Below are 57,671 nucleotides of genomic sequence, written 5' to 3' on the forward strand. Positions count from 1 at the left end.
CCCTGACTCGGGTGCGCTGGTGCTACGCCAACACCGCCAGGACCACCGACTACGTCTGGTATGCGCCGATGATCCGCCTCGACGAGCGCGGCGAGCTGCTCGAGGTGCGCATCGCCGACTTCCTGCGCGGTCCCCTGCAGGCCCCGTTCGAGGAGGTGGAGCCGGCCTATGAGGCGCTGATGACATTGCAGCGCATGCTGCATGAGCCCGAGTTCGCCATCCGCTTCACCTATCGCCCCGGCGACCTGGTGATCTTCGATAACCGCCGCCTGCTGCATGCCCGCGATGCCTTCGAGGGCGCAAGCGGCCACCGCTGGCTGCAGGGCTGCTACATGGAGCGCGACGAGATTCGCTCGCGCTACCGCATGGTGCGGCGCGCACGGCGCCAGCGGCGGGTCGTCGCCGGGGCCTGAGGCCCCTCGCCTGGCGGCCTGCTTTCTCTCCCTTCCCTTCTCCCTCTTCCCCTCACTATCCGTCGCTCCGCTGGCATTCACAGTTCATGGCGCCAGCGGTTCGACAGCTTTTTCGTTTGGCACTCGCCCAGCTCATGGGCCGCAGCCGGTGCGCTCGAGGCAGCGTCATGGCTTCGCCACACGACCCCCAGGCGAACAACTGGCCAGAGGCTGCCTGCGAGAGCGAGGGCGCGCTGGCTCGTCGCGATAAGGTCTCGCGTAAATCATGCGCAAGCCCATGAATAAATGGGACATTTTTGGCACCAATGGGCGCATTTGCACTAGTCATTGGTGCCGGGAAATGCCGCTGGCCATATTCATTCACACCAGCAGAAAAGAGCGCGGTTCACCGGACCGATAAGGGCGATGCACCGGCGCGGACCAAGGTGGCTTCTGCCCAGGCTGGAACAGCGATTCCCTTGAATGAAGTGAGGAGACAACAAGATGCAACTGCCGTCACTGATCGAGATCCCCAATGGTGAAAAGGTGGTACCGACCTTCTCGGACAGCGAAATGCAGGGCCGGCTGGCGCGCCTGCGTGACTACATGGCGCAGCAGGATATCGATGCGGTGGTGCTGACCTCCTACCACAACATCAATTACTTCAGCGACTTCGTCTACTGCAAGTTCGGCCGTGACTATGGCCTGGTCGTCACCCAGGATCGCTTCACCACCGTGACCGCGAACATCGACGGGGGGCAGCCCTACCGCCGCAATCGCCTGGGCGACAACATCGTCTATACCGACTGGCAGAAGGACAACTTCTTCAAGGCCGTCAAGCAACTCTGCGAGGGCCGCCGTCGCGTCGGCGTCGAGTTCGACCACCTGACCCTGCAGAACCAGCAGAAGCTGCTGGCTGCCCTGGGCGACGTGGAACTGGTCGATATTGGCGTGCCGACCATGAAGATGCGCATGATCAAGTCCGCCGAGGAGATCGCGCTGATTCGCCAGGGGGCCCGCATCGCCGACGTGGGCGGCGTGGCCGTGCGCGACGCCATTGCGGCCGGGGTGCCGGAGTACGAGGTGTCGCTGGCCGGTCAGGCCGCCATGGTGCGCGAGATTGCCAAGACCTACCCCAACAGCGAGCTGATGGACACCTGGGTGTGGTTCCAGTCGGGCATCAACACCGACGGCGCCCACAACCCGGTGACCAGCCGCCGCGTGCAGCCCGGCGATATCCTCAGCCTCAACACCTTCCCGATGATCTCCGGCTACTACACCGCCCTGGAACGCACCCTGTTCTGCGAGCACGCCTCGGACGAGCACCTGCGCCTCTGGGAGGCCAACTGCGAGGTCCACCGCCGGGGCCAGGAGCTGATCAAGCCCGGGGTACGCTGCTGCGACATCGCCCACGAGCTCAACGAGATCTTCGCCAGGCATGACCTGCTCCAGTACCGCACCTTTGGCTACGGCCACTCCTTCGGCACCCTGAGCCACTACTATGGCCGCGAGGCCGGGCTCGAGCTGCGCGAGGACATCGAGACCGTGCTCGAACCCAACATGGTCGTCTCCATGGAACCGATGATCATGGTGCCGGAAGGCCGTCCCGGCGCCGGTGGCTACCGCGAGCACGATATCCTGGTGGTCAACGAGCATGGGGCCGAGAACATCACCGGCTTCCCGTACGGGCCGGAGCACAATATCATCAAGTAATCGATCGAATAAAAAGGGGAGCCAGGCTCCCCTTTTGGTGCTTGGGGAAGCCGAAATGAGCAATGTCAAGATAGAGAACCTGGACTGGATGACCTACAAGGAGCTTACGGAACAGGGCAGCTGCAAGATCATCCTTCCGGTCGGTGCCATCGAGCAGCATGGCCCGCATATGTCGCTAAATCCGGATGTACTTATTCCAAGTCATATCGGCGAACAGGTGGCGGCGCGCGGCAACAACATGCTGGTCGCGCCACCCATCAGCTACGGGTACAAGTCACAGATAAAGTCGGGCGGCGGCAACTTCTTCCCGGGAACGACCTGCGTGTCGGGTGCCTCGCTGGAAAACTACGTCCTCGATGTGCTGCAGGCCTATGTCAATCACGGAAATCGCGAATTCATCCTGATCAACGGGCACTTCGAGAACTCCATGCACCTTTGCGAGGCCGCCGACAGGCTGGTCAACAAGTGCCGGTCGGAGGGGATCTCGATCAGGATCTACCTGCTTTCCTACTGGGACTTCATCAGCGACGAGACGATTGCCAAGGTATTCCCGGACGGCTTCACCGGCTGGGCCGTCGAGCATGGTGGGGTACTGGAAACCTCGATCATGCTGAAGATTCATCCCGAACTCGTCGACATGTCCAAGGCCGTCGACGTGGAGCCGGCGAGTTTCCCTCCCTACGATGTCTTTCCTCCCGACCCGAGCTGGGTAGCGCCGTCCGGCACCCTCTCGTCTCCCATCAAGGCAACAGCCGAAAAGGGGGAGATGATTCTGGAAGAGTGCATATCGGGAATCGTATCGCACTTGAACTGAGTCACTGGCCACATGTCTCGAGGAGATCTCGGGGCCCGAGATGTCAGGGACGATGCCAAGTACAACAAGAGTGAGGTATCAAGATGCCTAACAAAGAACCGGTAACGGTCCCACGATTCACCGGGCGAGACCTGCCGCCCATCGGCCGGTTGGTCATCCAGTTTGCCCCGCCCATCGCCATCATTGCGCTGATCGCGATGGTGCTGCGCAACCCCGATGGCGTCGCCTCGGTCATCTTCGACCTGAGAACCTACGTCACGGGAGGCTTCACCTGGCTGTTCATCCTCTATTCGCTGTTCGCCGTGGCGGTCTGCGGCTGGCTGGCGTTCAGCAAGCTGGGTAACCGGGTCAGGCTGGGTGGCCCCAAGGCGAAACCCGAATACAGCAACTTCGCCTGGTACTCGATGCTCTTCGCCTGCGGCCAGGGCATCGGCCTGATCTTCTGGTCGGTGGCCGAGCCGATCATGCTGCGCGATGCGAGCCCGGTCTTCGAGGCGATGGAAGGCAACGTGGCGGGCGGGGGCATCGTCTGGGCCTATTTCCACTGGGGCTTCACCGCCTGGGCCATGTACTGTGTCGTCGCGGTGTGCCTCGCCTATTCGCACCATAACCTGGGCAAGACCCTGACCTTCCGCGAGGCGACGGTGGACCTGCTGCCGCGCTGGGCTCGCGGCGGTGCCGGCGTGGTGGTGGAACTGCTGGCGATCATGGCCACCATCCTGGGCCTCTCCACCTCCTTCGCCTTTGCCGCCATGCAGTTCACTGCGGGCCTGACGTCCTTCACCGGCGTCACCTCGGGACCCACCATCTGGCTGTTTGTCATCGTTGGCCTCGGTACCGCCGCGGCGATCTCGGCGTTCTTCGGCATCAGCAAGGGGATGCGCCTGATCAGCGAGACGAACTCCATACTGAGCGTCGTGCTGGTGGTGGCCGCCTTCATCTTCGGGCCCACGCTGTTCATCATCTCCAACATCACCCAGACCTTCGGCTCCTACTTCGCCAACTTCGTGCCGATGAGCTTCTGGACGGATGCGCCGAGCACCGCCGAGCCGCTGACCTCCTGGCAGCAGAGCTGGAACGGCTGGTGGACGGTGTTCATCTGGTGCTGGGTGATCGCCTTCTCGCCCTTCGTGGCCGGCTTCATCGCCCGCATCTCCCGGGGGCGCACGCTGCGCGAGTTCGTCATCGGCGTCACCATCATTCCTTCCCTGATCGTCATGCTGTGGATCGGCGTGCTGGGCTCCGCGGCCATCTACTACGACGACAAGAGCGGGCGCGGTATCACCGATGCGGTGAATGCGGATGTGGCCAGCGGCCTCTTCGCGATGCTGGAGTCCATCCCGGTGGTGGGCAGCCTGCTGCTGGTGGTGGCGACGGTGCTGGTGGCCACCTACTACGTGACCTCCCTGGATGCCGGCACCTACGCCCTGGCGGACTTCGTCTCCGCGCCCAAGCGGGCGGGTGCCTGGTTCCGCGTGGTACTGGTGCTCAGCATCGGTGCCGTGGCCACGGTGCTGCTCACCCTCGGGGGGAGTGGGGTGGTCGATACGGTCCAGACCGGGACCATCATCGGCGCCTTCCCCTTCTCCATCGTGATCCTGCTGATGATCGTGAACACCATTCGCCGCCTCCTCAATCGGGACCGGGCGGTCAGGGAGCTCGAGAAGGTGGTCAATGACCCCGACCCCAACGTGAAGCTCGAGGTCGACAGCGAGGGCGAGGTCCAGGCGAACTCCGGTGACAACCTGAGGCCCAGCGTTTCAGGCACCTGACGGCCCTGACCCGTCACCCGTCAGGGGCACGCTCGAGAATGACGTGACGGCGCGTGCGCCCTGAAGGCCCCTGGCCTGCCGGTCATCACCCCGATCGGCAGGCCTTCCTGCGTTGCACGTGTCGATGCCGCCCGGGGCGTCGAGACGGGCAGCCGCTCACAGGTTGGCGATCCCGGATCTCAGGAAGTCCAGCACGTGGCGCGAGGCCACGTTGAGCTCGGGCTCCTTGTAGTAGAGACCGATGCAGACGCGTTCCAGGGCGGGAAGGGTGGCCGTGCTTTCGGCATGCCTGAGATGGTCCGGTATGACGGAGCTGGCCATGGCGGTGATGCCGAGTCCTTCCTCCACGGCGGAGAAGATGCCGAGCAGGCTGGTACTGGTGTACATGAAGCGATAGGGGTGCTGCTGGGCCTGCAGTGCCTCCTCCATGATCGAACGATAGACGCACCCCTGCGGATAGGCGATCAGGGGGATCGGCTCATCGTCGCAGCTCGCCAGGTGGCCTTCCTTGTAGACCCATTCGAGGCCTTCCAGCCGGTAGTCCCTTGAATCCCTGTCCTCGTTCTCCTTGGCACGTTCCATGGCCAGGGCGATGTCGTAATGTCCCTTCTGGTAGCGCTGGAGTATCACCTTGCTGATTTCGCAGTCCACCTCGACGATGATATTGGGGTAGACCTTCGACAGCTTTCGCAGTGCCCTGGGCAGGAACGCCAGTTCGAAGTCGTTGGGGATGCCAAGGCGTACCTTCCCCGAAATATTGTCGCCTCTTACCTTGGCAATGATCTGGTCATTGATCTCCAGCATTCGTCGTGCCGCTTCGTACAGGTACTCCCCATCCTCGGTGAGTTCCAGGCTCGATCCCCTGAGGAATATCTTTGTATCAAGAAGTTCCTCCAGCTTCTTTACCTGAAGGCTGATGGCGGGCTGCGACCGGCCCAGCAGCTCGCCAGCGCTGGTGAAGCCACCCAGGTCCTTGATCGTGACGAAGGTCCTCAGCAGGTCGGTGGGGATATTGGTCATCGTGGGGCCATTTCATTGTCTGATCAGGGCATAAGGCATACAAATTGGCGCCCTTGCGGATCGGAAAATACCTTGGAAATGCTGCTCAGAAGAAGCAGCGATTCACTTCAATAACGACAAATCAACAACAAGAGGATATGCGGATGGATTCCTGGGTATTGACCACCTTTCTAATATTGACCTGCTATATGCTAATTCACTCTGGTGCTGCCTATCTCCGAAGAGAGCTGAAGAGAAAGGCAATGACTCACCAGGCGAGGAAATGATCATGGATGCCTATCGGATGTTCAACTGGGGGCTTCTGATCCTGACCTTCGGCCTGCTGATCTATCTCGGCTTCCTCTCCTCAAAATACATGAACAAGAACGACGAAGGGGGATTTCTTGTGGCCGGGCGGTCGCTGGGGGCATTCGTGGCGGCGGGTACCATCGTCGCCACGGGCTTCAGCGGCTGGGGCTTCATGGGCTCGCCAGGCGTGACCTACCAGTACGGCGCCATCGAGGTGCTGGGCAACTTCTTCTTCGCCCCGGCGATGATGATCGCGGTGCTCTACTTCGCACGCTTCCTGCAGCGCCGGGCGATCGAGATGGGCAGCAACACCATCCCCGAGTATATCGCGCAAAGCCATGGCGGTGGCGTCATGGGCCGTGTGCTGCAGGGCGTGGCCGGGATCATCACCATCCTGCTGCTGCTGGTCTTCCTGACCAGCCAGATCAAGGCGGTGGGCCTGCTCGGCGCGAGCTGGCTGGGTATCGAGCTCAACCAGAGCGCCTTCCTGATGGTGTCGGTGATCATCATCTACACCATGCTGGGCGGCCTGGCGGCGGTGGCCTGGACCGATACGGTGATGGTCTGCGGCATGGCCCTGGCGGCCGTGATCATCCTGGCGCAGATTCTCACCTCGGTGGATCTCGGGACCTGGGAGTCCTCCCTCAACGCCATCGACCCGGAACTGCTCAACCCCACCACCGGGGCGCACTACGGTGACTCCATCGCTACCGTCTTCCTGGTCCTGCCCTACGCCTTCCTGTTCGCCGCGGTACTGCCCTACATGGCGATCCGCTTCCTGGCCATGAAGCCCGACGTCAAGCTGCACAAGGTGGGTGTCTATGTGGCCATACTGGGAGCACTGCTGAGCCTGATTCCCATCGTCGGCCTCTACGTGCGAATGCAGGTGCCGGACCTGGCCGACCCCGACATGGCGATGCCGGTCTACCTGGAGCAGTTCATGCATCCGGCCATCCAGGGCATCATCACCCTGTTCATCATCTTCGCCATGAAGTCCACCGCCAACTCGCTGCTGCATACTGTGGCCTCGGCGACCTCCCACGACCTGCGGCTTTCGCTGTTCGGCCCGGTTTCCGGCGAGCGGGTGGCACTGATGATCAATAGGGCGGCCGTGGTGGTGCTGGGCGTGGTGGCCCTGCTGATGATGCTCTACGCCCCGCCCTTCATGCTCTCCTGGCTGGGCATCCTGGGCTCCGGCACCCTGCTGGCCAGCATGATCGGTCCGGTCTTCATCTCCACCTTCTGGCAGGGCAGCGCCTGGGGCGCACTCACCGCGATGCTGGTGGGCTTCTGCACCAGCGGCTACATGATGCTGTTCGCCGATGTGGGCTGGCTGATCGGCCCCCTGACTGGCTGTGTCGTCTCGGCGGCCTGTTATGTAGGGGTGTCGTTGGTGACCCGACGGCAGTGCCCTCGAGAGATGGCCATCTGACGACGGCTCTTGCCACGTCCGCAGTATCACGGGCGTGGCCACCCTGGTTCGCGGATGCGAGATCAGCGGGAAGGCGGGTATGACCGATTCTGCTGCAGGTGGTGCTGGCGCGGAGGGCGGGATACGCTGACCCCCTGGGTTGATTCCGTGACCGGAGATTGTCTTGCCATGACGCCAGGCGCCACCACGGGCCTCCTTCGCCAGGGAGAGCCACTATCGGTCGGCTTCGTCCTGCTGCACCGCTTCACCCTGCTGCCCTTCGCCGCCTTCGTCGACTGCCTGCGCCTGGCCGCCGACGAGGGGGATCGCAGCCGCCAGCTGCGCTGCCACTGGACCTTCATGACCAGTACCGGGCAGGAGGCCCTCTCCAGCTGCGGTGCCGCCATCTCGCCCTGCCTGTCGTTCCGTGACCCCGGCGAGTTCGACTACATCGTGGTGATCGGTGGCGTGCAGGCGCAGAAGGAGCGGCAGGATTCCAGTGCCCTGGCCTACCTGCGCCAGGCGGCCGAGGCGGGCGTGCCGCTGGTAGGTCTGTGCACCGGCGTTTTTGCCCTGATCCAGGCAGGATTGATGAAGGGGCGGCGCTGCTGCGTCAGCTGGTACCACCACCGTGACATGATGCAGCGTTTTCCCGCCATCGAGCCGGTGGCCGATCGCCTGTTCATCGACGACGGGGACCGGCTCACCTGTGCCGGTGGCGCGGCGGCGGCGGACCTGGCCGCCTATCTGGTCGAGCGCCACCTGGGCAAGGCGTGGGCCATGAAGAGCCTGAACATCATGCTGCTCGACGAGGCCCGCCTCGGCACGCATCCCCAGCCGCAGCCGGTGGTGTTCGGCAAGATCGAGGATCGCCTGGTGCGTCGTGCCATCGCCGTGCTCGAGCAGCACCTGGGCGAGGCCATCTCCATGGAGGCGCTGGCCGAGCGGGTGGGCACCTCCCGACGGCATCTGGAGCGCCGCTTCCGCGAAATCCTGGGCGTCGGGCCGCAGAAGTTCGCCCGTGACCTGCGCCTGCGCTATGGCCTCTGGCTGCTGCACTACACGGGCAAGAGCATCACCGAGATCGGCGAGCGCTGCGGTTTCGCCGACACGGCCCACTTCTCGCGCCACTTCCGCAGCGCCTTCGACATGACCCCGTCGGAGATGCGCAAGCGTGCCGGCGAGCCCGGCAGCGACCGGGTCGACCCCTTCTTCCTGCATGTCGAGGGCCGGCCTTCTCCCTGAGAACTCGGCTACCGCCCAGGGCTCGCGTGTCCTCGCGCTTTCCGCCAGCATCTCGCAGCCCGGCGCTTCCCGCTCGCCGAGCGACAAGTCGTGTGCCTGGCGTTCAGGAATCCTGTCGCATCTGTTCAATCCCTTCCCCTCGCCGTCGTCTTTAATCGATGCGTACGCCGGACGCGCTGCGTGGCGGTTATCCACGCATAAGGATTTCAAATTTTCTCCGCCGGCAGCTTGCCGATAGATTCGAGTAACACCCTGCCCGCCACCGATAACAACAGGAGTGAGTCATGAACCAGACAGGTCTCGCCGCCTTCGATTCCCAGATCGCCGCCGCCATCGCCGACGAGGTGGCCCGCCAGGAGGCCCACGTCGAGCTGATCGCCTCGGAGAACTACGCCAGCAGGGCCGTGATGGAGGCCCAGGGCACCCAACTGACCAACAAGTACGCCGAGGGCTATCCGGGCAAGCGCTACTACGGCGGCTGCGAGCACGTCGACGTGGTCGAGCAGCTGGCCATCGATCGCGCCTGCGATCTGTTCGGTGCCGACTACGCCAACGTCCAGCCGCACTCCGGCGCCCAGGCCAATGCTGCGGCCTTCATGGCCCTGGTCAAGCCCGGCGACACCGTGCTGGGCATGAGCCTGGCCCACGGCGGCCACCTGACCCACGGCGCGGCGCCCAACTTCTCCGGCAAGCACTACCACGCCGTGCAGTATGGCCTGAACCCGGAGACCGGCGAGATCGACTACGAGGAGGTCGAGCGCCTGGCGCGCAGCCACAAGCCGAAGATGATCATCGCCGGCTTCTCGGCCTATGCCCGGGTAGTGGATTGGCGCCGTTTCCGCGCCATCGCCGACGAGGTGGGCGCCTGGCTGATGGTCGACATGGCCCACGTGGCCGGCCTGGTGGCCGCCGGCCACTACCCGAGCCCGATTCCCCACGCCCACGTGGTGACCACCACCACCCACAAGACCCTGCGTGGCCCGCGGGGCGGCCTGATCCTCTCCGCCACCGGCGATGCCGATCTCTACAAGAAGCTCAACGGCGCGGTCTTCCCGGGCCAGCAGGGCGGCCCGCTGATGCACGTCATCGCCGCCAAGGCGGTGGCCTTCAAGGAGGCCATGAGCCAGGAGTTCGTGCAGTACCAGCGGCGCGTGGTCGACAACGCTCGCGCCATGGCCGGGGTCTTCCTGGAGCGCGGCTATGACGTCGTCTCCGGCGGCACCGACGACCACCTCTTCCTGGTCTCGCTGATCAAGCAGGGCGTCACCGGCAAGGACGCCGACGCGGCGCTGGGCCGCGCCCATATCACCGTCAACAAGAACGCCGTGCCCAATGACCCCCAGAGCCCCTTCGTCACCTCAGGGCTGCGCATCGGCACCCCGGCGGTGACCTCCCGCGGGTTCGACGAGCAAGAGTGCGGCGAGCTGGCGGGCTGGATCTGCGACATCCTCGATGTGCTGGCCGAGCGCCGCAGCACGGGGGCGGTCGAGGACGAGGTGCGCGAGAAGGTCGCCGCGCTGTGCGAGCGCCACCCGGTCTACGGCGAGTCCACTCCGGCCGCGGTACGCGAAGCCGCTACCGCCTGAACCCGTAAAGGATCGGCCCCGCCGCGCGGGGCCGGCCGAGGAGGAAGAAGATGCAACGCTATTCAGGCTTCGGGCTGGCCAAGCACGCGCTCAACCACCACGAGAACTGGGAGCGCCAGTGGCGCAACCCCACGCCCAAGAAGCAATACGACGTGATCATCGTCGGCGGCGGCGGCCATGGCCTGGCCACCGCCTACTACCTGGCCAAGGAGCACGGCATCACCAATGTGGCCGTGGTGGAGAAGGGCTGGCTGGGCGGCGGCAATACCGCCCGTAATACGACGATCGTGCGATCCAACTATCTGTGGGACGAGGCGGCGGCGCTCTACGAGCACTCCATGAAGCTGTGGGAGGGGCTCTCCCAGGACCTCAACTACAACGTCATGTTCTCCCAGCGTGGCGTGATGAACCTGGCCCACACCCTGCAGGACATGCGCGACGTCCAGCGCCGGGTCAACGCCAACCGCCTGAACGGCATCGACAGCGTGGTGCTCACCCCCGAGGAGATCCAGGAGATCGTGCCGATCATGGACTGCTCGAAGAACGCCCGCTATCCGATCCTCGGCGCCTCCTGGCAGCCGCGGGCCGGCGTGGCGCGCCACGACGCCGTGGCCTGGGGGTTCGCCCGGGCCGCCGATGCCCTGGGCGTGGACATCCTGCAGAACACCGAGGTCACCGGCTTCAAGATCCGCGACGGCCGGGTCTATGGGGTACACACCAACCGCGGCGACATCGAGGCCAGGACGGTGGGCTGCGTGGCGGCCGGCAACTCCGGGGTGCTGGCCAAGATGGCCGGCTTCCGGCTGCCGCTGGAGTCCCACCCGCTGCAGGCGCTTGTCTCCGAGCCGCTCAAGCCGGTGCTCGATACCGTGGTGATGTCCAACCACGTGCACGGCTACATCAGCCAGACCGACAAGGGCGACCTGGTGATCGGCGCCGGCATCGACGGCTACAACGGCTACGGCCAGCGCGGCAGCTACCCCACCGTGGAGCACACCCTGCAGGCCATCGTCGAGATGTTCCCGATCTTCTCGCGGGTGCGCATGAACCGGCAGTGGGGCGGCATCGTCGACACCTGCCCGGACGCCTGCCCGATCCTCTCCGCCACGCCGGTGAAGGGGCTCTTCTTCAACTGCGGCTGGGGCACCGGCGGCTTCAAGGCCACCCCGGGCTCGGGCCATGTGTTCGCCTGGACCCTGGCCAAGAACCAGGCCCACCCGATCGCGGCCCCGTTCTCCATCGACCGTTTCCACACCGGGGCTCTGGTCGACGAGCACGGCGCGGCCGGCGTCGCCCACTAAGGAGGCACTCCCATGTTTCTTATCTACTGCCCCTACTGCGAGGAGCACCGCGAGGAAGAGGAGTTCCATCCCAAGGGCCAGGCGCATATCGCCCGCCCCGCGGACCCCGAGGCCTGCTCCGACGAGCAGTGGGGCGACTACCTCTTCTTCCGCGACAACCCGCGCGGCATCCACCACGAGCTGTGGGTGCACGCCGTGGGCTGCCGCAAGTTCTTCAACATCACCCGCAACACCGTGAGCTACGAGATCCTCGAGACCTACCGGATGGGTGAGCAGCCGCGCTTCACCGCCGAGTATCCCGAGGGCAAGCCCGCCGAAGCGGCAGCCGCCCGGGCGGAAGAGGTCGAGCGCCAGGAAGGAGTCAAGGCATGAGCCAGTCGCTGAAACAGCCGAATCGTCTTCGCGAGGGCGGACGCATCGACCGCGCGCGTACCCTGAGCTTCACCTTCAACGGCAAGCGCTACCAGGGCCATGCCGGCGACACCCTGGCCTCGGCACTGCTGGCCAACGGGGTGGACATCGTCAACCGCAGCTTCAAGTACTCGCGGCCGCGGGGCATCGTCGCCGCCGGCGCCGAGGAGCCCAATGCGCTGGTCCAGCTGGGCAGCACCGAGGCGGCCCAGGTGCCCAACGTGCGCGCCACCCAGCAGGCGCTCTTCGATGGCCTCACGGCACAGAGCACCAACGGCTGGCCCAACGTCCAGCGCGATGTCATGAGCCTGGTGGGCAAGCTGGGCGGGCGCTTCATGCCGCCGGGCTTCTACTACAAGACCTTCATGGCCCCGGCCTCCATGTGGATGACCTACGAGAAATATATCCGCAAGGGCGCGGGCCTGGGCCGCAGCCCCATGGAGCGTGACCCCGACAGCTACGACCACCTCAACCAGCACTGCGACCTGCTGGTGGTCGGCGCCGGCCCCGCGGGCCTGGCCGCGGCGCTCACCGCGGCGCGCGGCGGGGGCCGGGTGATCCTCTGCGACGAGCAGGAGGAGATGGGCGGCTCGCTGCTCGACAGCCGTGAGTTGCTCGACCACCAGCCCGCCGCTCGCTGGGCCGAGCAGGTGGTCACCGAACTCGCCGGGCTCGACAACGTCACCCTGCTGCCCCGCACCACCGCCAACGGCTACCACGACCACCACTTCGTGACCCTGCACGAGCGGTGTACCGAGCACCTCGGCGAGACCGCGCCCACGGTCGATGGCTATCGTCCGACCCGCTCGCGCATGCACCGCGTGCGCGCCGGCCAGGTGCTGCTCGCCACCGGCGCCCATGAGCGGCCGCTGGTCTACGCAGGCAACGACGTGCCGGGCAACCTGGTGGCCGGCGCCGTCTCGACCTATATCCGCCGCTATGGCGTGGTGCCGGGCGAGAAGCTGGTGCTCTCCGTCAGCAACGACCACGCCTACCGTGCCGCCCTGGACTGGGATGAGGCCGGCCGCGAGGTGGTGGCCATCGTCGACGCCCGCCGCCACCCGGACGGTGAGCTGGTGGAGCAGGCTCGCGCCCGCGGCATCCGCATCATCGAGGGCTCGGCGGTGATCGAGGCCAAGGGGGACAAGCGCGTCAGCGCCGCCCGCGTCGCCACCATCGATGCCGAGGCCTTCACGGTCACCGGCCAGGCCGAGACCCTGGCCTGCGACACCATCGCCAGCTCCGGCGGCTACAGCCCGGTGATCCACCTGGCCTCCCACACCGGCGCCCGGCCGACCTGGAACGACGAGATCCTCGGCTTCGTGCCGAGCCTGGTGAAGGGCGTGCATGCCGCCGGCAGCGCCCGTGGCCTCCACGACCTCGCCGAGGGGCTGGCCGATGGCAGCGCCGCGGCCGCCCGGGCACTCGCCGCACTCGGCCTGTCCGCCGAGGCCATCACGCTGCCCCAGGTCGATGCCCGCCGCGAAGGCACGGCCTGTGCGCTCTACCAGGTGCCCCACGAGAAGCCAACCCTGCGCGCGCCCAAGCAGTTCGTCGACCTGCAGAATGACGTCACCGCGGCGGCCATCGAGCTGGCCACCCGCGAGGGCTTCGAGTCCATCGAGCACGTCAAGCGCTACACCGCCATGGGTTTCGGCACCGACCAGGGCAAGCTCGGCAACATCAACGGCATGGCCATCGCCGCCCGCTGCCTGGGCAAGTCGATCCCCGAGGTGGGCACCACGGTGTTCCGTCCCAACTACACCCCGGTCACCTTCGGTGCCATCGTCGGCCGCCACTGCCGCGAGCTGTTCGACCCCGAGCGCTACACCGCCCTGCACCAGTGGCACGTGGAGCACGGTGCCGAGTTCGAGGACGTGGGCCAGTGGAAGCGTCCCTGGTACTTCCCGAGGACCATCGACGGCAAGAAGGAGAGCATGGACGAGGCGGTGGCCCGCGAGTGCCTGGCGGTGCGCGAGAAGGTCGGCATCCTCGATGCCTCGACGCTGGGCAAGATCGACATCCAGGGCCCGGATGCCCGCGAGTTCCTGGGGCGCATCTACACCAACAAGTGGGCCAAGCTGGCGCCCGGCCGCGCCCGCTACGGGCTGATGTGCAAGGACGACGGCATGCTGATGGATGACGGTACTACCAGCTGCCTGGCCGAGAACCACTTCCTGATGACCACCACCACCGGCGGCGCCGCCGGCGTGATGGAGTGGCTGGAGCTGTGGCACCAGACCGAGTGGCCGGAGCTGGACGTCACCTTCACCTCGGTGACTGACCACTGGGCGACCATGACGGTGACCGGGCCCGAGGCGCGCAAGCTGCTGGCCGAGATCACCGACATCGACCTCGACCGCGACAGCTTCAAGTTCATGGACTGGCGCGAGGGCAGGGTGGCGGACGTGCCGGCACGGGTCTTCCGCATCTCCTTCACCGGCGAGCTCGCCTACGAGATCAACGTCCAGGCCAACTACGCCATGCACGTCTGGAAGACCCTGTTCGCGCACGGCGAGAAGTACGGCCTGACGCCCTACGGCACGGAGACGATGCATGTCCTGCGCGCCGAGAAGGGGTTCATCATCGCCGGCCAGGACACCGATGGCTCGGTGACCCCGGAGGACCTCGGCATGCAGTGGGCCGTCGGCTACGACAAGCCCAACTCCTGGGTGGGCAAGCGGGCCCTGTCGCGCTCCGACACCCGGCGAGCCGACCGCAAGCAGCTGGTGGGCCTCAGGCCCAAGGATCCCAAGGTGGTGCTGGAGGAGGGGGCCCAGATCGTCTTCGATCCGGACCACGCCATCCCCATGCCCATGGTGGGCCACGTGACCTCCAGCTACTACAGTCCGACGCTGGGCAGCGGCTTTGCGCTGGCCGTGGTCAAGGGCGGCCAGTCGCGCATGGGCGAGACCGTCTACCTGCCCATGGCCGACGGCAAGACCCACGCCGCGGAAATCGTCGGCACGATCTTTGTTGATCCCAAGGGAGAGCGCCAGAATGTCTGAGCAAACCGCGAGCTGGTACAACCTTTATGATGCCCGGCCCCAGGCCGAGGTCCCGGCCGAGTCCCCGCTGGCCTGGTCCTACCAACACAGCGGTCGCCCGAGCGTCGGCGAGAAGAGCCGCGTGGTGCTGCGCGAGCGTGCCCTGGCGGGCCACCTGATCCTGCGCGGCGGCGCCATCGTCCTCGACGAGGCGGTGCGCCAGGTACTGGGGGTCGGCCTGCCGGGCCGCCCCAACACCCTGACCCTGGACGAGAGTGGCGAGCGCTCGATCCAGTGGCTCTCCCCCGACGAGTGGCTGGTGATCGTGCCCGGCGGCGAGGAATTCGCCCTGGAGAAGCGGTTGCGCGAGGCCCTGGGCGATGCCCACTACGCCATCGTCAACGCCAGCGGTGGCCAGACCCTGATCGAGCTCTCGGGCGACAAGGCCCGGGAGCTCCTGATGAAGTCGACGCCCTACGACGTCCACCCGGAGGCCTTCCCGGTGGGCAAGGGAGTGACCACGGTGTTCGCCAAGGCCAACCTGATCCTGCGCCGCCCCACGGAGGAGCGTTGGGAGCTGGTGCTGCGCCGCAGCTTCGCCGACTACCTCTATCGCTGGATCCTGGACGCCGGCGCCGAGTACGCCATCGGCGTCGAGGAGTGATCGCCACGGGGCCGGCAGCTGCCGGCCCCGCTTCGGGAGAAGATGAGATGCAGGACAACAACAATCGCTGGATCCTGGCGGCCCAGTGCCCGAGCCGACTGGGCACCGTGGACGTGGTGACACGCTTCCTCAAGGAGCGCCGCTGCTACATCACCGAGCAGCACTCCTTCGATGACCGGCTCAGCGGGCGCTTCTTCATCCGCACCGAATTCAGGCCGGAGGCCGAGGGCTTCGACGCCGAGGGCTTCGAGGCCGAGTTCGCCGCGCGCGCCGCCGAGTTCGAGATGACCTTCGAGCTCACACCACCCGGGCAACGCATGCCGGTGGTGATCATGGTCTCCAAGGCCGACCACTGCCTCAACGACCTGCTCTATCGCTACCGCATCGGCCAGCTGCCCATCGATATCCGCGCCATCGTCTCCAACCATCCGGACCTGGAGAACCTGGCCGCATGGCACGGGATTGCCTACCACCACTTCCCGATCACGGCCGAGACCAAGCCCGAGCAGGAGGCGCAGGTCTGGTCGGTGATCGAGGAGACCGGCGCCGAGCTGGTGGTCCTGGCGCGCTACATGCAGGTGCTCTCGAGCGACATGTGCGAGAAGCTAAGCGGGCGAGCGATCAACATCCACCACTCGCTGCTGCCGGGCTTCAAGGGCGCACGGCCCTATCACCAGGCCTACGAGAAGGGCGTCAAGCTGGTCGGCGCCACCGCCCACTACATCAACGACGACCTGGACGAGGGTCCGATCATCACCCAGGGCGTGGAGCCGGTGAGCCACGCCGACTACCCGGAGGACCTGGTGGCCAAGGGACGCGATGTCGAGTGCCTCACCCTGTCCCGGGCGGTGGCCCTGCACGTGGAACGCCGCGTCTTCCTGCACGCCAGGCGCACCGTGGTCTTCGACCGCTAGCTGTGATCTCTCGGTAACGAATCGCCCCGGCACTGGCCGGGGCGAAGGCGTGATGGAGGATCGGGATGGGCCCTCAGAGCGTCATGAAGGCCGCCTCCTGTCGGTCGGTGAACTGGTAGACCTCGTAAGGCGCCTGCTGGGGGCCGGGCATGCCGGGGGTACCGATGGGCATGCCGGCGAGGCCGATGCCATCGATATTCGGTTGTTCCTCGAACAGTTTCTCCACCGCCGCCAGCGGTACATGGCCCTCGATCACGTACTCGCCCATCTCGATGGTGTGGCAGGAGCCGAGTCCGTAGGGCAGCCCCGAGGCTTCCTTGATCTGGCCGAGGTCCCGGTCGTCGATGACGGTGACCTCGATACCCATCTCCTCGAGATGTTCGGCATAGCCATCGCAGCAGCCGCACTGCGGGTTCTTGTAGAGCGTGGCCTCGGCCGGCAGGGCGGCCTGGGCGGTGGTGGCGCCGCCCATCAGGGCGGCGGAGAGGAACAGGGTGGGGGCGAAGCGGCTCATGAGCGGTCCTCCTGGGAACGACGGGACGTGAAGACATATTTGGCCAGGGCGGCGATGCCGAGGCCCAGCAGCAGCATGAAGGCCAGCGGCATCAGCCAGCCGATCCAGCCCATCGAGCCCATGAGGGCGAAGCAGTCGGTGCTCATCATGATGAGACTCCTGACGAAAGTGCACAGGTAAAGCCGGTGGCAGGCGGATGGCCAGCGTCACCGAGGTGATAGTTGCACGGTCAGGGTCTGGGAGGTTCGCGCGGGGGCGGGGCGATGAATTCGACCGTGGCCGGTCCGTCGGTGTCGGCCAGGGTGTCCGGGGTGGCAGGCATGACGAGGGGCGTCGCCGCCAGGGCCGCGCAGCCGACGCATTCGGGGTCGGCGTGATCGAACATCTCGACCTCTGCCGTGCTGCAGTCAGCGGCGCAGCTCTCCATGGCCGCCTGGCCGGCCAGGCTGGTCACCGACAGCAGCACCGCGAGCAGCAACGCCAGCAGGCGTCCTCCTCGGGTGAGATGCGGTTGTCTGGCCTGGCCGGTCATGGTGATTCCCTCGTCATCCTTGCGTCATTCTGTACCAGTCATCCGGTTGACCACCTTGACCCAACGCAATATTGAGCGAGATGGCTGATAGGTGCCCGCCAGTAGACGGGCATCAGATTCATTGCGGGTTTTTGCGAGAAGGGGCGCCCTGCTTCAACTGTTCACGCTGCTCGTCGGTCAGCAGGTCCTGCATCCGATTACGCATGCGCACCTTGTCCGCCATCATCTCGCCGTGGAGGGTGGCCATCTGACCATGGAGGGCCTGGACTTCCTCCGGATCCGGACGCTCTGCCTGCATCAGCAGCAGCATGTCGTCACGCAGGTTCATCATCTCGCCCATGCGTTCGAAGTGGGCGGTACGGTGCTCCTTGCGCATCTCGCGCAGGGAGCTCAGCTGCTCCTCGTCGAGGATTCCGCCCATGCCGCCCATGTTCGCCATCATCGGGCAGGGCATCATGCCGCCCTGGCCACCCATCATCATGCCGGGGCCCATGCCGCCCTGGCCGCCCATCATCATGCCGGGGCCCATGCCCCCCTGGCCACCCATCATCATGCCGGGGCCCATGCCGCCCTGGCCGCCCGTCATCATGCCGGGGCCCATGCCGCTCTGGCCGCCCATCATCATGCCGGGGCCCATGCCGCCCTGGCCGCCCATCATCATGCCGTCAGGCCCATGGGTGCCCTGCTGCATGCCGTGAGCAGAAGCGGCGCCACTGGCGGCGATGCCCAGGCCAGCGACCAGCGCAATGGCGATTACCTGCTTGTACTTGACCATGGTATTTCCCCTCATCTTGCGTATGGCAAAGAGATCGTCTTCCTGGATCAAGGAAGGCGGGGCTGGTGTCGAACATCAGCCTACAACCTATGGGTCGCCCCAAGGTCAAGGTGTTTCGATGGAGCAAAAGCCACCTGGGCGAGTTCAGCCTCGTTTCAGGTTGTTGCGGTACAACCAAGTCTCCCCTGATACGACATGAGAGGTCCCCTTCATGCGCAAGATGCTACTGGCCCTGGTCCTGGGGCTGACGACCACCACTGCCTTCGCCGCCGGGCAGCACGATGCTTCCCACGCAGCGACAAGCGAGACCGACATCGACCGAACCATTCGCTTCGAGGCGGGCGACATGTGGTTCGATCCCGAGGGGCTCGAGGTGGCGCCGGGCGAGACCATTCGCTTCGAGATCACCAACACCGGTAATATCGAGCACGAGTTCGTGATCGGCGATACCAAGGCCCAGGAGGCGCATCGTGAGATGATGCAGGAGATGGACGGCAGCCACGGCGACGGACATGAGGGACATGGCGGCCATGACATGGCGGAGGGGGAGCACGGCGGCGAGATGCCTGCCGTGATCATCGCACCTGGTGAAACCGCCGAGCTCGTGTGGACCGCTCCCGACGACGTGGCGCGGCTCGAATACGCCTGCAACCTTCCTGGCCATTACGAGTCAGGCATGTCGGGGGCGATCGATTTCCGGAGGTGACCCACCGTCATGAAGCGATTGCCGCTCGAGGATGAGGACCTGCTCCGGCGGGTTTCTCGACGGGCCTCGGCAAGAAAGGCCTTGACCCTTGGGTGACCCAAGGGTTCTAGGCTGAAAGCAATAAGAGGGAGTATGTCCCCATCCGTAAGTGAGCGCAGGGTTCGAGTTATCTCTTGGTACCGCAAGGAGGTTGATACCCATGAGCACTGTCACTTCGGCGTCTTCCGCACAGCACGAGACGGCTCGTGTCTATCGCATGAAGACGGAGGAGCATCTCTGCCCGTTCGGCCTGAAGACCGTGGACCTGCTCAAGCGCAAGGGCTACGAGGTAGAGGATCACACCCTCACCTCTCGCGATGCCATCGATGAGTTCCAGGAGCAGGCCGGGGTCGACACCACCCCCCAGGTCTACATCGGCGAGGAACGCGTGGGGGGCTATGAGGAGGTTCGCGAGTATCTGGGATTGAGCGTGCCCGGCGAGAAGGAGACGACCTATCAGCCGGTCATCGCCATCTTCGCGACCTCCCTGCTGATCGGCCTGGCGGTAAGCTGGGCGGCCAGTGACACGCTCGTCTCGTTGCGCATGCCGGAGTATGCGATCGCCACCGCCATGACCCTGCTGGGACTCCAGAAACTGCAGGATGTGGAAAGCTTCAGCACCATGTTTCTCAACTATGACCTGCTCGCCCAGCGCCAGGTCCGCTATGGCTACGTCTACCCCTACGCCGAGACCCTGGCCGGCGTCCTGATGCTGGCAGGCGCCCTGACGTGGCTCGCCGCCCCACTGGCGCTGTTCATCGGCACGGTGGGCGCCATCTCGGTCTTCAAGGCCGTGTATATCGACAAGCGCGAGCTGAAGTGCGCCTGTGTCGGGGGCAACAGCAATGTTCCGCTGGGGTTCGTGTCCCTGACCGAGAACCTGATCATGATGGCCATGGGGATCTGGATGCCCCTGAAACAGCTCATCCTGTGATGACAAGGAGACATGGATGACCGACTCCACGGATCGAACTCCTGAGTACGAGGAAGGAAGCCTCTCTCTGGTGGGGGCGATTGCCCTGGGCACAGGTGTCATGATCGGGGCAGGCATCTTCGCCCTGACGGGACAGATGGCCGAGATGACGGGGAACCTGTTCCCGCTGGCTTTCCTTTCGGCCGCCCTGATCGTCTCCTTCAGCGCCTATTCCTACGTCAAGATGTCACGTGCCTATCCGTCGGCAGGGGGCATCGGCATGTACCTGCAGAAAGCCTATGGCCCGACGCTACCTACCGCTTTCCATGCGTTGCTGATGTATTTCTCCATGGTGATCGCCCAGAGCTTCCTGGCGAGAACCTTCGGGTCCTACACCCTTGAGCTGTTCGATGGGGAAAACAGGTCACTGCTTGTTCCTTCGTTGGGCGTTGCCCTGCTGATTTCCGCGTTCCTGATCAACCTCTCTGCCAACAAGTGGATCCAGGGCGTTGCGTCGGTACTGGGCGTCATCAAGATCGGCGGCATCATCGTGTTCGGGGTGGTCGGTGTCCTGATCGCCGACTCCCTGGAGATGGAGGTCTCGGCCTCGTCGCCCGACGCCTCACTGTCGGGGTTCCTGGGCGCCACAGCGCTGGGGATCCTGGCCTTCAAGGGCTTCACGACCATCACCAACAGCGGCTCGGAGATCAAGGATCCCCACCGCAATCTGGGCCGGGCGATCATGATCTCGATAGCCCTGTGCGTGGTGATCTATGCCCTGGTGGGCTTCGCCGTCGCCAGCAACCTGTCGCTTAGCGAGATCATCGAGACGAAGGACTACTCGTTGGCAGCTGCCGCCCGGCCCGCGCTCGGGGAAGCCGCCGTCTGGTTCACCGTCATCCTGGCCATGCTGGCCACGGCAGGCGGCATCATCGCCAGCGTATTCGCGGTCTCACGCATGCTGGCGATGCTGACCGAGATGAAGCTGGTGCCCCATCGCCATTTCCACATGCCGGGCAGCATCCAGAAGCATACCCTGGTCTATACCATCGTCCTCGGCCTGCTGTTGACGGCGTTCTTCGATCTCAGCCGTATCGCGGCGCTTGGCATCATCTTCTATCTGATCATGGATATGGCGATTCACTGGGGGGTATATCGTCATCTGCGCCACGATGTCGGTGCCAATGCTGCCGTTCTGGTCGTCGCCCTATTGCTGGACGCGGCCGTCCTGGCGGGGTTCGTATGGGTGAAGGCAACCACCGACCCGCTGGTGCTCGTCGTTGCCGTCGTCGGGATGGCGCTCATCCTGCTCGGCGAATGGTTGTTCCTGTCATCGCGCAAGTCGCCAGAGGATAACGGCCATTCACATTCCCACTGACCTTCCCGGGAGCTGGCAGATGGACATCAAGACCGTCGGTACATCGATCCACCGGGCCCGCCAGGCCCACCGGCACCTGACTCGGCAGACGGGGAGGATGAACGATGTCCGATAGCCGTTCTCGCTCTACGGTCAAGGATCCGGTCTGCGGCATGGAGGTCGATCCCCATGCGACCCAGCACCGCGCCACCCACGCCGACACGACCTGGTACTTCTGCTCCGCGACGTGCCGGAAGAAGTTCGAGGCGGATCCCGAGGCCTTCCTGGACGATAAGCCACCGGCCGAGTCGGCGCCCTCCGGCACGATGTATACCTGCCCGATGCACCCCGAGATCCGCCAGGAGGGGCCGGGGGACTGTCCCATCTGCGGCATGGCCCTGGAGCCCGAGACGGTCTCCGCCGAGTCCGGGCCCTCCGAGGAGCTGAAGGACATGACGCGGCGCTTCTGGATCGGGCTGGCCCTGGCACTGCCGGTGCTGGTGCTGGAGATGGGGGGGCATATCTTCCGACTCGATCACCTGATCGCCCCCCAGGTCTCGAACTGGATCCAGCTGCTGCTCGCCACGCCGGTGGTGGTCTGGGCGGGCAGGCCCTTCTTCGTGCGCGGCTGGCGCTCCATCGTGCGGCGCAGCCTCAACATGTTCACCCTGATCGCCATCGGCACCGGGGCGGCGCTGGTCTACAGCCTGCTGGCGACGATCGTGCCGGGCATCTTCCCCGAGACCTTCCGCCAGACCGACGGCTCGGTGGCGGTCTACTTCGAGGCGGCGGCGGTGATCGTGGTGCTGGTGCTGCTCGGGCAGGTGCTGGAGCTGCGTGCCCGGGAGAAGACCTCCGGAGCGATCCGCGCGCTGCTCGACCTGGCCCCGGCCACGGCGCGGCGCCTCGACGATGACGGCCAGGAGGAGGAGGTCTCCCTCGACCGGGTGCAGGTCGGCGACCGCTTGCGCGTGCGCCCCGGCGACAAGGTGCCGCTGGATGGCGAGGTGCTGGAGGGGCGCTCCAACATCGACGAGTCGATGGTCACCGGCGAGCCGCTGGCGGTGCGCAAGGAGGCCGGCGATAGCGTGATCGGTGGCAGCATCAACGGCCAGGGCTCGTTCATCATGCGTGCCGACAAGGTGGGCCGCGACACCATGCTGTCGCAGATCGTGCAGATGGTGGCCAGCGCGCAGCGCAGCCGGGCGCCCATCCAGGGGCTGGCCGACAAGGTGGCCGGCGTCTTCGTGCCGGCGGTGATCCTGGTGGCCGTGGTGGCCTTCATCGCCTGGTCGCTGTGGGGGCCGGCGCCGCCCATGGCCTTCGGCCTGATCGCCGCGGTCAGCGTGCTGATCATCGCCTGCCCCTGTGCGCTGGGGCTGGCCACTCCCATGTCGATCATGGTCGGCGTGGGCCGCGGTGCCCAGGCTGGCGTGCTGATCCGCGACGCCGAGGCGCTGGAGCGCCTGGAGAAGGTCGATACCGTGGTCGTCGACAAGACCGGCACCCTGACCGAAGGCAAGCCTCAGATGACCGAGCTGCGCCCGGCGGAAGGCGTCGACGAAACAGAGCTGTTGCGACTGTCCGCGGGACTGGAGCGCGGCAGCGAACATCCCCTGGCCCAGGCGATCGTCGAGAAGGCCAGGGAGGAGGGCGTGACGCTCTCGGAGGCCACGGAATTCGACTCCCCCAACGGCAGGGGCGTGACGGGACGGATCGACGGCCATCGTATAGCCCTCGGCAATCGCCTGCTGATGGAGAGCGAGCAGGTGGCCCTGACCGAACTGGCCGAGGAGGCCGAGCGGCTACGCGGCGACGGTGCTACCGTGATCTTCGCCGCGGTGGATGGCCGCCTGGCGGGCCTGCTGGCCATCGCCGACCCGGTCAAGGAGACCACCGAGGCAGCCATCCGCGCCTTGCAGGCGGACGGCATCCGGGTCGTCATGCTCACCGGCGACAACCGTACCTCCGCCGAGGCGGTAGCACAACGCCTGGGCATCGACGAGGTGGAGGCCGAGGTACTCCCCGAGGACAAGGGACGCGTGGTGCAGCGCCTGCGTGACGAGGGGCGCGTGGTGGTGATGGCCGGCGACGGCGTCAACGATGCCCCCGCCCTGGCGACTGCCGACGTCGGCATCGCCATGGGCACCGGCACCGACGTGGCCATCGAGAGCGCCGGCGTGACCCTGCTGCGCGGCGACCTGACCGGCATCGTCGAGGCGCACCGGCTGTCGCGGGCCACAATGCGCAACATCCGCCAGAACCTCTTCTTCGCCTTCGTCTACAACGCCGCGGGGGTGCCGATCGCTGCCGGCGTGCTCTACCCCTTCACCGGCCTGCTGCTGTCGCCGATCATCGCCGCCGCGGCGATGTCTCTCTCCTCGGTCAGCGTCATCGCCAATGCCCTTCGGCTGCGAGTGGTGGCCCTGAAAACGGACTGATGCCTCGAGGATGTCCGACGCCGGGGCCCCGGGTAGCAGGATACTTCCCCAGGGTTCCCTGCCACGCTGGGCCTCGGTCACGGCCGAGGCATGGGGGCGTGTTTTACCCAGCCCACCATTCCTGTCATCTTGTGAGCCGAATTCCGCCAGGGGACCGGCATCACGGGCCGGGCAGCGATGCGGAGATGGCCAGGAGGGAGCGCGGCAATGCAGTCACGGATGGGGGCTGAAGAGGCCTTTCGCCAGCTGGCGGAGGGCCTCGGCAGGAGCGGGGCACCCGACTTCTACGACACCCTGGTGGCGCGGCTCGCGGCCATCCTGGAGGTCGACCACGTGCTGGTGGCCGGGGTCACCGGGGATGCCATGGTCCACACCCTGGCGGTCTGGTCACAGGGCCGGCCGCGACCAAACATAGCCTATCCGCTGGCGGGCACCCCCTGCGAGCGCGTGGTCGGCGAGGAGGCCTGCCTCTTCGCAAGTGACGTCCAGGCCCGCTTTCCCGACGACGGGCTGCTGTGTCAGCTGGGCGCGGTCAGCTATCTCGGCCTGCCGCTCCTGGCCGCGGACGGGGCGACGCTGGGCCTGCTCGCGGTGCTCAAGAACACCCCCATGCAGGCCAATGGCCTGGAGAAGGAGGTGCTGCGCATCGCCGCGGTCCAGGCTGGCGCCGAGCTGGACCGCAGCCGGGCCGAGCGGGCGGTGAAGGAGAGCGAGCGTCGCCTCGACACCCTGCTCAACCACCTGCCCGGCATGGCATATCGCTGCCTCAATGATCGCGACTGGACCATGAGGGTCGTCAGCCAGGGGGCGCACGCGCTGACCGGGTACCGGGCCGAGGAGCTGCAGGACAACCGGGTTGCCAGCTATGCCGCGCTGATTCATCCCGCCGACCGTGAGCGGGTGTTCGAGGAGGTCCAGGCCGCCGTTTCACGCAGAGAGCCCTTTCGCGTGATCTATCGCCTGCACCATGCCGGGGACGGCACCCGCTGGATGTGGGAGCAGGGCCAGGGGGTCTTCGATGCCTCCGGTGAACTCCTCCATCTGGAAGGCTTCATCACCGACATCACCGAGCAGCATGAGGCGCAGCGCGTCCAGGAGGCGGTGATGCAGGTGGCCTCGACGGTCACCACCCGCATCGGTGACGACTACTTCCATCAGCTGGTCAGCACCCTGGTCGAGATCCTCGAGGCGGATGCCGGCTTCATCGCCCTGCTCGACGCCTGCGGGCCGGATGTCGATCCCCCGGGCGGTCGCGCGTCCGCGACCCTGAGCATGGTCAGCGTGGTCTCCGACGGGCAGCGGCTCGACAACTACGCCTACGCGCTGGCGGGCACCCCCTGCGAGCAGGTCCTCGACGAGCGGGAGGTCATGGTCGAGGGCGACAGTGCCGCGCTTCTGCCGGGAGGAGCCGGCGTGGCCAGGGCCTGGATCGGCCGTCGCCTGGACAACGCCAGTGGCCAGCCGATCGGCGTCGTCATGGTGCTCTATCGCCGCCCGCTGGAGGCCAACGCCTTCGCCACCTCGGTGCTGCGCATCCTCTCCACCGGGGCCGCGGCGGAGCTGGAGCGGCGACGTGACCATCGTCGCATGCACCAGCTGGCCTATACCGACAGCACCACGGGCCTGCCCAACCGGGTACGCTTCATGGAAGAGCTCATGCGCCTCAGGCAGGAGGCCGAGAAGGGACAGCATCCGCTCCTGCTGCTGCTGCTCGACATCCGCCGCTTCAAGGAGATCAACGACCTCCACGGCCACCAGATCGGTGACCAGCTGCTGTCGACCACGGCCGGACGTCTGGCGCGTGCCCTGGAGCCGGCCGAGGTACTGGCGCGGCTCTCCGGCGACGAGTTCGCGGTGCTGGTGCCCAGGGCACAGGCCACTGCCCTCGAGCAGAGCGTGCGGCGGCTGCGGGCCGCCGTGAGCAAACCCATCGAGCTCGGGCATCGCAGCTTCGTGCTCGAGCTCAGCATCGGGTCGGCACAATACCCGCGGGACGCCGTCACCCCCGTCGAGCTGTTCAAGTCCGCCAGCATCGCGCTCTATCACGCCAAGCAGCAGGATGGCGGGACCTGCCCCTTCGACGAATCGATGACCAGGGCCCTCCAGCGCCGCCAGCAGATGACGGAGCGGCTGAGTGCGGCCATCAGTGGCCAGCGGCTCGAGCTCCACTTCCAGCCCCAGGTCGACCTCCGCACCGGCGAGCTGGTGGGCGCCGAGGCACTGTGCCGTTGGCACGATGCGGTCTGGGGCTGGGTCAGCCCGGGGGAGTTCATCCCCCTGGCGGAGGAGCGTGGTCTGATCCGCCCGCTGGGTGACTGGGTGCTGCAGGCGGCCTCCCGGCAGCTGGCCGCCTGGCGGCGCGAAGGCATGGCCCTGCCCGGCCGGCTTTCCCTCAATGTCTCGGCCCAGCAGTTCGCGGATCCCCAGCTGGCCGAGCATATCGCGACCCTGACCCGGGGCGTGCCGGCCTCGGCCATCGGCCTGGAGCTCACCGAGAGCGACTTCATGCGCGACCCCGAGCAGGCCGTCGGCATCACCCATGCGCTGCGCCAGGCCGGCTATGCCCTGGCCATCGACGACTTCGGCACCGGCTACTCGTCGCTCTCCTACCTGCGCCGCTTCTCGGCCGATGCGCTGAAGATCGACATCTCCTTCGTTCGGGACATGCTCGAGAGCCGCCATGACCGGGCCATCATCCAGACCATCATCGCCATGGCCCGGACCCTGGGGATGAAGACGGTCGCCGAGGGCGTCGAGACCCCGCAGCAGGCCGAGGCCCTGGCTGACATGGGCTGCGAGCAGGCCCAGGGCTACCATTACGGCCGGCCACTCCCGGCCACCGACTTTGCCGCTGCCTGGGCCCGGGCCATGCGCCGCCAGGCACCGGGCTAGCGGCACTCCCTACCCTTCGCCTCGCCGCCATTCACGTCTCGACCGGTAGAACCCCATGGCCATGACGACATCACGACAGATTCCCGCTGCGCTGCTGGAGCGGCTTGCCGACACGGCCGCCGACCCTCGCCGCCTGGAAGCCGTCGTGCGGCCCCTGCTGGACCTGCTCGAGGACGTCACCGGGCTGGAGTCCACCTACTTCACCGTGATCGATGAACGCCGGGGCCTGCAGACGGTGCTCCATGCCCGCAACACCCGTCAGCTGCAGATCCCGGAAGGTCTGACGGTGCCCTGGGCGGACACCCTGTGCCGACGCGCCATCGCCGAGGGGCGCGGCTTCACCGCCGATGTGGCCGGCTGCTGGGGAGACTCGCAGGCGGCACGCGAGCTCGGCATCTGCACCTACCTGAGCGAGCCGGTGCGGCTGGTCAACGGCATGCTGTTCGGCACGCTCTGCGCCGCCAGCGAAAGGCGGGTGGAGGTATCGGACAGCACCCGGCACTACATCGCGCTCTTCTCCGACCTCATTGCCCGCTACATCGAGAGCGAGAAGCTGCTCGACATCCTCGTCAACGAGAACCAGCAGCTCAGCCAGCATGCCCTCACCGACCCCCTGACGGGCATTCCCAACCGTCGTGCGCTGATCCAGTCGCTGGACAGGCTGCTCGGCGAGGCTGCGGCGCGATCGACGGTGCTGCACGTGGCCTTCATCGACCTGGACGGCTTCAAGGAGATCAACGACCGCTTCGGGCATGACGCCGGCGACCGCTTCCTGATCCAGATCGCCGCGGCCCTCGACGCGGGCCGCGGGGAGGGCGATGTCATCGCCCGCTACGGGGGCGACGAGTTCGTCTGGCTGTGCCCCGCCGCGGGCCGTGACCCTGCCCGGCAGCGTGACGCCCTCAAGCGCCAGCTGGAGCGCCTGACCCAGGGCACCTTCCAGGCCGGCGACGATGCCATCGCCTATGGCGGGGCCAGCGTCGGCGTGATCACCACCGAGCGGGACGAGCGGGACAGCCGGCAGGTCCTGCAGCGTTCCGACACCGCCATGTACGCGCGCAAGCAGGTTCGCAAGGGCGGGTGACGACGGCGTGAGGCCCCCGCCTTGTCCGGGAGCGACATCCTGCCACCCTGGGAACGACACCATGGTCGTCAGCGACTGGCGTCACGGCGGTCGATAGACAATGGTGTCATGCCAGATCACGACGCCTTGCGGTACCTTGTGCGACGGACTTGCCTGATCGCGACAGCCAGACACCGGCGGGCGTGCGGAGACGGTTATAACAACAACCCGTGTATGACCCCGTAGAGGAGTCTCGCCATGACGACCCCCTCCCAGGCACCACAGAAGCCGGCTGCTCCCCAGGCCATCGGCTTCCTGCTGCTGGAAAACTTCACCCTCTTCTCGCTGGCCTCGGCCATCGAGCCGTTGCGCATGGCCAACCAGCTGGCCGGCCGGGAGCTCTATCGCTGGTTCACCCTGAGCCTCGATGGCGAGCCGATCTCCGCCAGCGATGGCCTCAAGGTCACCCCGGATGCGGCGACCACGGTGCCGCTGGCGCTGGACATGGTGGTGGTCTGTGGCGGCGTGGGGCCGGCGCGCGCGGTGCAGCGCGAGCATGTCACCTGGTTGCAGGGGCAGGCACGCCTCTCCCGTCGACTGGGGGGAATCTGCACCGGCAGCTGGGCGCTGGCCAAGGCGGGGCTGCTGGATGGCTACGAGACGAGTGTCCACTGGGAGTGCCTGGCCGCCATGCAGGAGTCCTTTCCCCGCGCCCTGCTGACGACACGGCTGTTCTCCATCGACCGCGAGAGGGCCACGGCCTCGGGGGGCACCGCCCCCCTGGACATGATGCTCACCCTGATCGGGCGGGATCATGGCCGCGAGCTCGCGGCAGGGATCTCCGAGATGTTCATCTGTGACCGCGTGCGCGGGGAGCAGGACCAGCAGCGCGTGCCGCTCAAGCATATCCTGGGTACCACCCAGCCCAAGCTGCTGGAGATCGTGGCGCTGATGGAGGCCAACCTCGAGGAGCCCATCGGGCTCGAGGAACTGGCGGCCTATGTCGACGTGTCGCGTCGCCAGCTCGAGCGGCTCTTCCAGAAATACCTGCACTGCTCGCCGTCGCGCTACTACCTCAAGCTGCGGCTGACCCGCGCCCGGCAGCTGCTCAAGCAGACCTCCATCTCGATCATCGAGGTGGCCTCCGCCTGCGGCTTCGTCTCCACGCCGCATTTCTCGAAGTGCTACCGGGAGTTCTTCGGCCAGCCGCCCCGCGACGAACGACTGGGCGCGAGCCCGGTCCGGCTGCCGGTGCCACCCCCCTGCGAGCAGGCGGGGACCAACCTGGAGCTGCTGGCCTTCGAGGCCTGTCCGACCGAGCCTGTCTCCTCGGCCATCATGGCCCTCGATCAGGCCCGCGGCGAGCCGACCTACGCCAGCGTCCTGCTGCGCTCCTGACCACTGCCTTACCGCCCTCCTGCCGAACCGATCACCCTGCCGGCCCGTTACGGGCCGGCAGGGTGTCGTCGTGCGTCGCAGGCGCGACAGTCATGACGTTTTTGGAATTCTCGTCGTCGCTTCCAGGCGCCGAGCCGGGGTTGGCCGGCGCTATGCTGCCGTCGAGTCGAACACATCCCCGGAGTGGCATACATGACCCCAAGAGAGCTGCACGACGACGCCATCGTCATCGATGGCCTGATCATCGCCAAGTGGAACCGCGAGCTGTTCGAGGACATGCGGCGCGGCGGGCTGACGGCAGCCAACTGCACGGTGTCCGTCTGGGAGGGATTCCAGGCCACCGTCGACAACATCGTCCGGTCCAATGCGCTGATGGCCGAGTGCCGCGACCTGGTCCGCCCCGTGCGCACCACCGCCGACATCACCCGGGCCAAGGAGGAGGGCAGGACCGGCATCCTCTACGGCTTCCAGAACGCCCACGCCTTCGAGGACCAGATCGGCTACGTGGAGGTCTTCAAGCAGCTGGGCGTGGGCATCGTGCAGATGTGCTACAACACCCAGAACCTGGTGGGCACCGGCTGCTATGAGCGTGATGGCGGCCTTTCCGGCTTCGGCCGCGAGATCGTCGCCGAGATGAATCGCGTCGGCATCATGTGCGACCTCTCCCACGTCGGCGAGACCACCTCCCGGGAGGTCATCGAGGCCTCCGAGAAGCCGGTCTGCTACTCCCACTGCCTGCCCTCCGGCCTCAAGGAGCACCCGCGCAACAAGTCCGACGCCGAGCTGAAGTTCATCGCCGAGCGGGGCGGCTTCGTCGGCGTGACCATGTTCACCCCCTTCCTGCGCGCCGGCGTCGACGCCACCGTCGACGACTACGTCGAGGCCATCGAGTACGTGATGAACATCGTCGGCGAGGACGCCATCGGCATCGGCACCGACTTCACCCAGGGCCATGGCCAGGACTTCTTCGAGTGGCTGACCCACGACAAGGGCTACGCCCGTCGCCTGACCCGCTTCGGCGAGATCATCAACCCCGAGGGCATCCGCACCATCGGCGAGTTTCCCAACCTGACCGAGGCGCTCTCGCGCCGCGGCTTCAGCGAGCCCCAGGTGCGCAAGATCATGGGCGAGAACTGGGTACGTGTACTGAAGGACGTCTGGGGCGCCTGAGTGCCGGGCAACACCTCTGCGCGATAGGGGCCCCGAAAGCCCCCTGCCAACTGACTGACTAGAACAACGATTTCGAGGAATACGACCGTGACTCAGATGGCCCCCGAGCTGCCCATCGAGGTGGACGCCGAGACCGGCGTCTGGACCACCGACGCCCTGCCGATGCTCTACGTGCCGCGGCACTTCTTCATCAACAACCATCTGGCCGTGGAGGAGGCCCTGGGCGCCGAGAAGTACGCCGAGATCCTCTATCACGCCGGCTACAAGAGTGCCTGGCACTGGTGCGAGAAGGAGGCCGAGTGCCATGGCCTCGAGGGGGTGGACGTCTTCGAGCACTACATGACGCGCCTCTCCCAGCGCGGCTGGGGGCGCTTCATCGTCGAGGCCATCGATCTCGACGCCGGCACCTGCCGGGTGCGCCTGGAGCACAGCGCCTTCGTCTACCAGCTGGGCAAGGTGGGGCGCAAGGTGGAGTACATGTTCACCGGCTGGTTCGCCGGGGCCATGGACCAGATCCTCGCCGCCCGCGGCAGCGCTCTGCGCACCGTCGCCGAGCAGGTCCAGAGTGCGGCCGAGGAAGGCTGCGACGTGGGCCGCTTCGTCACCCGTCCGCTCGACACCCTCCGGGGCTGAGGAGTCACCACCATGGCATTCGACGCACTCTTCCAGCCGATCCAGATCGGCAACCTGACCATCCGCAACCGGGTGGTCAGCACCGCCCACGCCGAGGTGCATGCCACCGACGGGGGCATGACCACCGAGCGCTACGTCAGGTACTACGAGGAGAAGGCCAAGGGCGGCTGCGGCCTCGCCATCTGCGGCGGCTCCTCGGTGGTCTCCATCGACAGCCCGCAGGGCTGGTGGAGCTCGGTCAATCTCGCCACCGACCGCATCATCCCGCACTTCCAGAACCTGGCGGATGCCGTCCACCGGCACGGCGGCAAGATCATGATCCAGATCACCCACATGGGGCGCCGCTCGCGCTGGGATGGCTTCGACTGGACCACGCTGCTGTCGCCCTCCGGCATCCGCGAGCCGGTGCACCGCTCCACCTGCAAGACCATCGAGGAGGAGGAGATCTGGCGCATCGTCGGCGATTTCGTCCAGGCCGCGCGCCGGGCCAAGGAGGGGGGGCTCGACGGGGTCGAGCTCTCCGCCGTGCACCAGCACCTGATCGACCAGTTCTGGAGCCCGCGGGTCAACAAGCGCGAGGATGACTGGGGCGGCAGCTTCGAGAACCGCATGCGCTTCGGCATGGAGGTGCTCAAGGCGGTGCGCGCCGAGGTGGGCGACGACTTCGTGGTGGGCATGCGTATCTGCGGCGACGAGTTCCACCCCGACGGCCTCTCCCACGAGGACATGAAACAGATCGCCGCCTACTACGATGCCACCGGCCAGGTCGACTTCTTCGGCGTGGTGGGCTCGGGCTGCGACACCCACAACTCGCTCGCCAACGTCATTCCCAACATGTCCTACCCGCCGGAGCCCTTCCTGCACCTGGCGGCGGGCATCAAGGAAGTGGTCGGCGTGCCGGTGATCCACGCCCAGAACATCAAGGATCCCAACCAGGCCCAACGCATCCTCGAGGGCGGCCATGTGGACCTGGTGGGGATGACCCGGGCGCATATCGCCGACCCGCACCTGATCGCCAAGATCAAGATGGGGCAGATCGACCAGATCAAGCAGTGCGTGGGCGCCAACTACTGCATCGACCGCCAGTACCAGGGGCTAGACGTGCTGTGCATCCAGAACGCCGCAACGTCCCGGGAGTACCTGGGCCTGCCGCATATCATCGAGAAGTCCGAGGGGCCCCGGCGCAAGGTCGTGGTGGTGGGCGGTGGCCCCGGCGGCATGGAGGCGGCCCGCGTCGCCGCCGAGCGCGGCCACGACGTCACCCTCTTCGAGGCCGCCGAGGCGCTGGGCGGGCAGATCACCATCGCCGCCCAGGCCCCGCAGCGCGACCAGATCGCCGGCATCACCCGCTGGTACCAGCTGGAACTGGCGCGGCTCAAGGTCGACCTTCGCCTGGGCACCCGGGCCGACGAGGCAACCCTGCTCGACCTGCGCCCGGATATCGTGGTGCTGGCCACCGGCGGCCAGCCCTTCCTCAGCCAGGTGCCCGAGTGGGGCTACGCGGAGGACCCCGCGGAGAGCCTGGTGGTCAGCACCTGGGACGTGCTCTCCGGCAAGGTCGCCCCGGGCAGGAACGTGCTGATCTTTGATGCCATCTGCGAGTTCTCCGGCGTCTCGGCGGCGGACTATCTCGCTGACAAGGGCGCCAAGGTGGAGATCGTCACCGACGACATCAAGCCGGGCGCGGCGGTGGGCGGCACCACCTTCCCGACCTACTACCGCAGCCTCTACGAGAAGGAGGTGGTCATGACCTCAGACCTCGCGCTGCACAAGGTCTATCGCGAGGGCGACTCCCTGGTGGCGGTGCTCGAGAACGAGTACACCGGCGCCCTGGAGGAGCGGGTAGTCGACCAGGTGGTGGTGGAGAACGGCGTGCGTCCCGACGAGGCCCTCTACTACGCCCTCAAGGCGCAGTCCCGCAACAGGGGCCAGCTGGACCTGGAGGCGCTCTACGCCATAAAGCCCCAGCCCTGCCTGAGCGAAGAAGGCGACGGCTTCCTGCTGTTCCGCCTGGGCGACTGCACGGCGCCGCGCAATACCCATGCGGCCATCTATGACGCCCTGCGGATCTGCAAGGACTTCTGACCCCTAACCCTAACCCTAACCCTAAGCCCAAGGCTCGAAGCTGGAAGTCGAAGACGCGTTTTTCGCCCTTCCTTTCAGCTTCCGGCTTCCCGCTTCCAGCTTGTCGATGAGGTGAGCGAGATGCTCGAGACCCTGCTACCGATACTGATCATCGCCGCCCTGGGCGTGGCGGTGGCCGGCGCCTGGCGGCGTGTTCGCCTCTGGCGCCAGGGGCGGCCCTCCGCCGTGCCGCTGTTAAAGGGCCTGGCGGCCCTGCCGCGTCGCTACCTGGTGGACCTGCACCATGTGGTGGGGCGCGACAAGGTGATGTCCAACACCCACGTGGCCACCGCGGGTGGCTTCGTGGCCGCCGCCGTGCTGATGATCCTGGTGCACGGCCTGGGGTTCGCCAATCCAGTCCTGGGCGGGCTGCTGCTGGCGGCCTGCGCCACCATGTTCGCGGGCAGCCTGTTCGTGGCCCGGCGCCGGCGCAACCCGCCCGCCCGGCTCTCCAGGGGACCCTGGATGCGCCTGCCGAAGAGCCTGATGGCCTTCTCGCTCGGCGTCTTCCTGGTCACCCTGCCCACGATGGGTATCCTGCCCGCCGTCCTCGGCAGTTGGCTACTGGCCCTGGCGCTGACTGCCGTGGTGGTCTGGGGCCTGGCCGAGATGGTCGTCGGCATGACCTGGGGCGGGCCCATGAAGCACGCCTTCGCCGGTGCCCTGCACCTGGCCTTCCATCGCCGCGCCGAGCGCTTCGGTGAGGGCAACCGCTCCACCGGGCTCAAGGCGCTGGACCTGGAGGACCACGATGCCAGGCTGGGCGTCGAGACGCCCGCCGACTTCACCTGGAACCAGCTGCTCGGCTTCGATGCCTGCGTGCAGTGCGGGCGCTGCGAGGCGGTCTGTCCGGCCTTCGCTGCCGGCCAGCCGCTCAATCCCAAGAAGCTGATCCAGGACATGGTGGTGGGCATGGCCGGCGGCACGGATGCGGCCTACGCCGGCTCCCCCTACCCCGGCAAGCCTATCGGCGAGCATCAGGGTAGCCCCCATGGCCCCATCGTGGCGCAGAAGGGCCAGGCGCTGGTGGATGCCGAGACCCTGTGGTCCTGCACCACCTGCCGGGCCTGCGTGGAGGAGTGCCCGATGATGATCGAGCACGTCGACGCCATCGTCGACATGCGCCGCTTCCTGACCCTGGAGCGCGGCGAGACGCCCAACAAGGCCCCCGAGGTCCTCGATAACCTCATCGCCACCGACAATCCCGGCGGCTTCGACCCCGGCGCACGCATGCACTGGGCCGCCGACCTCGACCTGCCGCTGATGGCGGACCTGCAGCAGGTCGACGTGCTGCTGTGGCTGGGTGATGGCGCCTACGACATGCGCAACCAGCGCACGCTTCGTGCGCTGGTCAAGGTGCTGCGTGCGGCAGAGGTGGATTTCGCGGTACTCGGCAACGAGGAGCGCGACAGCGGTGACGTGGCCAGGCGCCTGGGCGACGAGGCCACCTTCCAGAGCCTGGCCAGGCGCAATATCGCCACCCTGGCCAAGTATCGGTTCCAGCATATCGTCACTTGCGACCCGCACAGCTTCCATGTGCTGGGCAACGAGTATGGCGAGCTCGGCGGCCACTACCGCGTCTATCACCACAGCACCTTCATCGCCGAGCTCTACGAGTCGGGGCGCCTGGCCTTCCGCCCCTGGAAGGGCGGCAGCGTGACCTATCACGACCCCTGTTATCTGGGCCGCTACAACGGCGAATTCGAGGCGCCGCGCAACGTCCTGCGCGCCCTGGGCATCCAGGTTGCCGAGATGGAGCGCTCCGGCTTTCGCTCGCGCTGCTGCGGTGGCGGCGGTGGCGCCCCGATCACCGATATTCCCGGCAAGCGGCGCATCCCCGACATGCGCATGAACGATGTCGAGGCGACCGGCGCCTCGCTGGTGGCGGTGGGCTGTCCGCAGTGCACCGCCATGCTGGAAGGCGTCGTCGATGCCGGTGCCGAGGTGCGCGATATCGCCGAGCTGGTGGCCGATGCCCTGGTGGCGCGTCCTGCCGCCAAGGCGACACCGCCATCCCGCCAACCCGTGCTGGAGGAGGAGGTCTGATGACCGAGATTCGTCGTCGCGACCCACGCCGCGAGTGGGTCGCCCGCAACCGCCTGCACCCCGAGCACGCCAGTGTGCTGGCCGCCCTTGGCGACATCGGGGGCCGCGGGGCCGCCAGCGAGTGGCTGGGCCCCCAGGGGGTGGTGCGCAGGAACCCCCACGCCGTCGGCTTCATCGGCCCCAATGGCGTCAGGCGTATCGATCGCAGCGGCGCCCAGCAGGGCGGCGAGGCCCCGGGGGGGACCCGCCAGGCGGTCAAGGATGATCGCCGCCGTGTCGAGATTCCCGAGCCCGCCTTCCTGGTCGCCGTGGTGCCGGACATGGCCGGCGGGCGCCTCTCCGGCCATGACAAGGACCTGCTGGGCCTGGCGCGGCGCCTGGCCGATGCCGACCCCGAACGGCCCGGCGCCGTGCTGGCCGTGATATTTGGGCAGCACAAGGGCGAGGGGGGCGGCGAGATGAAAGAGCAGGCCTTCGGCGAGGCAGGCATCGATCGGGTCCTGCACCTGGAGGACGATGCCTATGCCGGCTTCGCCCCCGAGGCGCGCCTGGCGGCGCTCTCCGCCGTGGAGCGGGAGTGGGCGCCGCGCCACTGGCTGCTGCCCGACTCCCCCCTGGGGGGTGCCGACCTGGGGCGGCGCCTGGCCGCCCGGCTGGGGGAGCGGCCGGCGACCGGTGTCTGGCAACTGGAGGCCGACGCCGGGAGTCCGCTGGGATGGCGCTGTACCGCCCGGGGCGCGGCGGAGAGCCTGGATATCCTGCGCCCCCTGCCGCGCGTCGCCCTGGCGCTGGCCGAGTGTGCCGAGCCGGTGGACGAGACCCGTCACGCCGCCGAGCCGCTGGCGCTCGGCAGCGAGCTGCCCGCGCTCCTGTCGCGTGTCGAGGACCTGGGGCAGGTGGCGGTGGACCCCGCCGGGGTGGCCCTGGCCGAGGCAGAGTTCATCCTGTCTGGGGGCAATGGCGTCAAGGACTGGGACGGCTTCCACCACGCCGCCAGGATGCTGGGGGCGACGGAAGGGGCCTCCCGTGTGGCGGTGGACGACGGCCACATGGCCCGCGACCGCCAGGTCGGCGCCACCGGCACTTGGGTCACGGCCCGGGTCTATCTGGCCGTGGGCATTTCGGGGGCCATCCAGCACCTGCAGGGCATCCAGGGCTGCGACAAGGTCGTGGCCATCAACATGGATTCCGGCTGCGACATGATCAAGCGCGCCGACCTGGCGGTGATCGGCGATTCGGCCCCGGTGCTCGAGGCGCTGGTGGCCCTGGTGGAGCAGGCAAGGGAGGAGAAGCGTGATGCAGCCTGAGAAGAGTATGGCCCCGGCCCTGGCGGTAACCGTGCTGGTCTCCGTCGGTCGCCACCCGTTGACCGGCCGTCGCCGGCGTGCCGACCGGGACGCTCGCGGCGTGGAGCTGGCGTGCTCGGCCCCGGGGGCCAAGGTCAGCCTGCTGCATGCCGGCGTCCTCGACGAGGCCAGCGAGGCGGCCCTGCGCGACTACCTTGGCATGGGCTTCGAGGCGCTGACGCTGATCGAGCAGGCGCCGGGTGCCGACGTGCTGCCGGCCCTGGCCGAGCGCCTCGAGGCGGCCGCACCGCAGCTGGTGATTGCCGGGGAGCGGGCCGAGCAGGGCGAGGGCTCCGGCCTGCTGCCCTACCTGCTGGCCGAGCGCCTCGGCTGGCCCCTGGTCAATGGTCTGGCGGCGGTGGAAGGGGTCGAGGACGGCATCGCCACCCTGTTGCAGGCGCTGCCCCGCGGTCAGCGGCGTCGCCTCAGGGTCCGCCTGCCGGCCATCCTTACCGTGGACGCAGCGGCCCCGGCAGCTCGCCAGAGCGCCTTTGGACCGGCGCGGCGTGGGCGGCTGGAGGTCGCCGAGGCCCCGGTGGTCGAGGACCCTGCGCTGGCCGAGTGGCAGATGGTCCCGGCCCGCAAGCGGCCCAAGCGGCTCAAGATCGTCAAGGCCGCCTCGGCGCGGGAGCGCTTCAAGGCCGCGGCGGCCAAGGCCGAAGGCGGGGGGGGACAGGTGCTTGCCGACGCCACGCCGGAGCAGGGCGCCGAGGCGATCCTCAAGCTGCTGCGCGAAGAGGGCGTCCTGACCCGCTGATCATGCGGCCGGCCAGACGACGACAGCCCCGGCCAGGTGCCGGGGCTGTCGTGCTTGCGGGGCAGGTTCGACCGTCAGGGCGCGATGCGCTGGCTGGCGTCGGTGAAGCCCATCAGGGAGATGTCCAGGTCCATGCGGTTGCCGCGCGGCCCGATCAGGCTGAGGGTCGCGCTGCTGCCGCCGCGCAGCGCCTGGAGCATCGAGGGCTCGAGGGGCAGGTCGGCGCGGCAGCTCTGCTCCAGGCAGACCTGGTAGGGGAACTGGGCCGGCTCGCCGCCGCCCACGCTCAGCTGCAGGCCAGGGGCGAGGCGCACGCCCAGCGGCAGCAGGAAGGTCATCGCCGGGCGTCCCTCGAGCTCCGGGGGGTAGCCCACGATCACCCGCATCAGGGGGTCATTGCTGTCCGGATTGGTGACCAGCTGGCTCATGGTGCAAGCCCCCTGGCTGCCCTCGGGCGGGCAGATCACCTCCCAGTCCCGGAACTGTTCGGTCTCGACATCGGCACCGGGGCTCCCAGGGGAGGCCTGCTGGGCGACGGCGTGAGAAGCCAGGGCCATCAGCGACAGCAGGGTGGTCAGGCACAGGCGTCTTGCGAAACGGGTCGTCATGGGGGTGTTCCTCCTTGGCGTGGGTGGCCATGAACGCTGGGTCGGTGGGTGTCACAGCGGTATTCACCCGATGTCCCGGTGGATACCGAGAGGATAACCATGCCTGCTTGACCCCGCGAGGTCGAGCCCAGGGCCGCTTCTGCCATGAGATGCGGCAGTCAACGACAAGAACCCCGGCGGGTGCCGGGGTCGTCGCTTCAAGGGAAGGGCAGGGTCAAGCAGTCGGGAGGAGCCCGGGGCGGCGCTGCTCCTCGTGCAGCCCCTTGACCAGGCTGAACGCCATCATCAGAAGGATCAGGGTGAAGGGCAGCCCGGTGGCCACGGCGCCGGCCTGCAGGGCGCCGAGTGCGGCGTCGCCGCCGCCGTAGAGCAGGATCCCGGCGATCACCCCTTCCAGGGTGGCCCAGAAGACCCGCTGGCTGCGCGGGGCATCGGTCTTGCCGCCGGCGGTGATGCTGTCGATCACCAGCGAGCCGGAGTCCGACGAGGTGACGAAGAAGATCAGCACCAGCAGGATCGCCAGGCTGGAGGTCAGGGTGGTCAACGGCAGCTGCTCGAGCATCTGGAACATCGCCAGGGAGACGTCACTGATGCCATTGGCCAGCTCGCCGACCCCGGCCGCGGACTGGGCCAGGGCGGTGCCGCCGAAGGCGCTCATCCAGACGATGGTGACCAGGGTCGGTACCACCAGTACGGCGGTCAGGAACTCGCGGACCGTGCGCCCGCGTGAGACCCGGGCGATGAACATGCCGACGAAGGGCGACCAGGAGATCCACCAGGCCCAGTAGAACACCGTCCAGCCGTGGTACCAGGTGGTGTCGTCGCGGCCGATCCAGTTGGAGAGCGGCACGACATGGCTGACATAGGCCAGGGTGGTGTCCCACAGCCCGTTCAGGAACAGCAGGGTGGAGCCGGTGATCACCACGAAGGCCAGCAGGGCGAAGGCGATCACCATGTTGATGTTGGAGAACAGCTTCACGCCCCCGTCGATGCCCCGCCATACCGAGAACAGCGCGACCACCGTGACGCCGACGATGATGGCGATCTGGGTGCCGAGGGTGTTGGGCACGTCGAACAGGTAGTTGAGACCGCCGGCGGCCTGGGAGGCCCCGAAACCCAGGGAGGTGGCCAGGCCGAAGATGGTCGCCAGCACCGCGGTGATGTCGATCAGGTGGCCGGCCCAGCCACGTGCCCGGTCACCCAGCAGCGGGGTGAAGGCGGAGCGCAGGGTCAGGGGCAGACCGCGGTTGTAGGCGAAGAAGGCCAGGGAGAGGCCCACCACGGCGTAGATGGCCCAGGGGTGCAGGCCCCAGTGGAACATGGTGGCGCCCATGGCGGCACGAGCCCCTTCCGGGGTGCCGGCGGAGGCGTTCAGCGGCGTGCCGTACCAGTCGGTGTAGTAGGCCACCGGCTCGGCCACGCTCCAGAACATCAGGCCGATGCCCATGCCGGCGGCAAACAGCATGGCGAACCAGGAGATCGTCGAGTACTCGGGTCTCGCCTGGTCGCCGCCCAGCCGGATGCGCCCCACCGGCAGCACGATCAGCGCCAGGCAGAGCAGCACGAAGAGGTTGCCGGCGATCATGAACAGCCAGTCGAAGTGCTCGATGGACCAGCCCCGGGCGGCCGTCAACTGGGTGTTGGCGGCATCGGGGTAGACCAGGGCATAGAGGATGAAGGCCAGGATAGCCAAGGCGGAGAGGGGAAAGACGGGGTTGTGGAAGTCCAGCCCCAGTATCTGTGTGTTGTCCTGTCCCGGGGACAGGACAAGGGCATCGTCGTTGTCGCGCATCGAGGGATCTCGCTGTTGTTGTTGGACGCCGCTTCTGGAAACGGCGATGGGGAGCCCTCGGGAGTGTCGCTACCCGCGGGTCCGAGCATTGTTGGGTCAGGGGGTGGGCAGCAGTGTCCTGAAAGCGACCTGCAGCTGCCTGTCGGCTCATCAGCCAGCGACGATGTCTCGAACAGGCATGCGAGTGCCTCTATGGAGAAAATGGACCGCTCTGGAGGGCCTAGGCTGGAGCAGCGGAAGCCTCCGCCACGCCACAACGCCGTCCGTTACAACAACATCGAGGAGCCAGCCATGAGTGCAGCCAACCGCGGAGTCGTCTACAAGGGCCCGGGTAACGTCGCCGTCGAATCCATCGCCTATCCGGAACTCGCCCTCGGCAATCGCAAGTGCGACCACGGCGTGATCCTGAAGGTCGTCACCACCAACATCTGCGGCAGCGACCAGCACATGGTGCGCGGGCGCACCACCGCGCCCTCCGGCCTGGTGCTGGGCCACGAGATCACCGGCCTGGTCATCGAGGCCGGCCGCGACGTCGAGTTCATCAAACCGGGTGACCTGGTATCCGTGCCGTTCAATATCGCCTGCGGGCGCTGCCGCAACTGCAAGGAGGGCCGGACCGGGATCTGTCTCAACGTCAATCCGGCACGCCCGGGGGCGGCCTACGGCTACGTCGACATGGGCGGCTGGGTCGGCGGCCAGACCGAGTACGTCATGGTGCCCTATGCGGACTTCAACCTGCTGAAGTTCCCGGATGCCGACCAGGCCATGGAGAAGATCCGTGACCTGACCCTGCTCTCCGACATCTTCCCCACCGGTTTCCATGGCTGTGTGACCGCGGGCGTCGGGCCGGGCAGCACGGTCTACATTGCCGGTGCCGGCCCGGTGGGCCTGGCGGCGGCGGTCTCCGCCCAGCTGCTGGGGGCCGCCTGCGTGATCGTGGGTGACATGATCGAGGAGCGCCTGGCCCAGGCCCGCAGCTTCGGCTGCGAGACCCTCGACCTGACCCAGGAGGGCGACATGGCCGACCGGATCGAGGCGATCCTCGGTGAGCGCGAGGTCGATGCCTTCGTCGACTGCGTAGGCTTCGAGGCCCATGCCTGTGGCTGCAACCACGGCAAGGAGGCCCCCGCCACCGTGCTCAACTCTGCCATGTCGCTGACCCGGGCCGGCGGCCAGATCGGCATCCCCGGCCTCTACGTGACCGAGGACCCCGGCGCGGCCGACGACGCCGCCAAGCAGGGAGCCCTGAGCATGCGCTTCGGCCTGGGCTGGGCCAAGTCGCATAGCTTCCATACCGGCCAGTGCCCGGTGATGAAGTACCACCGGCCGCTGATGCAGGCGATCCTCTTCGGCAAGGTGGATATTGCCGATGCGGTCAATGTCCAGATGATCACCCTGGACGATGCCCCGAAGGGCTACGCCGATTTCGACGGCGGTGCCGCGAAGAAATTCGTCATCGACCCCCATGGCAGCGTGGCCGCGTAAGTCAGGAGAGGAACCCGAGTTGGCCAACGCCGCACCTTGAAGGCGGTGCGGCGAGCCATTTCGGGATATCGCCCCCCACGGCAGCGTCGCCGCCTGAGCGGCACCTACGCAGGCGGCCACGGTCGAGCCAGCGCTCGACCGTGGCCGTCCCGTCGCCCTCCCTCAGCTGCCCCCTTCTGCCAGGTAGGCCATCACGTGTCGCTGCATGGCCGCTGCCGCCGGTGACAGGCTGACGCCGGCCCGGCAGATCAGCCCGATCCGGCGCTCCAGTCGGGGCTCCGCCAGCGGCACGAAGCGCAGCCGGGCATGCTCCTCCTGGAACGCCAGGCGCGGCAGGGTCGTGATGCCGATGCCCGCCTCCAGCATGGCGGTCAGCGAGATCATGTTGGAGATGTACAGGGCACTGTGCTCGAGCAGTTCGGCCGCGGGTGAGCCCTCGAGCAGCCGCGAGGTGCCGTTGCGGATCAGGGCGTGTCCGGCCAGCTCGCGCCAGTGCAGGGGGTCGCGTCCGGCCAGGGGATGGTCGTCCCGGCACACCACGCCGATCTCGTCGTGCAGCAGCGGGATGAAGTCGAGCCCCTCCTCGGCTTGCCAGAGGCTGGTGATGCCCAGCTCCACCTCGCCGGCCAGCACCCTCTGGCTCACCAGCTCGGAGTGGCCATCCTGCAGGTTGATCTCGATGCCCGGGTAGTCGATCACGAAGCTCGCCAGTATGCCGGGCATCAGGCGGCTGGCCACCGAGGGCACCGTGGCGATATCCACGCGACCGGCCTGGTGGCTGGCCATGGCCAGGGCATCGCGGCTGACCCGGTCGTGGTGGGCCACCAGTTCGCGAAAGCGCGGCAGGCACCATTGCCCGAAGGGCGTCAGCGCGGCCTTGCCGTTGCCCTTCTCGAAGAGCGGCTGGCCGAGGCGCTCCTCGAGGTCGCGCACCGCCATGGAGATCGCCGGCTGGCTGCGATGCAGGTGCCTGGCCGCGGCATGGAAGCCGCCCTGGTCGGCGATGGCCAGCACGCAGCGCAGCGGCTGGAGCTTCAGCTCGGGGAGCATGGTAAGAGGTCCTGATCATTTTATCGGATTTATTGATTATCCTTATCTTGGCCACTCTCCTAGGATGGCGTCAACGCTATCCAGGAGGTATCCCATGTCCCAGTCCCATCCGCTTTTCATCGCCGGCCAGTGGCGCGAGGGCGAGAGCGCCATCGCCAACCACAACCCCTCGGACACCAATGACCTGATCGGCCACTACGCCCAGGCCAGCGTCGCCCAGGTCGGCGAGGCCATCGACGCGGCCCGGCAGGGCCAGCGCGAGTGGGCCAGGAGTGGCCTGGAGCAGCGCTATGCGGCTCTCATGGCGATCGGCGACGAGCTGGTCGCCCGCAAGGACGAGCTGGGCCACCTGCTCTCCCGCGAGGAGGGCAAGCCACTGGCCGAGGGGGTGGGCGAGGTCTACCGCTCGGCACAGTTCTTCCACTACTACGCCGCCGAGGTGCTGCGCCAGCTCGACGAGCGGGTGGACTCGGTGCGCCCCGGTGTCGAGGTGGAAACCCGCCGCGAGCCGGTCGGCGTGGTGGGCGTGATCAGCCCCTGGAACTTCCCCATGGCCACGGCGGTATGGAAGATCGCCCCGGCGCTGGCCTTCGGCAACGCGGTGGTGTTCAAGCCGGCCAATCTGGTGCCGGCCAGTGCCTGGGCGCTGACCGAGATCATCAGCCGCCAGTCGCTGCCGCCCGGCACCTTCAACCTGCTGATGGGCCCCGGCGGCAGCGTCGGCGATGCCCTGATCTCGAGCCCCGACATCCAGGCCCTGAGCTTCACCGGCTCGCTGGAGGTGGGCCGACGCGTGGCGGCCGCCACCGCCGGCAACCTGGTGAAGTGCCAGCTGGAGATGGGCTCCAAGAATGCGCTGATCGTGGCCGATGATGCCGACCTCGACCTGGCCGTGGAGGCGGCCTTCGCCGGCGCCTACTCCGGCACCGGACAGAAGTGCACGGCCTCCTCGCGGCTGATCGTCACCGAGGCGGTCCACGACGCCTTCGTCGAGAAGCTCATCGCCCGGCTGGATCGGGCGACGGTGGGCCATGCCCTGGCACAGGGCGTGCAGATCGGCCCGGTGGCGGATGCCCGCCAGCTCGAATCCAACCTGGCCTGGATCGAGCGGGCCCGCGAGCAGGGCGCCATGCTGGCCTACGGGGGCGAGCGCCTCGAACGCGAGACCCCGGGCTACTACATGGCGCCGACCCTGTTCACTGACACCACCAACGACATGGCGATCAACCGCGAGGAGGTCTTCGGGCCCATCGCCTGCGTGATCAAGGTGGCGGATGTCGAGGAGGCCATCGAGACCCTCAACGACACCAATTTCGGCCTGACCGCCGGGATCATCACCGATTCCCTGAAACTCGCCAGTGCCTTCAAGGCCCGCGCCGAGACCGGCTGCGTGATGGTCAACCTGGCCACCGCCGGCACCGACTACCACGTGCCGTTCGGGGGCCGCAAGGACTCGAGCTTCGGTCCCCGCGAGCAGGGTCGCTATGCCCGCGAGTTCTACACCGTGGTCAAGACCTGCTACGTCAAGGCCTGAGGAGCGCTCCATGTCCAAGCAAATGCTGACCGTCGATGGCCTGCAGTACTCGAACTGGTCAAGGGAGATCTTCCAGCAGATGCGCGAGGGCGGCCTCGACGCCGTGCATGCGACACTGGTCTATCACGAGAACACCCGCGAGACCCTGTCGCGGCTCGGCGAGTGGAACCGCCGTTTCGAGCAGCATCACGACCTGATCATGCCGGTGCGCGAGCCGGGCGACATCGAGCGTGCCCGCGCCGCCGGCAAGGTGGGCGTCTTCCTCGGTGCCCAGAACTGCTCGCCGATCGAGGACGACATCGACATGGTGGCGGTGATGCGCCGGCTGGGCCTATTGATCATGCAGCTGACCTACAATAACCAGAGCCTGCTGGCCTGTGGCTGCTACGAGAGCGAGGACAGCGGCATCACCCGCTTCGGCCGGCAGGTGATTCGCGAGATGAACCGGGTCGGCATGGTCATCGACATGTCCCACAGTGCCGAGCGCTCCACCCTGGAGGCCATCGAACTCTCCGAGCGCCCGGTGATCATCTCCCATGCCAATCCCGAGTTCTTCCACCCGGCCAAGCGCAACAAGTCCAACCGCGTGCTCGCCGCGATCGCCGAGTGCGATGGCCTGCTGGGCTTCTCGGCCTACCCCTTCCACCTCAAGGATGGCCCGGACTGCACCCTGGAGGCCTACTGCGAGATGATCGCGCGGACCGTCGACCTCATGGGCATCGACCATGTGGGCCTGGGCACCGACCTCTGCCAGGCGCAGCCCGTCTCGGTGCTGGAATGGATGCGCAACGGACGCTGGTCCAAGGAGATGGACTACGGCGAGGGCAGCGCCAGCAACGCCGGCTGGCCGCGCCCGCTGCCCTGGCTGCGCGACAGCCGGGACTTCCCCAACCTGGTCGACGGGCTGCGCCAGCGCGGCTTCGACGAGGCCGAGGTCGAACGCATCATGGGCCGCAACTGGGTGGCCCTGCTCGAACGCGCCGCCGTTCCCCTCTCGCCCTGACGCGCCCCACGCCAGCCATCCCATTACAACAACGACACAACGAGGCACCCCTCATGAGCTCCCGATCCCAACCCCCGGCGTCCCGCGCCGAACCGCGTCGCCAACCCCTGGGCGATCCCGTCGTGCTGGCCCTGAGCGGCGGCTTCATCGTGCTGTTCGTGGCGCTGTCGCTGTATGACATCGAGGCCGTGGCCAGCAGCATCAGCGCCGGCTTCGCCTGGACCGCCGCCATGCTCGGCTCCTACTTCCAGCTGTTGCTGCTGCTGACCTTCTTCATCGCCATGGGACTCGCCGTGTCCCCGGCCGCCAGCGCCAAGGTGGGCAACCTCGACACCCCCGAGCTGAGCACCTTCAAGTGGCTGTCGATCATCATGTGCACCCTGCTGGCCGGCGGTGGCGTCTTCTTCGCCGCCGGTGAGCCGGTCTATCACTTCGTGGTCACGCCGCCGGCCTTCGACACCGAGGCCGGCAGCGTGGAGGCGGTGGCCGGGGCGCTGGCGCAGTCGTTCATGCACTGGGGCTTCCTGGCCTGGGCCGTGCTGGGCTCGCTGACTGCCGTGGTGCTGGCCCACTGGCACTACGACAAGGGGTTGCCGCTGCAGCCGCGCACGCTGCTCTATCCGATATTCGGCGAGCGCCTGCTGCGGGGCTGGATCGGCGGCGTGGTCGATGCCTGCTGCGTGATCGCCGTGGTGGCGGGCACCGTCGGCCCGATCGGCTTCCTGGCCACCCAGGTCAGCTTCGGCCTGCACGAGCTGCTCGGCGTCGCCGAGGGCTACGGGACCCAGCTGGTGATCCTGGTGGTGCTGGGGGCGGTCTACGTCACCTCGGCCGCCACCGGCATCAACCGGGGCATCCAGCTGCTCAGCCGCTTCAATGTCTTCCTGGCGCTGGCCATCGCCATCATCATCTTCCTGTTCGGTCCTACCCTGTTCCTCACCAACGCCTACCTGCAGGGCTTCGGCGAGTACGTGAGCTCCTTCCTGGCCATGGCCACCATGACCTCGGAGACCGCCCCCGCCTGGTGGATGCAGTGGTGGACGGTGTTCTTCTTTGCCTGGTTCATCGGCTATGGCCCGCTGATGGCCATCTTCGTGGCGCGCATCTCGCGGGGACGGACCATCCGCCAGATGATCCTCGCCGTGGCGGTGATGGCCCCCATCGCTACCACCGTCTGGTTCACCCTGCTCGGCGGCTCGGGGATCCACTTCCAGCTGACGGGCGCGATCGACCTCACGGAGGCGCTCAACAACTTCCAGTTCGACGTGGCGACGCTCACCGTGGCCCAGGCCCTGCCGGGCGGCACCCTGATGGCGCTCGCCATCCTGCTGCTGACCACCATCTTCGTGGCCACCACTGGCGACTCCATGAGTTACGCCATCGCCGTGGTCTGCACCGGGCATGACCAGCCCCATACCGGCGTGCGCATCTTCTGGGGCGTGGCCATGGCGCTGATGGCGGGCATCCTGCTCTACATGGGCGCGGGGCAGATCGGCGTGCTGCAGCAGTTCATCGTGATCACCGCGATCCCCGTCTCCCTGATCCTGCTGCCGTCGCTGTGGACCGGCCCCCAGGCGGCCTACGCCATGGCTCGCCAGCAGGGCCTCACCACCCGGCCCAAGGTGATCGTCAATGACTAGCGCGGAACTCGTCTCGGCGGCCCCCCTTGGCCTGCGTCCCGCCGATGAGGTGATGCGGCTCGAGCGGCTAGGCAGCCTGCATGCCACCCGGCTGAGCTTCGTGCGCAGCCTGGTGCGCCAGATGGCCCGCCAGCGCTGGCAGGTCAGCCGGGTGCGCTTCGACCTGGATGCCAACGGCCATGGCACGGCCATCTACCGGCTGCAGACGCCCCACGGTCGCTACCACGGGGTGATGTTCGCCCAGCCGCTGGACGACGCACGCCGCTCCGACCGGGTCATCGCCGAGGCATGGGACGTGACCTTCGGCCTGGTGGAGGGTGAGGTCGATGACAGCCTGCTGGCGCAGATGGCCGCCAACGTGCCCCTGCAGGAGGCGGGGCGTCAGCACCCCAGGGTGCTGGTGCTGTCGCGGGCCAACAAGAGCCTGCGCAACTTCGCCCACTTCGTGGAAGCCCTGGCCCGTGGCGAGCAGCCCGATCCCGCCTGGCTGACCCGGGTTGGCTACCTCTACCGGACCACGGCGGTCTACGGCAACGGCAAGTTCGGCATCGCCGACTTCGCCCGCCTGCTGGACAACCCCGACTTCCGGCGCCCCTTCTCGGCGCAGATGGCCGGCGTCTACCTGCTGCGGCACTTCTCCATCGAGCAGGTGGAGCACCTGGCGGCCCGCCGCTCACCGGACACCGCCTGTCCCCTTGCCAGTGAGCTGCGGCGCTACCTGGGCATCGGCAACTCCACCGGGCTGGGCATGGCGCCCTTCCTGATCAACCATCCCCAGCTGATTGCCCAGTGGGTCACCCAGCGCGAGACGGCCCTGACCCTGGCCCTGCGCCAGGCGCCGGAGGAGGCCGAGCGCGAGCGCCTGATCGCGCTGATCCGGCGTGCCATGCAGCACCTCGACGAGACCGTCACCGAGGATGCCGATCAGGCCGAACGCAATGCGGCCACGGTGGCCGCATTGCCCGACGTGCTGACCTGGCTTGCCAGCGTGCCGCTGGAGGCCGATATCTGGCAGCAGCTGGTCGAGTGGAGCGCCCGCACCCTGCCGCTGGAGGCCCAGGAGCTGATCAACACCCTGCTGATCGAGCTCTATCCTGACCAGGTCGACGCCCTGGAGGACCGGATGGGGGTGGCGGAGAACCTCGACCTGGAGCCCGACATGCCGCTGATGCGCCTGCGCCAGCTGGTCGAGACCCACTATGGCTGGGCGCTTACCCATGACTACGAGAGCCGTGAGGGCGCCTACTGGTTCTGGTATCGCTCCGCCGAGAAGGAGGAGCCGAGGCTGGGGGTGCGCCATGCCGAGCCCGGCGCCGAGAAGGAGATGCCCATTGCCATCGGCCCGCGCGTGGCGCGCACCCACCAGGCGCTGTGTGACTTCCTTGAGGGTCAGCCGCGGGCCACGGTGGTCGAATTCCTGCTCGAGCACCCCCGCCACAAGGAGGTGGTGCGCCGCATCCAGACGCTGGTCAGGGAACCCTACGGCGATATCCACGCCAACCTCTGGCATCGCGACATGAAGCCGATGCACCTGCTGCGCACCAAGCTCGCTTTCTTCGGCGCCAGTCGCTTCGATCCCAAGTCGGACCGCTGGGTGCGGATCACCCTCTTCCAGGGCGCGCCGCTGGTTGAGGAGCTCAATGCCGAGCCGCAGGACCTCGCCGACTTCGACGACTGGAGCTTCCCCCTCGAGCCCGCCCGCGAGAGGGAAGCCGGCGCTTTACACGGGCGTTCGGGAGTGACAGCACAATGAACGTCTCCTACAACGAGCTACAGGGCCTGTGCCGCAAGGCGTTCAGCGGGATCGGCTTCGAGGACGGCGATGCCGCCGATGCCGCCGACATGGTCGCCTGGATGCAGTGTCACGGCCTGCACGGCGTCGAGCAGCTCAACCGGGGCCTGGACTACCTGCTCGAGGAGGATCCCGAGGCGCGGCCGCGGCTGATCTACCAGGACGGTGACCTGGCGGTGCTCGACGGCCAGGGCCACAGCGTGCTGCGAAGCATCAGCCTGGCCACCGAACTCGGCTTCGCCAAGGCACGGGCCCGCGGTCTCTCGGTGGTCAAGATCCGCCGCTGCCACAACCGCCAGCTGATCATGGGCTACCTCTCGCGGCTGGCCGGGCGCGGCATGAACATCACCGCCTTCTGGCGCAATGCCCAGGTGCCCCTCACCGAACAGGTGGTGGGCTTTCGCGCGGGGCATGCCACGCCGGAGGTGCGCGTCTACTCGGTACGCGACGTGCCCGAGGAGAACGAGCCCAACGACGGCATCACCCTGGTGATGGCCAACCATGTGGAGCTGCTGCCCTCCCTGGGCGCCGACCAGGACCTCGACCTGCTGGCCCATCATCCCGAGTCCGAACTGCTGGCCTGCCGACAGCAGGCCCTCAAGGAGGGCATCGAGGTGGACGATGCCATCTGGGCGCGCCTCAAGACCCTGGCGCACCGCATCCTGGTGGAGTCCAGCGACGCCTCCCGGGGTGGCGCCGGTGCCGGCGACCACGACAACGACTGACCCCTATCTCCTCACGAGACGCTTCCATGATCCAACCCGTTGCCACCGACCTCTATGCCGCCAAGGCCCCGCTGGAGTGGGCCGTCATCGGTAATGGCATCCTCTTCACCGCCCAGATCCCCATCGGCGCCGATGGGGCCGTCGTCGACGGCGGGATCGAGGCCCAGACCCGCCAGACCCTGGACAACCTGCGCCACACCCTGGCCTGTGCCGGGGGTGGCATGGCCAGCCTGACCCAGGTGCTGATCTACGTGACGCGTCGCGAGGACCTGGCCACGGTCAATCGCCTCTATGCCGAGACCGTCAGCGCGCCCTATCCCAATCGCGCGGCGATCATCGTCTCGGGTTTCGCCCGGGAGGAGATGCTCGTCGAGATGGTGGCCTATGCTGTCATTGAGGAGACAGCCGACGGCGAGACGTGCTGAGAGCGACCTCCGCGTATCCATTCGCTCACCGGCCCGGCGCCCGGCCATTGTCCTGATCCCGGGCGGGTGACACCATGCCGATGATGGCCGTCGTCGCCCGTCAATGGGCAGCAAGCTGTCGATATCGCGCCACCTCACAAGCATTACAACGAGCCCGCCATGACCGTCGAGACCGTCACCCCCAAGCGCCGCTTCCGCGGCAGGCCCCGTGGCCGTGACCTGCCCCCCGTCGCCCTTGCCTCCCTGCGCCAGTTGCTCGGCGACGAGCGCCGCGACCCCGGGCTGCGGCGCCGCGACCTGCTGATCGAGCACCTGCACGCCATCCAGGATGCCCAGGGCCATCTGTCGCTGGTGGCGCTGCGGGCACTGGCCGCCTACATGAACCTGCCCATGGCGGCGGTCTACGAGACGGCGACCTTCTACGCCCACTTCGACGTGGTGCACGACGACCAGGCGCCGCCGCCGGAGGTGACGGTGCGGGTCTGCGATTCGCTCTCCTGCCAGCTGGCCGGCGCGGCGACGCTCAAGGCGCAACTCGAGGCCGGCGTCGACCCGCAGGCGGTGCGGGTGGTGCGGGCGCCCTGCATGGGCCGCTGCGAGACGGCGCCGGTCGTCGAGGTGGGGCACCACCATGTGCTGTTCGCCACCGCCGAGGGCGTGGAGGCGGTGGTGGATACCGGCCACTTCCACCCCGAGGCAATCGTCTGGCAGCGCCTGGCGGACTATCGCGCCGCGGGCGGCTACCGGCTGCTCCCCGACTGCCGCGAGGGACGCGTCACGGTCGAGGCGCTGATGGAGACGCTCGAACGGGCCAACCTGCGCGGGCTGGGCGGCGCCGGCTTCCCCACCTTCAAGAAGTGGCGCTCCGTGCGCCAGGAGCCGGGGCCGCGCTACTGCGCGATCAACGCCGACGAGGGCGAGCCCGGCACCTTCAAGGACCGCTACTACCTGGAGCGCTCGCCGCACCGCTTCCTCGAGGGGGCCCTGGTCAGCGCCTGGGCGGTGGAGGCCTGCGCGCTATATGTCTACCTGCGTGACGAGTACCCCGGCCTGCACCGGGTGCTGCACGCGGCCATCGCCGAGCTCGAGGCCGCGGGGTTGGTCGAGCCGGGCTATATCGTGCTGCGTCGGGGGGCCGGGGCCTACATCTGTGGCGAGGAGTCGGCGATGATCGAGTCGCTGGAGGGCAAGCCAGGCAAGCCGCGCCATCGCCCGCCCCTCGTCGCCCAGAAGGGGCTCTTCGGCCAGCCGACCCTGGTCAACAACGTCGAGACCGTCTACTGGATCCCGCTGATCCACGAGAAGGGCGCCGACTGGTTCGCCGGGCACGGCCGCCACGGTCGCCAGGGGCTGAGGAGCTTCTCGCTTTCCGGGCGGGTGCGGTGCCCCGGGGTCCACCTGGCCCCCGCCGGCATCACCCTGAACGAGCTGGTCGAGGAGTATGGCGGTGGCATGGCCGAGGGACATCGCCTGGCCGGCTACCTGCCGGGGGGCGCCTCCGGGGGGATCCTGCCGGCGAGCAAGGCCGATATTCCGCTGGACTTCGACACCCTTCAGGAGGCGGGCTGCTTCATCGGCTCGGCGGCGATCATCGTGCTCTCCGACCAGGACGATCTGAAAGCGGTGGCCACCAACCTGCTGGCCTTCTTCGCCGACGAGTCCTGCGGCCAGTGCACGCCGTGCCGGGTCGGCACCGAGAAGATGCTGACCCTGCTCGAGCGCGACGAGTGGCGCGTCGAGGAGCTCGAGCACTTGTCCCAGGTGATGATGGATGCCTCCATCTGTGGCCTGGGCCAGGCGGCGCCCAATCCGGTGCTGGGGCTGCTGCGGGACTTCCGCGGCGAGCTCGCCGGCCAGAACGTGATCGTGAAAGGGTAGGGAGACTGATGATGGCACAAGAGACCTTTACCCTGACCCTGGATGGCGCCGAGGTCAGCGCCTTTCCCGGGGAGACCCTCTGGCAGGTGGCCAGGCGCGCCGGCGAGACCATCCCCCACCTCTGCTTCAAGGACGCCCCCGGCTACCGCAGTGACGGCAACTGCCGCGCCTGCATGGTGGAGATCGAGGGCGAGCGGGTGCTGGCGGCGAGCTGCCTGCGCGAGGCGACCCCCGGCATGGTGGTGAAGAGCGCCACCTCCGAGCGGGCGCGGGTGTCCCGCGAGGGTGTGATGGAGCTGCTGGTCGCCGACCAGCCCGAGCGCGACGACGGCCCCGACCGCTCGAGCCACTTCTGGGCCATGGCCGACAAGCTCGCCATCGACGCCAGCGCGGTGCGCGAGCGGCTGCCGGCGCGGGCCGAGCGCCCCGCCCCCACGGTGCACCATGTCGCCGAACGCTCCGCCGCGCTTCCCCATGCCGGAGGCCATGACGCCACCCATTCGGCGATGAACGTCAACCTCGATGCCTGCATCGAGTGCAACCTCTGTGTGAGGGCCTGTCGCGAGGTGCAGGGCAACGACGTCATCGGCCTGGCCCATCGCGGCGCCGCCGCCAAGATCGTCTTCGACTTCGACGACCCCATGGGCGAGAGCACCTGCGTGGCCTGCGGCGAATGCGTCCAGGCCTGTCCCACCGGGGCACTGATGCCGGCGACCCTGGTCGACGCGCAGGGGCGCGGCGACTCGAAGGTGGCCGATCGCACCGTGGATTCGGTCTGTCCCTACTGCGGGGTGGGCTGCCAGCTCACCTACCATATCAAGGACGAGAAGATCCTCTTCGTCGAGGGCCGCGACGGGCCGTCGAACCAGAACCGGCTGTGCGTCAAGGGGCGCTTCGGCTTCGACTACCCCAACCACCCTACGCGGATCACCCGGCCGCTGATCCGCCGGCCGGGCGTGCCCAAGGGGCTCGATCCCGACTTCGACCCCCTCGACCCGCTGACCCATTTCCGCGAGGCGAGCTGGGAGGAGGCGCTGGATGTCGCCGCCAAGGGGCTCGGCGAGCTCAAGGCGGCCCACGGCCCCGACGCCCTGGCCGGCTTCGGCAGCGCCAAGTGCTCCAACGAGGAGGCCTGGCTGTTCCAGAAGCTGGTGCGCACCGGCTTCGGCAGCAACCATGTCGACCACTGCACCCGGCTCTGTCACGCAAGCTCCGTGGCGGCACTGATGGAGTGCATCGGCTCGGGGGCGGTGACGGCGTCGTTCATGCAGGCCCTCGAGGCCGAGGTGGTGATCCTCACCGGCTGCAACCCGGCGATCAACCACCCGGTGGCGGCCACCTACTTCAAGCAGGCGGCGCGCAACGGCACCAAGCTGATCATCCTCGACCCCCGTGGCCAGGCGCTGGACGCCTATGCCCACCGCAGCGTGCGCTTCACCCCCGGCGGCGACGTCTCGCTCTACAACGCCATGCTCAACGTCATCGTCAGCGAGGGGCTCTTCGACCAGGCCTACATCGACGCCCACACCGAGGGCTTCGAGGCGCTCAAGGCCCATGTGCGCGAGCTGACCCCGGAGGCGATGTCGCCGGCCTGTGGCGTCGCCCCCGAGCAGATCCGCGAGCTCGCCCGGCTCTACGCGACCGCCGACAAGGCGATGATCTTCTGGGGCATGGGTATCTCTCAGCACGTCCACGGCACCGACAACGCCCGCTGCCTGATCTCGCTGGCGCTGGCCTGCGGCCAAACTGGCCGCCCCGGCACCGGCCTGCACCCGCTGCGCGGCCAGAACAACGTCCAGGGCGCCTCCGACGCCGGCATGATCCCCATGGTGCTGCCCGACTACCAGCCGGTGAGCGACGCCCAGGTGCGTGCCGCCTTCGAGGAGCTGTGGAACACCCCGCTCGAGGAAAAACCGGGGCTCACCGTGGTGGAGATCATGGACGCCATCGCCGCCGGGACCATCAGGGGGATGTACATCCTCGGCGAGAACCCGGCGATGTCCGACCCGGACCTCGACCATGCCCGGGCGGCCCTGGCCAGGCTCGAGCACCTGGTGGTGCAGGATCTCTTCGTCACCGAGACGGCCCAGTTCGCCGACGTCATCCTGCCGGCATCGAGCTGGCCGGAGAAGGACGGCAGCGTCACCAACACCAACCGCCAGGTGCAATTGGGCCGCGCCGCCGTGCCGCTGCCCGGCGAGGCCAAGCCCGACTGGTGGATCATCCAGCAGATGGCCAACCGCCTGGGCCTCGGCTGGGACTATACCCACCCCCGCGAGGTGTTCGCCGAGATGAAGCAGGGCATGGCGTCGCTGGACCATATCTCCTGGGAGCGCCTGGAGCGCGAGAGCTCGGTGATCTATCCCTGTCCCGCCGATGACGCCCCCGGGGCCGACGTGGTGTTCAGTGATGCCTTCCCCACCGCCAGCGGGCGGGCGAAGTTCACCCCGACCCGCCCGCTGCCGCCGGACGAGCCCATCGACGGCGACTACCCCACGGTGCTGATCACCGGGCGCCAGCTGGAGCACTGGCACACCGGCTCCATGACCCGTCGCAGCCGGGTGCTCGACGACCTCGAGCCCGAGGCGGTGGCGAGCCTCGCGCCGGCCGAGCTGGTGCGCCTGCGCATGGCGCCGGGGGAGCCGATCACCATCACCACTCGGCGGGGCGCCATCACCCTGAAGACGCGGGTCGACCCGCTGATGGCCGAGGGGATGGTGTTCGTGCCCTTCTGCTACGTGGAGGCGGCGGCCAACATCCTGACCAACCCGGCGCTCGACCCCTACGGCAAGATCCCCGAGTTCAAGTATGCGGCCTGTCGCCTGGGGCGTACCGAGGCGGCACTGGCGGAGAACGACTGAGACGGAGGAGGGCGACGAATGATGATCGTCGAGCTGATCGATGGCGATGATTTCCGCGATCGCCTGGTGGCACTGGGCATCCGTATCCCGGAAGGCGCCTGTCCCGAGAGCAGCGCCCGGCTGGCCCGGCGCTGCGCGCTCGAGGGGGGCGTACCGGGGCTTGCCGAGTCGGTTGCCGAGCTGGTCGGCGAGCTCGAGGGCAAGCGCGAGATCCTGCTGCCCTCGGTTCGCCGGGCGCTGGAGACCCATCTCCTGCCGCTTGTTCGCTGACCCGACGGCGCCTGTCAGCCCCTGACCTGGGCGCATGGCCGCCAACGACACGGCCCCCGGTGGTGATCACCGGGGGCCGTGTCATGCGGACATGCCGGTGCGAGGCACCGAGGGGCGGTCTTAGCCCTCCACCACCTTCAGGTGCGGGGCGGTATGGCCGAGGTTCTCCAGCAGGCTCTCGCTGTACCAGTCGATGAAGTCGATCACCCCGAACTCGTAGGTCTCCGAGTAGGGGCCGGGCTCGTAGCCCCGGGAGTTGATCCCGCGCTGGTTCTCCTCCGCCAGGCGGCGGTCCTGCTCGTTGGTGGCGTCCCACACGCGGCGCAGCTGGGTCGGGTCGTAATCGACTCCCTCCACGGCGTCCTTGTGGACCAGCCACTTGGTGGTCACCACCGTCTGCTGGGGTCCCAGCGGCATCACCCGGAACACCACGGCATGGTCGCCCATGAAGTGGTTCCAGGAGTTGGGCAGGTGCAGGATGCGCAGCGAGCCCATGTCGGGGCTCTCGAGCCGGCCCATCAGCTTGCGGCATGCCGGCCGGCCATCGATGGTCATCGACACCGTGCCCTCCAGCAGCGGGGTGCGGGTCAGGCGGTTGCGCTTGCCCAGGCGGCTGAGCCGCCAGGGCACGCCCATCGCCTCCCACTGCTGCTGCTTGCGCTCCACCAGCGCCCGGTAGGACGGCGTGGCGCGCGGGTCGTCGCTGTCGTCGAACTCCTGCAGCGAGTTGAGCAGCTCCGGATGGGCGCCGTTGCAGTGGTAGCACTCGCGGTTGTTCTCGATCACCAGCTTCCAGTTGGCCTGCTCGACGATGCTGGACTCCACCGCGACCTTGACGTTCTCCATGTCGTAGGGGGCGAGGTAGTGCTCCAGGCGCTCGAGGAAGTCGTCGATGGCCGGCGGCTCCTCGGCCAGGCTGACGAAGAGGTAGCCGCCGGCGCTGCGCACCTTGACGGGCTTGAGGCCGTAGGCGGCGAGGTCGAAGGCCGTGCCCATGTCGCTGCCGGCGAACAGCAGCCGGCCGTCCAGCTCGTAGGTCCACTGGTGGTAGGGGCAGACCAGCTTGGCGACCTTGCCCTTGTCGCTGACGCAGAGCCGGGAGCCGCGATGCCGGCAGACGTTGTGGAAGGCATGGATCTCGCCCTTATCGCCCCGCACGATGATCACCGGGTTGTCGCCCACCTCGAGGGTCATGAAGTTGCCCTTGGCGGGAATCTCGCAGGTCATCCCGGCGAACAGCCACTCCTTCTCGAAGATCTCCTGCATGTCCAGTGCGAACAGCCGGGCATCGTTGTAGAAGGGCTGGGGCAGCGAGAAGTTCCGCCGGCGGTGCAGCAGCATCTCGACGGTGGCTTCGCGTGCCGGTGCCAGGGGGTCATCCAGGCGAGCGGGAGACATGGGGTCCATGACGATACGTCCTCTAGCTGGGCCGCTCGGGCGGCCTCGGGGTTGTTCGGGAAAAACCGGGGTGCTGTGGATGGCCGCTCACGGACGATGATGGTGGCGGATTGCGGCGAGTGTGGATCAGCGGCCCGGGGGGCAGTTGTCTGGCCGCGACGCGCGATGACGCGGCAGCGACGCGACGGGCCATGGTGGGAGGGGAGGCGGGAGGCCACGGGCATGTTCGTGTCGCTGGCAGGCAAGTCACGGCCCCTCAGGCTGCGCAGAATGCGCTCAACGGCAGGCGGTGGTACCGCGGTCGGAGGCCTTCATGCTGCAGCCCGGGCGACTCGACAATGACAATGAGCTTTCTCAATCCCGTCACGACCCAGACCTGGACCAACGGCCGCCACCTGGTGCGCTGCGTCAAGGTGATCCAGGAGACCTGGGATACCCGCACCTTCTGCTTCATGGCCGAACAGCCGGTGATGTTCTTCTTCAAGCCGGGACAGTTCGTGACCCTGGAGCTGGAGATCGATGGCCAGCAGGTGATGCGCTCCTACACCATCTCCAGCTCCCCCTCCGTGCCCTACAGCTTCTCGATCACCGTCAAGCGTATCCCGGGGGGGATGGTCTCCAACTGGCTGCACGACAACCTGGGGGTCAACGACGAGCTGGCGGTGCACGGGCCGGCAGGCAACTTCAACGTCATCGACTACCCTGCCGAGAAGGTGCTGATGCTCTCCGGCGGGGTGGGGATCACGCCGCTGATGTCCATGGCACGCTGGTTCTTCGATACCAACGCGGCGGTGGATCTGCAGTTCGTGCATAGCGCACGGACGCCGCGGGACATCATCTTCCACCGCGAGCTCGAGCACATCTTCTCGCGGATTCCCGAGTTCAGGCTGCATATCGTGTGCGAGCGCAGCGATGAACTGGGCGACGCCTGGGCTGGCTTTCGCGGCTACCTCGGCCTGCCGATGCTCGAGCTGATGGCGCCGGACTTCATGGACCGCGAGATCTTCTGCTGCGGCCCCACGCCCTACATGCTGGCCATCAAGCAGCTGCTCCGGGCCCAGGGCTTCGACATGAGCCGCTACCATGAGGAGTCCTTCGGGGCCACGCCGGTCGAGGTGCAGGAGGAGGTCCTGGAACATGTCGAGCAGGCAGAGGCGGAGGCCGAGGAACTCGACGTCGCCGACATGATCAGCGTCGAGTTCCGCCAGTCCGGAAAGAGCGTGCGCATCCAGCCGGGCGACACGGTGCATACCGCGGCGGCCAAGCTGGGTCTGCACATTCCCAAGGCCTGCGGCATGGGGATCTGCGGGACCTGCCGGGTCCCGCTGGCATCGGGCCAGGTCGACATGGAGCACAACGGCGGCATCACCGACGAGGACGTGGCGGACGGCTATATCCTCTCCTGCTGCAGCAAGCCCCTGGGCGACGTGGTGGTGGAGTATTGACCGCGCCGCCCTCGGTCTTTCAGAGCGAAAAGCCACCATCGACGGCAATGGCCTGCCCCGTCACATGTTCCGCACAGGCCAGATAGACGGCCAGCTGGCCCATGTCCTCCGGGGTCTGGGCCACGCCCTGGGGGAGCAGCGTCTTCTGGTGGCGCTCCCAGGAGGCCTCCTCGCTCTCGCCCTCCTGGCGCCAGCGCCCCGATAGTCCCTCCTCGCCTCGCCACATCCCGGTGCCGACGATGCCCGGGCAGAGCGCGTTCACGGTCACCCCCTCCGTCGCGACCTCCTTGGCGACGGCATTGGTGAAGCCGATGACGGCAAACTTCGATGCCGAGTAGTGGGACAGGTCCGGGAAGCCCACCTTGCCGGCGATCGATGCCACGTTGATGATTCGGCCGAAGCGTCTCGGGCGCATCACGCGCAGTTCCGCCTGGGTGCAGAGGAAGACTCCCCTGGCGTTGACCGCCATGATCCGGTCCCAGTCATCGGCCGAGAGTTCGGCGACCGACTTGATGCTGATGATCCCTGCGTTGTTGACGGC

At 67.5% G+C, this 57,671-nt stretch carries 46 protein-coding genes (1 of these 46 running past the window's edge); 36 read left to right on the top strand and 10 right to left on the bottom strand.

The features are described from left to right. The 4 genes from DFP85_RS01545 to DFP85_RS01560 all read left to right on the top strand — a co-directional run. The coding region (locus DFP85_RS01545; RefSeq protein WP_208108427.1) for a TauD/TfdA family dioxygenase at nt 1-413 on the top strand (413 nt) is incomplete at its 5' end. Between the two features lie 483 nt (nt 414-896). Beyond that, entirely contained in the window at nt 897-2,105 is a 1,209-nt protein-coding gene (locus DFP85_RS01550; RefSeq protein ID WP_133634287.1) for a M24 family metallopeptidase, read from the top strand. A 55-nt stretch (nt 2,106-2,160) separates the two neighbouring features. After that, nucleotides 2,161-2,919, top strand: a complete 759-nt coding sequence (locus DFP85_RS01555; RefSeq protein WP_243737175.1) for a creatininase — start codon at nt 2,161-2,163, stop codon at nt 2,917-2,919. A gap of 83 nt (nt 2,920-3,002) precedes the next feature. Beyond that, nucleotides 3,003-4,691 (top strand): BCCT family transporter, encoded by a 1,689-nt coding sequence (locus DFP85_RS01560; protein WP_133634289.1) that lies wholly within the window; start codon nt 3,003-3,005, stop codon nt 4,689-4,691. A gap of 156 nt (nt 4,692-4,847) precedes the next feature. Here DFP85_RS01560 and DFP85_RS01565 read toward each other — a convergent pair whose 3' ends face one another. Next, entirely contained in the window at nt 4,848-5,711 is an 864-nt protein-coding gene (locus tag DFP85_RS01565; protein ID WP_133634291.1) for a LysR family transcriptional regulator, read from the bottom strand. A 268-nt stretch (nt 5,712-5,979) separates the two neighbouring features. Here DFP85_RS01565 and DFP85_RS01570 point away from each other — a divergent pair, with 268 nt between their 5' ends. From DFP85_RS01570 to purU, 8 genes are all read left to right on the top strand, one after another. Next, nucleotides 5,980-7,431, top strand: a complete 1,452-nt coding sequence (locus DFP85_RS01570) for a sodium:solute symporter family protein (RefSeq protein WP_133634293.1) — start codon at nt 5,980-5,982, stop codon at nt 7,429-7,431. A gap of 168 nt (nt 7,432-7,599) precedes the next feature. Further along, nucleotides 7,600-8,655 carry a GlxA family transcriptional regulator gene (locus DFP85_RS01575; protein ID WP_133634295.1) on the top strand — a complete coding sequence of 352 codons (1,056 nt, stop codon included), beginning with the start codon at nt 7,600-7,602 and terminating at the stop codon, nt 8,653-8,655. Nucleotides 8,656-8,939: 284 nt separating this feature from the next. After that, on the top strand, nt 8,940-10,241 hold the full coding sequence (gene glyA, locus DFP85_RS01580) for a serine hydroxymethyltransferase (RefSeq protein WP_133634297.1): 1,302 nt from the start codon (nt 8,940-8,942) through the stop codon (nt 10,239-10,241). 50 nt (nt 10,242-10,291) lie between these two features. Beyond that, nucleotides 10,292-11,542, top strand: a complete 1,251-nt coding sequence (locus DFP85_RS01585) for a sarcosine oxidase subunit beta family protein (RefSeq protein WP_133634299.1) — start codon at nt 10,292-10,294, stop codon at nt 11,540-11,542. Between the two features lie 12 nt (nt 11,543-11,554). Then, nucleotides 11,555-11,914 (top strand): sarcosine oxidase subunit delta, encoded by a 360-nt coding sequence (locus DFP85_RS01590; protein ID WP_133634301.1) that lies wholly within the window; start codon nt 11,555-11,557, stop codon nt 11,912-11,914. Continuing rightward, nucleotides 11,911-14,961: a sarcosine oxidase subunit alpha family protein gene (locus tag DFP85_RS01595; protein WP_133634303.1), complete on the top strand. Its 3,051-nt coding sequence runs from the start codon at nt 11,911-11,913 to the stop codon at nt 14,959-14,961. Before DFP85_RS01590 ends, DFP85_RS01595 begins: the two co-directional genes overlap by 4 nt. After that, on the top strand, nt 14,954-15,604 hold the full coding sequence (locus tag DFP85_RS01600; protein ID WP_133634305.1) for a sarcosine oxidase subunit gamma: 651 nt from the start codon (nt 14,954-14,956) through the stop codon (nt 15,602-15,604). Before DFP85_RS01595 ends, DFP85_RS01600 begins: the two co-directional genes overlap by 8 nt. Nucleotides 15,605-15,651: 47 nt before the next feature. Then, entirely contained in the window at nt 15,652-16,518 is an 867-nt protein-coding gene (gene purU, locus DFP85_RS01605; RefSeq protein WP_133634307.1) for a formyltetrahydrofolate deformylase, read from the top strand. 73 nt (nt 16,519-16,591) lie between these two features. Here purU and DFP85_RS01610 read toward each other — a convergent pair whose 3' ends face one another. The 4 genes from DFP85_RS01610 to DFP85_RS01620 form a co-directional block, all read right to left on the bottom strand. Continuing rightward, complete coding sequence (locus DFP85_RS01610; protein WP_133634309.1) at nt 16,592-17,032, bottom strand: DUF411 domain-containing protein; 441 nt, start codon at nt 17,030-17,032, stop codon at nt 16,592-16,594. Then, nucleotides 17,029-17,181: a hypothetical protein gene (locus tag DFP85_RS18830; RefSeq protein ID WP_166644568.1), complete on the bottom strand. Its 153-nt coding sequence runs from the start codon at nt 17,179-17,181 to the stop codon at nt 17,029-17,031. The genes DFP85_RS01610 and DFP85_RS18830 overlap by 4 nt, the downstream gene beginning before the upstream one ends. Nucleotides 17,182-17,261: 80 nt before the next feature. Beyond that, nucleotides 17,262-17,564, bottom strand: coding sequence for a hypothetical protein (locus DFP85_RS01615; RefSeq protein WP_133634311.1), 303 nt, complete (start codon nt 17,562-17,564; stop codon nt 17,262-17,264). A 118-nt stretch (nt 17,565-17,682) separates the two neighbouring features. Then, a complete protein-coding gene (locus tag DFP85_RS01620) occupies nt 17,683-18,339 on the bottom strand; it encodes a Spy/CpxP family protein refolding chaperone (RefSeq protein ID WP_166644569.1) in 657 nt (218 codons plus the stop codon). A gap of 211 nt (nt 18,340-18,550) precedes the next feature. Here DFP85_RS01620 and DFP85_RS01625 point away from each other — a divergent pair, with 211 nt between their 5' ends. The 13 genes from DFP85_RS01625 (at nt 18,551) to etfB (ending at nt 37,224) form a co-directional block, all read left to right on the top strand. Next, on the top strand, nt 18,551-19,045 hold the full coding sequence (locus DFP85_RS01625) for a cupredoxin domain-containing protein (RefSeq protein WP_133634315.1): 495 nt from the start codon (nt 18,551-18,553) through the stop codon (nt 19,043-19,045). Nucleotides 19,046-19,244: 199 nt separating this feature from the next. After that, nucleotides 19,245-20,018, top strand: coding sequence for a glutaredoxin (locus DFP85_RS01630; protein WP_133634317.1), 774 nt, complete (start codon nt 19,245-19,247; stop codon nt 20,016-20,018). A 16-nt stretch (nt 20,019-20,034) separates the two neighbouring features. After that, a complete protein-coding gene (locus tag DFP85_RS01635) occupies nt 20,035-21,375 on the top strand; it encodes an APC family permease (RefSeq protein WP_133634319.1) in 1,341 nt (446 codons plus the stop codon). A gap of 104 nt (nt 21,376-21,479) precedes the next feature. Further along, nucleotides 21,480-23,795, top strand: coding sequence for a heavy metal translocating P-type ATPase (locus DFP85_RS01640; protein ID WP_133634321.1), 2,316 nt, complete (start codon nt 21,480-21,482; stop codon nt 23,793-23,795). 207 nt (nt 23,796-24,002) lie between these two features. Then, nucleotides 24,003-26,687: an EAL domain-containing protein gene (locus DFP85_RS01645; RefSeq protein ID WP_133634323.1), complete on the top strand. Its 2,685-nt coding sequence runs from the start codon at nt 24,003-24,005 to the stop codon at nt 26,685-26,687. Between the two features lie 61 nt (nt 26,688-26,748). Further along, entirely contained in the window at nt 26,749-27,771 is a 1,023-nt protein-coding gene (locus tag DFP85_RS01650) for a GGDEF domain-containing protein (RefSeq protein ID WP_133634325.1), read from the top strand. A 237-nt stretch (nt 27,772-28,008) separates the two neighbouring features. Next, nucleotides 28,009-29,148, top strand: a complete 1,140-nt coding sequence (gbdR, locus tag DFP85_RS01655; RefSeq protein WP_133634327.1) for a choline metabolism transcriptional regulator GbdR — start codon at nt 28,009-28,011, stop codon at nt 29,146-29,148. 192 nt (nt 29,149-29,340) lie between these two features. After that, complete coding sequence (locus DFP85_RS01660; protein ID WP_133634330.1) at nt 29,341-30,318, top strand: dipeptidase; 978 nt, start codon at nt 29,341-29,343, stop codon at nt 30,316-30,318. An 87-nt stretch (nt 30,319-30,405) separates the two neighbouring features. Further along, the gene (locus DFP85_RS01665; RefSeq protein ID WP_133634332.1) at nt 30,406-30,951 is read left to right on the top strand and encodes a 4-vinyl reductase; all 546 of its coding nucleotides are present in this window, start codon (nt 30,406-30,408) and stop codon (nt 30,949-30,951) included. 12 nt (nt 30,952-30,963) lie between these two features. After that, nucleotides 30,964-33,036, top strand: a complete 2,073-nt coding sequence (gene dgcA / locus DFP85_RS01670) for a dimethylglycine demethylation protein DgcA (protein ID WP_133634334.1) — start codon at nt 30,964-30,966, stop codon at nt 33,034-33,036. Between the two features lie 120 nt (nt 33,037-33,156). After that, complete coding sequence (locus tag DFP85_RS01675; RefSeq protein WP_133634336.1) at nt 33,157-35,121, top strand: (Fe-S)-binding protein; 1,965 nt, start codon at nt 33,157-33,159, stop codon at nt 35,119-35,121. Continuing rightward, nucleotides 35,121-36,428, top strand: a complete 1,308-nt coding sequence (gene etfA / locus DFP85_RS01680) for an electron transfer flavoprotein subunit alpha (protein ID WP_133634338.1) — start codon at nt 35,121-35,123, stop codon at nt 36,426-36,428. The genes DFP85_RS01675 and etfA overlap by 1 nt, the downstream gene beginning before the upstream one ends. Next, entirely contained in the window at nt 36,418-37,224 is an 807-nt protein-coding gene (etfB, locus tag DFP85_RS01685) for an electron transfer flavoprotein subunit beta (protein WP_133634340.1), read from the top strand. The genes etfA and etfB overlap by 11 nt, the downstream gene beginning before the upstream one ends. Nucleotides 37,225-37,298: 74 nt before the next feature. Here etfB and DFP85_RS01690 read toward each other — a convergent pair whose 3' ends face one another. Then, a complete protein-coding gene (locus DFP85_RS01690) occupies nt 37,299-37,832 on the bottom strand; it encodes an invasion associated locus B family protein (protein WP_133634342.1) in 534 nt (177 codons plus the stop codon). Between the two features lie 214 nt (nt 37,833-38,046). Continuing rightward, on the bottom strand, nt 38,047-39,624 hold the full coding sequence (locus DFP85_RS01695) for a BCCT family transporter (RefSeq protein ID WP_133634343.1): 1,578 nt from the start codon (nt 39,622-39,624) through the stop codon (nt 38,047-38,049). Between the two features lie 291 nt (nt 39,625-39,915). On the opposite strand from DFP85_RS01695, the gene fdhA reads away from it, so the two are divergent. After that, complete coding sequence (gene fdhA / locus DFP85_RS01700) at nt 39,916-41,109, top strand: formaldehyde dehydrogenase, glutathione-independent (RefSeq protein WP_133634345.1); 1,194 nt, start codon at nt 39,916-39,918, stop codon at nt 41,107-41,109. A 162-nt stretch (nt 41,110-41,271) separates the two neighbouring features. Here the strand turns inward: fdhA and DFP85_RS01705 are convergent, their stop codons facing one another. Beyond that, a complete protein-coding gene (locus tag DFP85_RS01705; protein WP_133634347.1) occupies nt 41,272-42,159 on the bottom strand; it encodes a LysR family transcriptional regulator in 888 nt (295 codons plus the stop codon). Between the two features lie 94 nt (nt 42,160-42,253). On the opposite strand from DFP85_RS01705, the gene DFP85_RS01710 reads away from it, so the two are divergent. The 9 genes from DFP85_RS01710 (at nt 42,254) to DFP85_RS01750 (ending at nt 54,287) form a co-directional block, all read left to right on the top strand. Continuing rightward, nucleotides 42,254-43,693, top strand: coding sequence for an aldehyde dehydrogenase family protein (locus tag DFP85_RS01710; RefSeq protein WP_133634348.1), 1,440 nt, complete (start codon nt 42,254-42,256; stop codon nt 43,691-43,693). A 10-nt stretch (nt 43,694-43,703) separates the two neighbouring features. Beyond that, nucleotides 43,704-44,696 carry a dipeptidase gene (locus tag DFP85_RS01715; RefSeq protein WP_208108428.1) on the top strand — a complete coding sequence of 331 codons (993 nt, stop codon included), beginning with the start codon at nt 43,704-43,706 and terminating at the stop codon, nt 44,694-44,696. A 53-nt stretch (nt 44,697-44,749) separates the two neighbouring features. Further along, nucleotides 44,750-46,336, top strand: a complete 1,587-nt coding sequence (locus DFP85_RS01720; protein ID WP_133634349.1) for a BCCT family transporter — start codon at nt 44,750-44,752, stop codon at nt 46,334-46,336. After that, nucleotides 46,329-48,089 carry a hypothetical protein gene (locus tag DFP85_RS01725; protein ID WP_133634350.1) on the top strand — a complete coding sequence of 587 codons (1,761 nt, stop codon included), beginning with the start codon at nt 46,329-46,331 and terminating at the stop codon, nt 48,087-48,089. Before DFP85_RS01720 ends, DFP85_RS01725 begins: the two co-directional genes overlap by 8 nt. Then, on the top strand, nt 48,086-48,853 hold the full coding sequence (locus tag DFP85_RS01730; RefSeq protein ID WP_133634351.1) for an Ldh family oxidoreductase: 768 nt from the start codon (nt 48,086-48,088) through the stop codon (nt 48,851-48,853). The genes DFP85_RS01725 and DFP85_RS01730 overlap by 4 nt, the downstream gene beginning before the upstream one ends. A 26-nt stretch (nt 48,854-48,879) precedes the next feature. Next, the gene (locus DFP85_RS01735) at nt 48,880-49,278 is read left to right on the top strand and encodes a RidA family protein (RefSeq protein WP_133634352.1); all 399 of its coding nucleotides are present in this window, start codon (nt 48,880-48,882) and stop codon (nt 49,276-49,278) included. A gap of 159 nt (nt 49,279-49,437) precedes the next feature. Beyond that, on the top strand, nt 49,438-51,156 hold the full coding sequence (locus DFP85_RS01740; protein ID WP_133634353.1) for an NADH-ubiquinone oxidoreductase-F iron-sulfur binding region domain-containing protein: 1,719 nt from the start codon (nt 49,438-49,440) through the stop codon (nt 51,154-51,156). Between the two features lie 11 nt (nt 51,157-51,167). Next, the gene (gene fdhF / locus DFP85_RS01745) at nt 51,168-54,017 is read left to right on the top strand and encodes a formate dehydrogenase subunit alpha (protein ID WP_133634355.1); all 2,850 of its coding nucleotides are present in this window, start codon (nt 51,168-51,170) and stop codon (nt 54,015-54,017) included. A gap of 18 nt (nt 54,018-54,035) precedes the next feature. Continuing rightward, a complete protein-coding gene (locus tag DFP85_RS01750) occupies nt 54,036-54,287 on the top strand; it encodes a hypothetical protein (RefSeq protein ID WP_133634357.1) in 252 nt (83 codons plus the stop codon). A gap of 120 nt (nt 54,288-54,407) precedes the next feature. Here DFP85_RS01750 and DFP85_RS01755 read toward each other — a convergent pair whose 3' ends face one another. Beyond that, nucleotides 54,408-55,694, bottom strand: a complete 1,287-nt coding sequence (locus DFP85_RS01755) for an aromatic ring-hydroxylating oxygenase subunit alpha (RefSeq protein WP_133634359.1) — start codon at nt 55,692-55,694, stop codon at nt 54,408-54,410. Between the two features lie 329 nt (nt 55,695-56,023). Between DFP85_RS01755 and DFP85_RS01760 the strand changes: the two genes are divergently transcribed. Then, nucleotides 56,024-57,130, top strand: coding sequence for an FAD-binding oxidoreductase (locus DFP85_RS01760; protein WP_133634361.1), 1,107 nt, complete (start codon nt 56,024-56,026; stop codon nt 57,128-57,130). Nucleotides 57,131-57,149: 19 nt separating this feature from the next. Here DFP85_RS01760 and DFP85_RS01765 read toward each other — a convergent pair whose 3' ends face one another. Beyond that, nucleotides 57,150-57,671, bottom strand: the 3' portion of a protein-coding gene (locus DFP85_RS01765) for an SDR family NAD(P)-dependent oxidoreductase (RefSeq protein ID WP_133634363.1). Its footprint extends 255 nt past the window's final position; only the last 522 of its 777 coding nucleotides appear in the window; its start codon lies beyond the right edge, outside the window; it ends in the stop codon at nt 57,150-57,152.

The sequence above is a fragment of the Halomonas ventosae genome, from assembly GCF_004363555.1.
In the GTDB taxonomy this organism is placed as follows: Bacteria; Pseudomonadota; Gammaproteobacteria; order Pseudomonadales; family Halomonadaceae; genus Halomonas; species Halomonas ventosae.

Excerpts from the sequence above, each read along its gene's own strand:
- DFP85_RS01625 (WP_133634315.1), top strand. The coding sequence starts at position 18,551 with ATGCGCAAGATGCTACTGGCCCTGGTCCTGGGGCTGACGACCACCACT.
- fdhA (WP_133634345.1), top strand. The coding sequence starts at position 39,916 with ATGAGTGCAGCCAACCGCGGAGTCGTCTACAAGGGCCCGGGTAACGTC.
- DFP85_RS01585 (WP_133634299.1), top strand. The coding sequence starts at position 10,292 with ATGCAACGCTATTCAGGCTTCGGGCTGGCCAAGCACGCGCTCAACCAC.
- DFP85_RS01575 (WP_133634295.1), top strand. The coding sequence starts at position 7,600 with ATGACGCCAGGCGCCACCACGGGCCTCCTTCGCCAGGGAGAGCCACTA.
- DFP85_RS01635 (WP_133634319.1), top strand. The coding sequence starts at position 20,035 with ATGACCGACTCCACGGATCGAACTCCTGAGTACGAGGAAGGAAGCCTC.
- DFP85_RS01760 (WP_133634361.1), top strand. The coding sequence starts at position 56,024 with ATGACAATGAGCTTTCTCAATCCCGTCACGACCCAGACCTGGACCAAC.
- DFP85_RS01630 (WP_133634317.1), top strand. The coding sequence starts at position 19,245 with ATGAGCACTGTCACTTCGGCGTCTTCCGCACAGCACGAGACGGCTCGT.
- DFP85_RS01710 (WP_133634348.1), top strand. The coding sequence starts at position 42,254 with ATGTCCCAGTCCCATCCGCTTTTCATCGCCGGCCAGTGGCGCGAGGGC.
- gbdR (WP_133634327.1), top strand. The coding sequence starts at position 28,009 with ATGACGACCCCCTCCCAGGCACCACAGAAGCCGGCTGCTCCCCAGGCC.
- DFP85_RS18830 (WP_166644568.1), bottom strand. The coding sequence starts at position 17,181 with ATGATGAGCACCGACTGCTTCGCCCTCATGGGCTCGATGGGCTGGATC.
- etfB (WP_133634340.1), top strand. The coding sequence starts at position 36,418 with ATGCAGCCTGAGAAGAGTATGGCCCCGGCCCTGGCGGTAACCGTGCTG.
- DFP85_RS01715 (WP_208108428.1), top strand. The coding sequence starts at position 43,704 with ATGTCCAAGCAAATGCTGACCGTCGATGGCCTGCAGTACTCGAACTGG.
- DFP85_RS01725 (WP_133634350.1), top strand. The coding sequence starts at position 46,329 with ATGACTAGCGCGGAACTCGTCTCGGCGGCCCCCCTTGGCCTGCGTCCC.
- DFP85_RS01695 (WP_133634343.1), bottom strand. The coding sequence starts at position 39,624 with ATGCGCGACAACGACGATGCCCTTGTCCTGTCCCCGGGACAGGACAAC.
- DFP85_RS01645 (WP_133634323.1), top strand. The coding sequence starts at position 24,003 with ATGCAGTCACGGATGGGGGCTGAAGAGGCCTTTCGCCAGCTGGCGGAG.
- etfA (WP_133634338.1), top strand. The coding sequence starts at position 35,121 with ATGACCGAGATTCGTCGTCGCGACCCACGCCGCGAGTGGGTCGCCCGC.
- DFP85_RS01620 (WP_166644569.1), bottom strand. The coding sequence starts at position 18,339 with ATGGTCAAGTACAAGCAGGTAATCGCCATTGCGCTGGTCGCTGGCCTG.
- DFP85_RS01705 (WP_133634347.1), bottom strand. The coding sequence starts at position 42,159 with ATGCTCCCCGAGCTGAAGCTCCAGCCGCTGCGCTGCGTGCTGGCCATC.
- DFP85_RS01560 (WP_133634289.1), top strand. The coding sequence starts at position 3,003 with ATGCCTAACAAAGAACCGGTAACGGTCCCACGATTCACCGGGCGAGAC.
- DFP85_RS01720 (WP_133634349.1), top strand. The coding sequence starts at position 44,750 with ATGAGCTCCCGATCCCAACCCCCGGCGTCCCGCGCCGAACCGCGTCGC.
- DFP85_RS01595 (WP_133634303.1), top strand. The coding sequence starts at position 11,911 with ATGAGCCAGTCGCTGAAACAGCCGAATCGTCTTCGCGAGGGCGGACGC.
- purU (WP_133634307.1), top strand. The coding sequence starts at position 15,652 with ATGCAGGACAACAACAATCGCTGGATCCTGGCGGCCCAGTGCCCGAGC.
- DFP85_RS01740 (WP_133634353.1), top strand. The coding sequence starts at position 49,438 with ATGACCGTCGAGACCGTCACCCCCAAGCGCCGCTTCCGCGGCAGGCCC.
- DFP85_RS01555 (WP_243737175.1), top strand. The coding sequence starts at position 2,161 with ATGAGCAATGTCAAGATAGAGAACCTGGACTGGATGACCTACAAGGAG.
- DFP85_RS01600 (WP_133634305.1), top strand. The coding sequence starts at position 14,954 with ATGTCTGAGCAAACCGCGAGCTGGTACAACCTTTATGATGCCCGGCCC.
- DFP85_RS01570 (WP_133634293.1), top strand. The coding sequence starts at position 5,980 with ATGGATGCCTATCGGATGTTCAACTGGGGGCTTCTGATCCTGACCTTC.
- glyA (WP_133634297.1), top strand. The coding sequence starts at position 8,940 with ATGAACCAGACAGGTCTCGCCGCCTTCGATTCCCAGATCGCCGCCGCC.
- DFP85_RS01660 (WP_133634330.1), top strand. The coding sequence starts at position 29,341 with ATGACCCCAAGAGAGCTGCACGACGACGCCATCGTCATCGATGGCCTG.
- DFP85_RS01675 (WP_133634336.1), top strand. The coding sequence starts at position 33,157 with ATGCTCGAGACCCTGCTACCGATACTGATCATCGCCGCCCTGGGCGTG.
- DFP85_RS01735 (WP_133634352.1), top strand. The coding sequence starts at position 48,880 with ATGATCCAACCCGTTGCCACCGACCTCTATGCCGCCAAGGCCCCGCTG.
- DFP85_RS01730 (WP_133634351.1), top strand. The coding sequence starts at position 48,086 with ATGAACGTCTCCTACAACGAGCTACAGGGCCTGTGCCGCAAGGCGTTC.
- dgcA (WP_133634334.1), top strand. The coding sequence starts at position 30,964 with ATGGCATTCGACGCACTCTTCCAGCCGATCCAGATCGGCAACCTGACC.
- fdhF (WP_133634355.1), top strand. The coding sequence starts at position 51,168 with ATGGCACAAGAGACCTTTACCCTGACCCTGGATGGCGCCGAGGTCAGC.
- DFP85_RS01565 (WP_133634291.1), bottom strand. The coding sequence starts at position 5,711 with ATGACCAATATCCCCACCGACCTGCTGAGGACCTTCGTCACGATCAAG.
- DFP85_RS01640 (WP_133634321.1), top strand. The coding sequence starts at position 21,480 with ATGTCCGATAGCCGTTCTCGCTCTACGGTCAAGGATCCGGTCTGCGGC.
- DFP85_RS01755 (WP_133634359.1), bottom strand. The coding sequence starts at position 55,694 with ATGGACCCCATGTCTCCCGCTCGCCTGGATGACCCCCTGGCACCGGCA.
- DFP85_RS01550 (WP_133634287.1), top strand. The coding sequence starts at position 897 with ATGCAACTGCCGTCACTGATCGAGATCCCCAATGGTGAAAAGGTGGTA.
- DFP85_RS01650 (WP_133634325.1), top strand. The coding sequence starts at position 26,749 with ATGACGACATCACGACAGATTCCCGCTGCGCTGCTGGAGCGGCTTGCC.
- DFP85_RS01610 (WP_133634309.1), bottom strand. The coding sequence starts at position 17,032 with ATGAGCCGCTTCGCCCCCACCCTGTTCCTCTCCGCCGCCCTGATGGGC.
- DFP85_RS01615 (WP_133634311.1), bottom strand. The coding sequence starts at position 17,564 with ATGACCGGCCAGGCCAGACAACCGCATCTCACCCGAGGAGGACGCCTG.
- DFP85_RS01690 (WP_133634342.1), bottom strand. The coding sequence starts at position 37,832 with ATGACGACCCGTTTCGCAAGACGCCTGTGCCTGACCACCCTGCTGTCG.
- DFP85_RS01590 (WP_133634301.1), top strand. The coding sequence starts at position 11,555 with ATGTTTCTTATCTACTGCCCCTACTGCGAGGAGCACCGCGAGGAAGAG.
- DFP85_RS01750 (WP_133634357.1), top strand. The coding sequence starts at position 54,036 with ATGATGATCGTCGAGCTGATCGATGGCGATGATTTCCGCGATCGCCTG.